50 protein-coding genes and 3 tRNA genes (2 of these 53 cut by a window edge) are annotated in these 57,671 nt (G+C 42.3%); 22 read left to right on the forward strand and 31 right to left on the reverse strand.

Annotation, left to right across the window (positions count from 1 at the left end):
- Window positions 1–2,525, forward strand: the 3' portion of a protein-coding gene (locus LCH52_02845; GenBank protein ID MCA0387412.1) for a cytochrome c3 family protein. Its footprint begins 115 nt before the window's first position; only the last 2,525 of its 2,640 coding nucleotides appear in the window; its start codon lies off the left edge, out of view; it ends in the stop codon at window positions 2,523–2,525.
- Between the two features lie 99 nt (window positions 2,526–2,624).
- Here LCH52_02845 and LCH52_02850 read toward each other — a convergent pair whose 3' ends face one another.
- The 7 genes from LCH52_02850 to LCH52_02880 form a co-directional block, all read right to left on the reverse strand.
- A complete protein-coding gene (locus LCH52_02850; protein MCA0387413.1) occupies window positions 2,625–3,440 on the reverse strand; it encodes a T9SS type A sorting domain-containing protein in 816 nt (271 codons plus the stop codon).
- Between the two features lies 1 nt (window position 3,441).
- A complete protein-coding gene (locus LCH52_02855; protein ID MCA0387414.1) occupies window positions 3,442–4,503 on the reverse strand; it encodes a T9SS type A sorting domain-containing protein in 1,062 nt (353 codons plus the stop codon).
- 10 nt (window positions 4,504–4,513) lie between these two features.
- Window positions 4,514–6,052, reverse strand: a complete 1,539-nt coding sequence (locus tag LCH52_02860) for a T9SS type A sorting domain-containing protein (GenBank protein MCA0387415.1) — start codon at window positions 6,050–6,052, stop codon at window positions 4,514–4,516.
- A 137-nt stretch (window positions 6,053–6,189) separates the two neighbouring features.
- Complete coding sequence (locus LCH52_02865) at window positions 6,190–7,011, reverse strand: transcriptional regulator (GenBank protein ID MCA0387416.1); 822 nt, start codon at window positions 7,009–7,011, stop codon at window positions 6,190–6,192.
- Between the two features lie 263 nt (window positions 7,012–7,274).
- Window positions 7,275–7,784, reverse strand: a complete 510-nt coding sequence (locus LCH52_02870; GenBank protein MCA0387417.1) for a thermonuclease family protein — start codon at window positions 7,782–7,784, stop codon at window positions 7,275–7,277.
- 95 nt (window positions 7,785–7,879) lie between these two features.
- Window positions 7,880–8,533 carry an SDR family NAD(P)-dependent oxidoreductase gene (locus tag LCH52_02875; protein MCA0387418.1) on the reverse strand — a complete coding sequence of 218 codons (654 nt, stop codon included), beginning with the start codon at window positions 8,531–8,533 and terminating at the stop codon, window positions 7,880–7,882.
- A gap of 54 nt (window positions 8,534–8,587) precedes the next feature.
- A complete protein-coding gene (locus LCH52_02880; GenBank protein ID MCA0387419.1) occupies window positions 8,588–9,772 on the reverse strand; it encodes a glycosyltransferase in 1,185 nt (394 codons plus the stop codon).
- Window positions 9,773–9,907: 135 nt separating this feature from the next.
- On the opposite strand from LCH52_02880, the gene LCH52_02885 reads away from it, so the two are divergent.
- From LCH52_02885 to LCH52_02905, 5 genes are read left to right on the forward strand one after another with little or no spacing between them, the layout of a single operon-like run.
- Window positions 9,908–11,239: a UDP-glucose/GDP-mannose dehydrogenase family protein gene (locus LCH52_02885; protein ID MCA0387420.1), complete on the forward strand. Its 1,332-nt coding sequence runs from the start codon at window positions 9,908–9,910 to the stop codon at window positions 11,237–11,239.
- Window positions 11,236–12,189, forward strand: coding sequence for an SDR family oxidoreductase (locus LCH52_02890; GenBank protein ID MCA0387421.1), 954 nt, complete (start codon window positions 11,236–11,238; stop codon window positions 12,187–12,189). Before LCH52_02885 ends, LCH52_02890 begins: the two co-directional genes overlap by 4 nt.
- Window positions 12,190–12,223: 34 nt before the next feature.
- The gene (def, locus tag LCH52_02895) at window positions 12,224–12,778 is read left to right on the forward strand and encodes a peptide deformylase (protein MCA0387422.1); all 555 of its coding nucleotides are present in this window, start codon (window positions 12,224–12,226) and stop codon (window positions 12,776–12,778) included.
- Window positions 12,778–13,674, forward strand: coding sequence for a methionyl-tRNA formyltransferase (gene fmt / locus LCH52_02900; protein ID MCA0387423.1), 897 nt, complete (start codon window positions 12,778–12,780; stop codon window positions 13,672–13,674). Before def ends, fmt begins: the two co-directional genes overlap by 1 nt.
- A gap of 7 nt (window positions 13,675–13,681) precedes the next feature.
- Window positions 13,682–14,104, forward strand: coding sequence for an acyl-CoA thioesterase (locus LCH52_02905; protein MCA0387424.1), 423 nt, complete (start codon window positions 13,682–13,684; stop codon window positions 14,102–14,104).
- A gap of 44 nt (window positions 14,105–14,148) precedes the next feature.
- On the opposite strand, the gene LCH52_02910 is transcribed toward LCH52_02905, so the two are convergent.
- The 11 genes from LCH52_02910 to LCH52_02960 form a co-directional block, all read right to left on the reverse strand.
- Window positions 14,149–15,804, reverse strand: coding sequence for an acyl-CoA carboxylase subunit beta (locus LCH52_02910; GenBank protein ID MCA0387425.1), 1,656 nt, complete (start codon window positions 15,802–15,804; stop codon window positions 14,149–14,151).
- 3 nt (window positions 15,805–15,807) lie between these two features.
- The gene (locus LCH52_02915; protein ID MCA0387426.1) at window positions 15,808–16,977 is read right to left on the reverse strand and encodes an acyl-CoA dehydrogenase; all 1,170 of its coding nucleotides are present in this window, start codon (window positions 16,975–16,977) and stop codon (window positions 15,808–15,810) included.
- Window positions 16,977–17,942 carry a methylmalonyl Co-A mutase-associated GTPase MeaB gene (meaB, locus tag LCH52_02920; GenBank protein ID MCA0387427.1) on the reverse strand — a complete coding sequence of 322 codons (966 nt, stop codon included), beginning with the start codon at window positions 17,940–17,942 and terminating at the stop codon, window positions 16,977–16,979. Before meaB ends, LCH52_02915 begins: the two co-directional genes overlap by 1 nt.
- Window positions 17,939–18,520 carry a nicotinate-nucleotide adenylyltransferase gene (nadD, locus tag LCH52_02925; protein MCA0387428.1) on the reverse strand — a complete coding sequence of 194 codons (582 nt, stop codon included), beginning with the start codon at window positions 18,518–18,520 and terminating at the stop codon, window positions 17,939–17,941. The genes meaB and nadD overlap by 4 nt, the downstream gene beginning before the upstream one ends.
- Window positions 18,520–19,224, reverse strand: a complete 705-nt coding sequence (locus LCH52_02930; GenBank protein MCA0387429.1) for a hypothetical protein — start codon at window positions 19,222–19,224, stop codon at window positions 18,520–18,522. Before LCH52_02930 ends, nadD begins: the two co-directional genes overlap by 1 nt.
- 72 nt (window positions 19,225–19,296) lie before the next feature.
- Window positions 19,297–21,192, reverse strand: coding sequence for a PAS domain S-box protein (locus LCH52_02935; protein ID MCA0387430.1), 1,896 nt, complete (start codon window positions 21,190–21,192; stop codon window positions 19,297–19,299).
- Between the two features lie 8 nt (window positions 21,193–21,200).
- Window positions 21,201–21,638 carry a response regulator gene (locus tag LCH52_02940; protein MCA0387431.1) on the reverse strand — a complete coding sequence of 146 codons (438 nt, stop codon included), beginning with the start codon at window positions 21,636–21,638 and terminating at the stop codon, window positions 21,201–21,203.
- A gap of 2 nt (window positions 21,639–21,640) precedes the next feature.
- Window positions 21,641–24,085: an MASE1 domain-containing protein gene (locus LCH52_02945; protein ID MCA0387432.1), complete on the reverse strand. Its 2,445-nt coding sequence runs from the start codon at window positions 24,083–24,085 to the stop codon at window positions 21,641–21,643.
- Between the two features lie 164 nt (window positions 24,086–24,249).
- The gene (locus LCH52_02950; GenBank protein MCA0387433.1) at window positions 24,250–25,101 is read right to left on the reverse strand and encodes a PrsW family intramembrane metalloprotease; all 852 of its coding nucleotides are present in this window, start codon (window positions 25,099–25,101) and stop codon (window positions 24,250–24,252) included.
- 40 nt (window positions 25,102–25,141) lie between these two features.
- The gene (locus LCH52_02955) at window positions 25,142–26,389 is read right to left on the reverse strand and encodes an ABC transporter permease (GenBank protein MCA0387434.1); all 1,248 of its coding nucleotides are present in this window, start codon (window positions 26,387–26,389) and stop codon (window positions 25,142–25,144) included.
- 1 nt (window position 26,390) lies between these two features.
- The gene (locus LCH52_02960; GenBank protein ID MCA0387435.1) at window positions 26,391–27,287 is read right to left on the reverse strand and encodes an ATP-binding cassette domain-containing protein; all 897 of its coding nucleotides are present in this window, start codon (window positions 27,285–27,287) and stop codon (window positions 26,391–26,393) included.
- 250 nt (window positions 27,288–27,537) lie between these two features.
- Between LCH52_02960 and LCH52_02965 the strand changes: the two genes are divergently transcribed.
- Window positions 27,538–29,661, forward strand: a complete 2,124-nt coding sequence (locus tag LCH52_02965) for a T9SS type A sorting domain-containing protein (GenBank protein ID MCA0387436.1) — start codon at window positions 27,538–27,540, stop codon at window positions 29,659–29,661.
- 61 nt (window positions 29,662–29,722) lie between these two features.
- Here the strand turns inward: LCH52_02965 and LCH52_02970 are convergent.
- Window positions 29,723–29,796: transfer RNA gene (locus LCH52_02970), tRNA-Glu, on the reverse strand.
- A gap of 246 nt (window positions 29,797–30,042) precedes the next feature.
- Here LCH52_02970 and LCH52_02975 point away from each other — a divergent pair.
- The 5 genes from LCH52_02975 to LCH52_02995 all read left to right on the forward strand — a co-directional run bounded on the left by LCH52_02975 (window position 30,043) and on the right by LCH52_02995 (window position 33,167).
- Window positions 30,043–30,351, forward strand: a complete 309-nt coding sequence (locus LCH52_02975) for a hypothetical protein (GenBank protein MCA0387437.1) — start codon at window positions 30,043–30,045, stop codon at window positions 30,349–30,351.
- A 137-nt stretch (window positions 30,352–30,488) separates the two neighbouring features.
- Window positions 30,489–30,965: a hypothetical protein gene (locus tag LCH52_02980; GenBank protein ID MCA0387438.1), complete on the forward strand. Its 477-nt coding sequence runs from the start codon at window positions 30,489–30,491 to the stop codon at window positions 30,963–30,965.
- 115 nt (window positions 30,966–31,080) lie between these two features.
- On the forward strand, window positions 31,081–31,626 hold the full coding sequence (locus tag LCH52_02985) for a hypothetical protein (GenBank protein MCA0387439.1): 546 nt from the start codon (window positions 31,081–31,083) through the stop codon (window positions 31,624–31,626).
- A 77-nt stretch (window positions 31,627–31,703) separates the two neighbouring features.
- Window positions 31,704–32,252, forward strand: a complete 549-nt coding sequence (locus LCH52_02990) for a hypothetical protein (protein ID MCA0387440.1) — start codon at window positions 31,704–31,706, stop codon at window positions 32,250–32,252.
- Window positions 32,253–32,333: 81 nt separating this feature from the next.
- On the forward strand, window positions 32,334–33,167 hold the full coding sequence (locus LCH52_02995) for a DUF2911 domain-containing protein (protein ID MCA0387441.1): 834 nt from the start codon (window positions 32,334–32,336) through the stop codon (window positions 33,165–33,167).
- 90 nt (window positions 33,168–33,257) lie between these two features.
- Here the strand turns inward: LCH52_02995 and LCH52_03000 are convergent, their stop codons facing one another.
- The 4 genes from LCH52_03000 to LCH52_03015 all read right to left on the reverse strand — a co-directional run bounded on the left by LCH52_03000 (window position 33,258) and on the right by LCH52_03015 (window position 38,527).
- Entirely contained in the window at window positions 33,258–33,566 is a 309-nt protein-coding gene (locus tag LCH52_03000) for a zf-TFIIB domain-containing protein (protein ID MCA0387442.1), read from the reverse strand.
- Between the two features lie 154 nt (window positions 33,567–33,720).
- Window positions 33,721–35,259: a glycosyltransferase family 39 protein gene (locus LCH52_03005; GenBank protein MCA0387443.1), complete on the reverse strand. Its 1,539-nt coding sequence runs from the start codon at window positions 35,257–35,259 to the stop codon at window positions 33,721–33,723.
- 107 nt (window positions 35,260–35,366) lie between these two features.
- Window positions 35,367–36,608, reverse strand: a complete 1,242-nt coding sequence (locus LCH52_03010) for a T9SS type A sorting domain-containing protein (protein ID MCA0387444.1) — start codon at window positions 36,606–36,608, stop codon at window positions 35,367–35,369.
- A gap of 11 nt (window positions 36,609–36,619) precedes the next feature.
- Window positions 36,620–38,527, reverse strand: a complete 1,908-nt coding sequence (locus tag LCH52_03015) for a T9SS type A sorting domain-containing protein (protein ID MCA0387445.1) — start codon at window positions 38,525–38,527, stop codon at window positions 36,620–36,622.
- Window positions 38,528–38,691: 164 nt separating this feature from the next.
- Here LCH52_03015 and LCH52_03020 point away from each other — a divergent pair.
- From LCH52_03020 to LCH52_03035, 4 genes are all read left to right on the forward strand, one after another.
- Window positions 38,692–38,764, forward strand: a tRNA-Gly gene (locus LCH52_03020).
- An 83-nt stretch (window positions 38,765–38,847) separates the two neighbouring features.
- Window positions 38,848–38,922 (forward strand) — tRNA-Val (locus LCH52_03025).
- Window positions 38,923–39,254: 332 nt separating this feature from the next.
- Complete coding sequence (locus LCH52_03030; protein MCA0387446.1) at window positions 39,255–39,476, forward strand: DUF433 domain-containing protein; 222 nt, start codon at window positions 39,255–39,257, stop codon at window positions 39,474–39,476.
- A complete protein-coding gene (locus LCH52_03035) occupies window positions 39,473–39,814 on the forward strand; it encodes a DUF5615 family PIN-like protein (protein MCA0387447.1) in 342 nt (113 codons plus the stop codon). Before LCH52_03030 ends, LCH52_03035 begins: the two co-directional genes overlap by 4 nt.
- Window positions 39,815–40,163: 349 nt before the next feature.
- On the opposite strand, the gene LCH52_03040 is transcribed toward LCH52_03035, so the two are convergent.
- From LCH52_03040 to LCH52_03070, 7 genes are all read right to left on the reverse strand, one after another.
- A complete protein-coding gene (locus tag LCH52_03040) occupies window positions 40,164–40,562 on the reverse strand; it encodes a helix-turn-helix transcriptional regulator (protein ID MCA0387448.1) in 399 nt (132 codons plus the stop codon).
- Window positions 40,543–40,773, reverse strand: a complete 231-nt coding sequence (locus LCH52_03045) for a hypothetical protein (protein ID MCA0387449.1) — start codon at window positions 40,771–40,773, stop codon at window positions 40,543–40,545. Before LCH52_03045 ends, LCH52_03040 begins: the two co-directional genes overlap by 20 nt.
- A 96-nt stretch (window positions 40,774–40,869) precedes the next feature.
- Entirely contained in the window at window positions 40,870–43,809 is a 2,940-nt protein-coding gene (locus tag LCH52_03050) for a DEAD/DEAH box helicase family protein (GenBank protein ID MCA0387450.1), read from the reverse strand.
- A 5-nt stretch (window positions 43,810–43,814) separates the two neighbouring features.
- Window positions 43,815–45,128, reverse strand: a complete 1,314-nt coding sequence (locus LCH52_03055) for a restriction endonuclease subunit S (protein MCA0387451.1) — start codon at window positions 45,126–45,128, stop codon at window positions 43,815–43,817.
- A complete protein-coding gene (locus LCH52_03060; GenBank protein ID MCA0387452.1) occupies window positions 45,125–46,831 on the reverse strand; it encodes a type I restriction-modification system subunit M in 1,707 nt (568 codons plus the stop codon). The genes LCH52_03055 and LCH52_03060 overlap by 4 nt, the downstream gene beginning before the upstream one ends.
- A 180-nt stretch (window positions 46,832–47,011) precedes the next feature.
- On the reverse strand, window positions 47,012–47,839 hold the full coding sequence (locus tag LCH52_03065) for a hypothetical protein (protein MCA0387453.1): 828 nt from the start codon (window positions 47,837–47,839) through the stop codon (window positions 47,012–47,014).
- Between the two features lie 87 nt (window positions 47,840–47,926).
- Complete coding sequence (locus LCH52_03070) at window positions 47,927–51,556, reverse strand: multifunctional oxoglutarate decarboxylase/oxoglutarate dehydrogenase thiamine pyrophosphate-binding subunit/dihydrolipoyllysine-residue succinyltransferase subunit (GenBank protein ID MCA0387454.1); 3,630 nt, start codon at window positions 51,554–51,556, stop codon at window positions 47,927–47,929.
- Between the two features lie 130 nt (window positions 51,557–51,686).
- Here LCH52_03070 and pdxH point away from each other — a divergent pair, with 130 nt between their 5' ends.
- A complete protein-coding gene (gene pdxH / locus LCH52_03075) occupies window positions 51,687–52,340 on the forward strand; it encodes a pyridoxamine 5'-phosphate oxidase (GenBank protein ID MCA0387455.1) in 654 nt (217 codons plus the stop codon).
- Window positions 52,341–52,356: 16 nt separating this feature from the next.
- Here pdxH and LCH52_03080 read toward each other — a convergent pair whose 3' ends face one another.
- Complete coding sequence (locus tag LCH52_03080) at window positions 52,357–53,211, reverse strand: EamA family transporter (protein ID MCA0387456.1); 855 nt, start codon at window positions 53,209–53,211, stop codon at window positions 52,357–52,359.
- A gap of 169 nt (window positions 53,212–53,380) precedes the next feature.
- Between LCH52_03080 and LCH52_03085 the strand changes: the two genes are divergently transcribed.
- The 5 genes in view from LCH52_03085 to LCH52_03105 are tightly spaced (at most 56 nt apart) and all read left to right on the forward strand, a layout consistent with a single transcriptional unit that may run on beyond the window.
- Complete coding sequence (locus LCH52_03085) at window positions 53,381–54,013, forward strand: TetR/AcrR family transcriptional regulator (GenBank protein MCA0387457.1); 633 nt, start codon at window positions 53,381–53,383, stop codon at window positions 54,011–54,013.
- A complete protein-coding gene (locus LCH52_03090; protein ID MCA0387458.1) occupies window positions 54,000–54,968 on the forward strand; it encodes an efflux RND transporter periplasmic adaptor subunit in 969 nt (322 codons plus the stop codon). The genes LCH52_03085 and LCH52_03090 overlap by 14 nt, the downstream gene beginning before the upstream one ends.
- 56 nt (window positions 54,969–55,024) lie before the next feature.
- Window positions 55,025–55,939: an ABC transporter ATP-binding protein gene (locus LCH52_03095; protein ID MCA0387459.1), complete on the forward strand. Its 915-nt coding sequence runs from the start codon at window positions 55,025–55,027 to the stop codon at window positions 55,937–55,939.
- Between the two features lie 4 nt (window positions 55,940–55,943).
- Complete coding sequence (locus tag LCH52_03100; GenBank protein ID MCA0387460.1) at window positions 55,944–57,266, forward strand: TolC family protein; 1,323 nt, start codon at window positions 55,944–55,946, stop codon at window positions 57,264–57,266.
- Window positions 57,266–57,671, forward strand: the 5' end (the start) of a protein-coding gene (locus LCH52_03105; GenBank protein MCA0387461.1) for an ATP-binding cassette domain-containing protein. Its footprint extends 524 nt past the window's final position; only the first 406 of its 930 coding nucleotides appear in the window; it begins with the start codon at window positions 57,266–57,268; its stop codon lies off the right edge, out of view. The genes LCH52_03100 and LCH52_03105 overlap by 1 nt, the downstream gene beginning before the upstream one ends.

Raw genomic sequence — 57,671 nt, forward strand, 5'->3', positions numbered from 1 at the left:
CCCGAAACGGGAAGCCGGTATCCCTCTTTGTCGAGGGAGGAAGATACCAGGCATCGGTGCACGGTTCAATGGAGTGTATGGATTGCCATACAGGTTTTAACGGTGAGGAACTGCCTCACAAAGCAGGCAACAACATCTACAAAGTTGATTGCAGTGGTTGCCACGATGTAAAGGCATTCAAAAGCAGTATCCACGGTACAAAGAATGTGGAATGCTGGTCGTGTCACACGAAACACGCCATCCTTCCCGCTTCCAACATGACGAACGGAAGAGTGGAACTTTGTATGACATGCCATACTTCAGGTGGAGTAAAACAATTTACTACAGGTGGTCACTTCAAAGCCTACAAAGCCGGTAACAAAGTAAACTGCGTTACCTGCCATGGAAACAGTTCCCATGACATTAAAAAGACTGCTTTTAACAAGTTCACTGAAACACAACTTTGCAACAAGTGTCACGCTGTTCATAAAACACAGTTCTCGGTGGAATTACACGCACAGGCAAATCAGGCAGCATTTCCCCGCTGCACAAGCTGCCACGGTGAACATCTTGCTGCAGTGAACAGATTTTCGAGGAACTCACAGGAATGCATGAATTGTCATATGAATGCATCCATCTTCCATCCGAAAAACAATGAAAAACTTGTCGATTTTATCAAGACCTATCAGACGAGCGTCCATGCACGCCTCCAGTCGAATGGTGTGGAAGCTGCCTCATGTGGAGATTGCCATGGTAACCATACTGCAGAAGGACTTGAGGCTACAAAAAACAAAGTAAAAAGAGAAAATATTAATGCGATGTGCGGCAGATGCCATCAGGATGCCATGAAAGAATTCAATGCCTCTGCGCACGGACTTGCTGCTCAAAAATACAAAGATGTTGCTCCTGTTTGTACTGACTGCCATGGAGAACACCAGATCTCAAGTGTCAAAAGTCCTGAGTTTGCGAAGATTAAAATCAAAGAAATGTGCATGAACTGTCATGTGAAGAATGAAAAAGTTCTGAAACTGACAAAGACAACCAAAAACGATATTCAGCATTATGAAAATTCTGCACACTGGAAAGCACTGAAAGCAGGAAACGAAAAAGCTGCGGTTTGTTCCGATTGTCATACAGGACATGCCATGCTTCCTGCAAAAGATCCAAATTCTTCGATTAACAAGCATAATATTGCAGCAACTTGTGGCAAATCCGGTTGCCATGTAAAACAAAAAATTGATTACAATGCGAGTGTCCATTTCAAATCACTCAAATCAGGCAAAGACGATTCACCTGGTTGTGCTGACTGCCATGGTAATCATCAGATAGAGAATACTGATAGATTCCAGAATGAGGGATTAAAAAGTCAGTTTATCGCAAAACTCTGTTCTGATTGCCACGCAAGCGTACAATTGGCGGAAAAATACAGCTTTTCACAGATTAATGCAGACAGCTATTACAAAAGTTATCATGGTCTCGCTGTAAGAGGTGGATCTAAAACCGCAGCCAACTGTGCAAGCTGCCACCACTATCATGATATCAGACCAAGTTCCGATCCCCTTTCATCGATTAACCGGGCTAACCTCTCGAAAACCTGTGGCAAGTGTCATCCAAATGCAAAGATTGACGATGAATTTGCCAAGGTGCATGTAACAAATACGGAAGAGGAATCAATCCTTCTTTGGATAGTAAAAACGAGTTATATCCTGATTATATTCGGTACCATTGGAATAATGTTTATCCACAATGTACTTGATCTCTTCCGCAAACTGCAGGAAAAGAAGAAGCACAAACACCAGATTAAGAAGCTGAAAGAAGAAGGCAAATATTATGTAAGGATGACCAAAAACGAAAGAATCCAGCATTTCTTCCTTCTGACATCTTTCATTGGTCTGGTAATTTCAGGTTTTGGGCTCGTTTATCCCGATGCTTTCTGGGTAAGAGGAATCAGATATGTCCTCGGTGAGTATGCATTTGAAATCAGAGGTCTGTCACACAGAATCCTCGGCATAATTATGATAATTGTCTCTTTCTATCATGTCTGGTATCTTTTCTTCCATGAAAACGGAAAGAAACTGTTAAAAGATTTCCTCCCGGCATGGCACGACTGGGATGATGTGAAGGTAAACTTTAAATATCTCACCTTCAGAAGTGAGGAAAAACCCGCTTTCAGAAGATTCAGCTACATGGAAAAAGCTGAATACTGGGCACTTGTGTGGGGTACGGTGGTAATGTCGCTCACCGGTCTCCTCCTGATGTTCAACGACTTCTTTTTGGCAAAAGCACCAAAAATATGGTTCGACATCTCGACACTGATTCATTATTACGAGGCATGGCTCGCCACTTTAGCAATTATTGTTTGGCACTTCTACTATGTAATCTTCAGCCCTGAAGTCTATCCTCTGAACACAGCGTTCATTACAGGCAAGATGAGTGAAGAGCTTATGGAAGCTGAGCACCCTCTTGAACTCGCAAGACTGAAAGCCCTTGAAGAGGAAGAGAAGAAAGAATCAAAAGAGGAATCTGGCGAGAACGAGGAGAACTAACTCACCCCTGAGGAGAGCTAAAAAAACAAGTTTGTATTGTTGATAAAGAATGATTGAGTTAGATGTTAAAGGCTGTCAGAAATGGCAGCCTTTTTTTATCTATTTTAGAAGCAACATTTTCCCGAATAACGCTTTTCCGGCTGCCAGGATTTTATAAAAATAAACTCCACTCGGGAGATTTGCTCCTTCGAAATCGATGCTCTGTTTGCCGGAGTCACGCTTAAGATCTTTTATTTCTCCAACAATTTCACCAGAAGAATTGTAAACAATCAGTGAAACCTCTGCTGCAAAGGGCAACTGAAATGAGATTTTGGTGGATGGATTAAATGGATTTGGATAGTTCCCGTCAAGTTTGAATGAAGAAACTTCCCCACTTTCATCGATACTCGTTACATTTCTGCTTATATCAACCACAAATTTGGGACCAAACGCCCACAGATCATACTCGTTCGGAATAAAATCGTGGTTAGTGCTCAACCCGACAGAATAAATCGTATCCTGAGTTTTATTAACGGGCGCAGTGTAGTAAAAATCCCACCAGATGGATTGAGCACCGGGAGGAAACGCTTTTGGATACATTTGAGTAAGTTCATTGTCGAGCAGGCGGGATGAAGAATCTGCAGCACCGAGTGTACCAAAACGGGAAGCGACATTGTATCCACCCCCCAGAGCCGGTCCACCGGCGACATACACCCTGTATAGAGCAGTTTCACCGGGTCGAAGTGAGTGTGGACCCTCGACCCGGGTAAAAACTGTTGAATCCTGTGGTATTGTGTGACATACACAGCCAAGCCCGTTAAGCTCTGTGCATGAGATTACATCAGTGTCCGCTGTTCCATGTTTCGGTGGATCCGTTATCGTAAATCCGATGAACAGAACCGATACAAGAATTACAGAAATCTGAAAATACTTCATATTACTTCGACAAAACCATTTTTCTTGTAAGAGAAGCACCTTCTGTTTGCAATTTGTAGAAGTATAATCCACTTGGCAGATTATCAGCCTTGAAACTGACTGAATGCGCACCTGCCGGCACCACTCCATTTACCAAAGTCGCTACTTTCTCACCAAGAGAATTATAGACACTTAATAATACATTTCCAGACGAAGGCATTCTGAAACTGATCACAGTTGAAGGATTGAAGGGATTGGGATAATTCTGGCTAAGCGAATATCCGTTAATAACCTCAATTTCCACCTCAATTACATTTGAATATTCGAACTCGCCTGAAAAGTCAACCTGCTTCAACCGGTACTGAATTCTTCCCTGCACAAGACTAAAATCGGTAAAAGAGTAGCTGTTTGGCTTGGTGGTTGTACCATTCCCCTTCACTTCACCAATTACCTCCCATTTGCCGGTCGAGTTTTTCTGAATTTCGAAACCGCGGTTGTTCAATTCAGTAGCAGTTGTCCATGACAGCTCAACACCATTGTTTGTCTGTGATGCAGAAAATGATGTCAGTTCAACAGGTACAACCTGTGAAATCTGAACCGGGAAATTCGGAGAGAAATTCCAGTTATCCAGATCAGTCGGAGTGCCATCACCGTTCACACTGTTGCCTGCGGCATAAATGGTATCAGTGCCTGGAGAGGCAGGAGCAGTATATTTGAATGTCCAGTAAACGGAATCAGGACCACCAAAAACTCTTGGAGTGTTGTGGGTTAATTCCTGACCAATTTTCTGTACACCAGGGTCGGTGCTGGCAAGAACTCCAAACCTTGCAGCGACATTAAAACCGCCTTTTACTGCCGGACCTCCTTTAAGTGATACCGTGTAATCGTTAGTGCTGCCGGGAGTCACCTGATTTGGTCCCCAGATTCTGACTGTTACCGATGGTGTAGGGGTGGGATTATGGCAGACACACCCGTCACCATTTAGTTTGGTAATACCTGTGATGCCTGTACTGTATTGAATCCCGCCATAGACGATTGCACAAACGAGGAAGAAAACCGACAAATAATAGATAGATTTTTTCATTTCTGTCTCTCTATTTGATTAAAGTGAGTTTTTTGGTTAAAGACCTGTCACCTGCCTTCAGAGTATAAAGATACACACCGGAATTTAGATGTGACGCGTCAAACTCGACGGAATGGTTTCCTGCAGGAAGTGTCTTGCTGTTTATTATTTTGGTTACTTCTCTTCCTGTGATATCGAATATCGAGAGAGTAACTTCTGTCTGTTCAGTTATGGAGAATGCAATATTGGTTGTCGGATTAAAAGGATTTGGATAATTTTGCGAAAGCATAAAGACTGAAGGTATCTCGGTTGTTACTTCGATGGTGTTTGAATATTCAAATTTCCCGTCGTAATCCACCTGTTTCAGTCTGTAAAGATAAGACCCTGTCACACCGGGTTTATCACTGAAAACATATCTGCGCGGGGTAGTAGTGGTTCCGTGTCCTTCCATCTCACCAACCCGGGTCCAAGTATTCCTGTCAGTAGCAAGTGCTCTTTCAATCTCAAATCTTGCATTATTAAGCTCTGTTGCTGTGGTCCAACCCAGGAACACTTCGTTGTCGATAACCGAAGCATAGAATGACGACAGTTCGACAGGTACATAAGGAACCGTTGCTTTATAAATTCCGGGTGATTGTGCTGCGAAAATCGTAAGGGTGTCTATAATATTTACGCTGTAGTTACTCGCAGTCAGAGAGGTGGTGATCCAGGTCAGACCGCCGTCCTTGCTCACATAGATATTACTTCCCGAGTATCTTCCGGTCATAATAAAATCTGAATTTTCAGGAGCTATGTCCACACCCCACATGCTCAAACCGTTGAAAAAAGGAATTGAAGTCCAGGTCAGTCCAAAATCAGTTGATTTCAGAAAACCACCGCCTCCACCCCATTTTGTAGCCCATGCGGTTCCCTTTTTTCTCAGATCCACAGCAATGGTTGGAATCTCACCGGAAGTGACATAAACCTGTGTCCATGTAACACCATAATTGGTTGAGCGAAAAATCCCTGTGGTATTGTCACCAACAAGGATAATGTGCGAACTGTCAGGGAACACCTCTATATCACAGGGAGTGGTAAACCCGGAAGCAGTACTGACTTGAGTCCATGTCGAACCGAAATCATACGATTTGTAAAAAACATTGTTGCTCATCGTGTATATGGTGTCCGGATGAGATGGATCAGGAGTCATCGGAATCCCAAAATAGGAGAAACTTGCGTTATCAAGTGTCACTGTCCATGTCTGACCTGCATTTGTGGTCTTTACTATCTTGTCAGTGCTGGCTTCAATTGCGGCTATCATTACCTGACTGTTTTTTGCAGTCGTAATAATATTCTTCACTCTGGTGGAACCTGAAATAGATGTTCCCCAGGGAGCAAAGGTTTCACCTCTGTCAGTGCTTCTGTAAATTTGAGCGACTGTCCCGTAGTAAATAATATTGGAATTGTTTGGATCACTTGTGATTGGATCCCCGAGACTCGACCCGCTTTGTTTCAGGGTCCATGAATAAGTTTGTGCAAAAGCTGCTGTTGAAAATGCAGCCAGGAGGAAAAAAGAAATGAGAGTTCTCACTATTCTTACTCGATATTTATTATGTGATTTGGTAATTATTCGGTAGGAGAATTATTATTTATACGGAGCAAAATAATCAAAATATTTTTATCTACAAAACAATCAAGTACAAAATATTGACTTTTTTTTAATAAATCTTAAAATGAGTTGGTTCTGAAGAAGGAATCGACCATTTCCCTTATTTTTAGTTTTAGCTTTTCCGGTTTAATTATCTCGATCTGATCCTGCCACCGTAAACACCAGCTTGCAAGTTTTTTGTTTACTGGTCCTCTGGTCTTTAAAGTGATAAAACCGTCGTTCTCTTCCTTTAATTCGAAGGATTGAAACCAGATTTTGGAATAGATACTGTTCCTGCAGGCTGAACTAAAACGCAATTCGATATCATGGAGGGTCTCAGAGGCTTTTTCCGCTCCCAGAGAGAAAGTAGCAGGCAGCAGCTTGATTTCCTTGATTCTGCTCAAATAGAAGAGTTTTTCGATCTCCTCCCCTTCTTTCACAGCGATAAGTGCCCAGTTAAAATCGGTCAATCTTAACTCAACCGGCTTAACGGTGTAGCTGTTTTCCATGTTGTCGGTAATCCTTTCATACCGAAAGCATAAAAGCCTCCTCTCATCCACAGCTTTCGCAGCAAGTGTGAGAACCTGAAAGAAATTTTCCTGAAGAACTCCTGTTACAGCTTCAAGTTTATCATAAAGCAGCTTTCTGTTAAGCTTAAAAGCGAGATACTCGGCAAGATAGCCGGTTAGAATATCCTTTTTGGGGTTGTCGGCAACGAATAGAATTTTTTTTCTGCTGTAGATGGGCAAACCAACTGACCGGAAATATTTCAGGTCGCGATTTATCGTTGTATCGCTGACTTCATACTCCAGACTCAGGTCGAGTAATGTGAGAGGTTCCCTGTTCATGAGACGGGCAAGAATTTCTGTTCTTCTGATATTGTCGTTAATGTACTCTTTCATTATTCTCTCGTCCGAATGTTAAAGATTTACCAAATCTGAGGTACTAAAAAAATTGTCATTCAATGAGACAAAATTTAGTAGAATACCTGATTAAGTTAGCATAGTAACAAATTAAAATTAGCAATAATCAGGTAAGGGTACCCGGGGGTTAACGGGATCGGGTCATCGGGGAGATGAGGGGAACAATTTAAGGGCTGTCATTCAACAGGCAGCCCTTTAATCTTATAAAGCAGCAATCAACTATGAGTAGAAGGAAATGATATCTACTTCCAGAGTCCTTTGCTGTTTTCTCTGGCAAACCGGAATGCCTCACGAAATTTTTCCTCATACTTTACATTAGGAGCAATTGTCAGAGGGTATGCATAACCTTCCTTGATTATCACCTCATTCATCATCCGGCCATCTTCCAAATACACATAACAGAGAAATCGACCATATTTGTCCCGCTCCTGCACATCGAATTCCAGTCTGACCTTGTCACCTTTCTTTATGAGAGAAGCCATAAATTCTTTGGCTTTCTTTCCCATCGAAACAATGGTCTCCTGATCGATGTTCTCATTATTGCTCTGCTTTTCTGATTGTTTGTTTTTCTTGGACTCAGGTGTGTCGATTCCAATCAGGCGAATCTTTTCCTTCCGCTCATTAAAAACGACAGAAAATGTATCTCCATCTGTAATCTTGTCGACAATCGCTTCATCTTTACCGGCAGAACCGGAACAACCAGTTAACAACAAAAAAACAGCAAAAACCGGTAAATATTTACTCACTCTCATATCCAACCCCGTTTATTTAATGGAAAAAACAATCCAACTCAATCCCCATTCAGCTCATAGATCATAGTTCATAGATCATAGCTCCTAAATGATAGCTAAAGAATGGTTTCCGCCCCGTTTTTACCCGAGACATATAGATCGTAAAATTTGGAAGCGATATTTGCCGGATTATGAACCGGGTTTGAAGCATCGACGATTCCACACACGGTGACTGTACCGACAATTATTCCCGACCCTTCGACAGCTTTTGACAAAGATAATGCAAGATTTCGAATGCCGGCTTTACCGATTCCCAAAGAGGCGTAATTCGGATCGGGATACAGGGCAAATCCGCCACCTGTAAGCAGGATACAACCGGATCCCCTCTTTTTCATCCCGGGGATCACTTCTTTTGCTGAAATAACAGCTCCGATTACATTCATTTTAAAATCATGAATCATTCCTTCTGTCGTATCTTCCAGGAGATTCACTCCTTTTATATTGGCAACATTATACAGAAGAACATCGGGTGTTCCCAATTCCTCCTCAATTCTTTTGAGTGCATCTCTCAATGAGAACTCGTCTGCCGCATTTCCAATGTAGAATTCAGACTTTATTCCATCAGCTTCGAGCATGTCTTTGTATTCACGAAGTTTCTTGCCGTTTCTTCCGACCATCGCAACAATAAAATTCTCTTTCCCAAATTTCCTTGCGACTCCAAAGGCGATACCGCCTCCCATCCCAACAATAACAATTACTTTCTCCGTCATAAATGTATCCTTCTAATTAGAAAATTTCTAACGATTAAATATTAAAACTCATAACTAACTCCTTCTTGTTGGCTCCCATGTCGATGTTTTTTGCATGGTAAAGTATGTAAAAGTGCCGAAAAGAAAAGCAGTAATTGTGCCGTAAAAATAGTAAAACAAAAGAAACGGGGACGATTTAATTCCCCGTCTGCCAAGAATCAACCCAACTAACGCCATAACCCAGCTCGCAAGAATGGCAACCAGGATGAACGAGTAAAAATTCCAAAAAACAGTGTTCAAGACTACCCCTGCGAACATGATTATCAGCAAAAACGGGGTCATCCATCTGAGTATTTTATGAGACCAAAGGAAAAAAGCTGCAACACTCCGGAAAGGGAACCAAAATTCCGACAGAAATCGCAAGCTGCCTAGATTGCTTATCTGGATCCGTTTTTTCCGTTTAAACTCATCCTCATTCGATGGAGAAGGTTCTTCCAGTGCAAACGCTCCCCTGTCGTAATTGAACTTGAACCCTTTCCCCAGCACTTTCATACAGGTAACAAAATCATCATTTAAGGGCACACCTTCGGGATACTCGAAGTAGAGATCTTTCCTCATAGCATAAATTCCCCCGTTAGCCCCGATAAGTTTCCCCAAACTCCCTTCCTGAGCCTTCAACCACGATTCAAAACTCCAGTAACTCCCCTCCTGATTTCCTGAAAAACTCTCCTGCAGGTGAATCTCTCCTGAAACACCCCCGACACGCTTGTCATAAAAATTCTCCGCAAGTCTTTGCAAGGCATTCTCATCGAACATCATGTTTGAATCACAAAACACAAGTATTTCACCCTTGGCTTCTTTTGAAATCCAGTTTAGTATTCCGGTCTTCCCCCGCCGTTTATCAGAATGAAAATACTTTACATTGGGATGTTCGGCTGAAATCGCAGTAACAATATCTCCTGTTTTATCCTTCGAATTGTCGCTACCCACTATAATTTCAAAAGTCCCTGCCGTTATCTTTGAATTAAGGAGACATGCAAGAGTTCTTCCGATCACTTTTTCTTCATTATAGGCTGCTATAAGTACCGAAATCAGAGGCGAGTCTTTATCCGGTTGCAAACGGCGCACTTCATCGATACCTGATGATGAATCTGACTTCCGATTCCTCCCGGAAGTTGCAAATGCCCACACCAAAACAGGGTACAAAACATAACTGTGAAAGAGCAGGAAGAAGGGTAAAAAAAACAATATTTCGGGCATTAAGTCTCTATAAAAAAAATTAACCTGATACCAAATTTACTCAACTTTTTGCATTCCGTTCTTATTCTCAACATATTTCATCCGCCTGATTTATATTTGTATTGAAAATCTTAATTATTTTGCGTAAAGAACCATATGAATATTGCAGTTATCGGAACAGGATATGTAGGGCTGGTTACAGGTACATGCTTCGCAGAAGTGGGAAATAATGTTATCTGCATCGACAACGACCAGAAAAAACTTGAAAAACTTAACAACCATAAAATCACAATTTACGAGCCCGGTCTCGAAGTCGTGTATGAACGGAATTTTATCAACGGAAGACTCTCCTTCACAGATGATCTGCCTTCCGCGGTTCGCGCCTCCGATATTATTTTTCTCTGCCTTCCGACTCCACAGGACGAGGATGGTTCCGCCGATCTCACCCATGTCATGAATATCACTATCAGAATCGGTGACATACTTCAGGGAAACAACGATTACAAATTGATTATAAACAAATCGACCGCCCCGGTCGGGACAGGTGAAAAGATAAAGAGTATCCTGACCGAAAAGAAAATAAAGAATTTTGATGTTGCCTCAAATCCTGAATTCCTCCGTGAAGGATTTGCTGTCGAAGATTTTATGAAACCTGACCGTGTCGTTGTAGGTTCCGATTCTTCCAGGGCTCTCGAACTGTTGCGCGAACTCTATGAACCGTTTGTAAATCAGGATAATCCGTTAATCGAAATGGATATCAGAAGTGCAGAAGTTACGAAGTACGCTTCAAACGGCTTCCTCGCCACGAAAATCACTTTTATGAACGATCTTGCGAGGTTCTGCGAAAAAGCTGATGCAAACATCGACCTGATTAGAATGGGAATGGGTGCAGACGGCAGAATAGGGAAAAAATTCCTTCTTGCCGGCATCGGTTACGGCGGTTCCTGCTTCCCTAAAGATGTTAATGCCTTGATAAAGACTTCAGAGGATTTTGGAGCAAAATTGTCTATCCTCACTGAAGTTGATAAAATTAACAAAACACAAAGACTTCACTTCTTCAATAAAATAAAGAAGCACTTCAAAGGTGACCTAAAAAACAGGAAACTCGCTGTTTGGGGACTGGCTTTCAAACCCGATACCGATGACATGCGTGAAGCTCCGTCAGTAACTGTGATCAGACTCCTCCTTAACGAAGGAGCCGTCGTGACAGCTTACGATCCGGTAGCTTCTGAAAATGCAAGATTCTATCTTGGCGAAAGTATTGTATATTCTTCCGACAAGTATGAGGCTCTCAAAGGTGCAGATGCACTTGTTATTTTCACAGAATGGGCTGAATTCAAACGGCCTAAATTTACCATTCTGAAGGAAAATCTTGCAAATCACACGATTTTTGACGGCAGAAACATCTTTGAACTCAAAGAGATGCAAAAAGAGAATTTCAACTATTTCTCGATTGGCAGAAAAACAATTTTGAAGGCTGCAGAATGAGAAAAACTGCGGTTGTTACTGGTGGTGCCGGGTTTATAGGGTCTTTCTTGTGCGAAAAACTCTTAAATCTCGATATGAATGTTATCTGTCTGGACAATCTGATCACCGGTAATATAAATAATGTCGGTCATCTCTTCGGTAATGACGGTTTTTCTTTCATCAAACACGATGTTACCAATTTCATTCATGTACCGGGGAATGTTGATTACATTCTTCATTTTGCCTCCCCTGCTTCACCTCTGGATTACCTGCAGTTTCCTATTCAGACTCTCAAAGTGGGTTCACTGGGGACTCACAAGGCGCTTGGTCTCGCCAAGGAGAAAAATGCAGTGTTTTTGCTTGCTTCCACTTCCGAAGTTTACGGTGATCCCCTTGTCCATCCTCAATCTGAAGATTACTGGGGAAATGTAAACTCGGTTGGACCGAGAGGTGTCTACGATGAAGCCAAAAGATTTGCTGAATCACTCACAATGGCTTATAACAGATACCACTCAGTAAGGACAAGAATAGCCAGAATATTCAACACATATGGCCCAAGAATGAGACTCAAGGATGGCAGGGCACTTCCCGAGTTCATCCAGCAGGCTCTTAACGGCGAGCCCCTCACGGTTTTCGGAGACGGGTCACAAACCCGCAGTTTCTGTTACATCGACGATCTTGTTGACGGACTGATTAAGCTTCTGCTCTCCGAAGAAACAGGTCCCGTCAATCTTGGAAATCCTGATGAAATCTCTATAAAAGATTTTGCAGAAGAGATAATTGAACTAACTCACTCAAATTCTGTGTTGAAATATATGGACCTGCCGGAAGACGATCCAAAAGTGCGGCAGCCTGATATTTCCCGCGCAAATAATATTCTTGGCTGGAGTCCAAAGGTCGATCGAAGATCGGGCATCCTGAAAACAATTGACTACTTCAAACAACAACTGAAGCATTCCATAACTCACTGATCAGTAAACAAAAATTATTTTTAAATAAGAAGAAATGACATTAATTCCTGTAAATCAGTACGGCGACAAAATTTTAAGAAAAAAAGCTGTCCCCGTCCAAAAAATTGATCCCGAATTTGTAAAGTTCGTAAAAGACATGTTCGAAACAATGCACAATGCATATGGTGTTGGCCTGGCAGCAAATCAGGTTGGCTCCAACAAATCTGTCTTTGTTGTGGATATTTCAGTAATGAAGGAATTTCCGGATGAAAAACCGAGAGTTTTTATTAACCCGAAAATCATCGACAGATCAGACAAAACCTGTTCCTACGAGGAAGGCTGTCTTTCGATTCCTGATGTGAGAGCTGATGTTATCCGACCGGAAAAAGTTACCATCGCCTTTAAAGACCTCGATTTTAATGATCAGGTAATGGAAGTTGATGGATTTTTATGCAGAGTGATCCAACACGAATATGACCACCTGAACGGCATCTACTTCACCGACCGTATTGATGAATTTGAGCAGAAAAAGCTCAAAAAGGAATTAATCAGGATAAAGAACAGAAAAATTGAAGTTGAATACCCCGTTACACCTCGGGAACGCGACTGATGCGAATTGTCTTTTTTGGCACCCCTTCCATTGCCGTAAGGTGTCTCGAAAAACTTAAGGAATCAGGGAAAAATATCGTTGCAGTCGTCACAGTAACAGATAAGGAGCAAGGACGGGGTAAAAAGATACTTCCTTCGCCGGTCAAAGAGTTCGCAATTCAAAATTCGATTCCCGTCCTTCAACCCGAATCACTGAAATCTGAAGAGTTTTTTACTGATCTTCGAGCGCTTAATGCCGACCTTTTCATAGTTGTCGCATTTAAAATTCTGCCCCGCTCAATCTTTTCCATGCCAAAATATGGAAGCTTCAATCTGCACGGGTCACTGCTACCAAGATACCGGGGTGCTGCCCCGATTCAATGGGCTGTAATTAATGGTGATGAGGTGACAGGACTAACCACTTTTGCCCTTGCCGACAAGGTTGATACCGGAAATATTTACCTGATGAAAAGTGTGGAGATAGAACCTGAAGACAACTTCGGATCACTCTATGAAAAAATGTCCGTCACGGGTGCTGAAATGGTGCTGGAGACTGTTGAAATGATCGAATCAGGGAATTACACCCTGCTGCCACAAAACGATGAGCTCGCAACCCCCGCTCCAAAAATTACCAAAGAGACATGCCAAATAGATTTCACAAGATCTGCAAAAAACATTCATAATCTTGTCAGAGGACTTTCCCCTTCCCCCGGTGCTTTTTTTGTCCATGAGGGGAAACATTACAAAGTGTATAAGACTTCACTTGCAGACATGATGCTCTCACCCGGAGAGTTCGCAACAACAAAAAAACAGATATTTGTCGGAACAGGTGAGGGTACTCTTGAAATTTTGGAAATACAACCTGAAGGCAAGAAGCGAATGAAGGCGGATGAATTTTTAAGAGGATATAAACTCTGAATTTAAGATGGAAATAGAACTCCCCTCCCTGAAACCCTTTGAATTAATTATTCCTGTTACGCCTGAACATATCGATCTCCTTAACCATGTAAACAATCTTGTATATGTCAACTGGATTCAGGAGGCTGCGGTCACACACTGGAATACCTTTGCAGAACCTCAACTAAAGGAATCGGTAGCTTTTGTCATCGCCCGACACGAAATCGACTATAAATATTCTGCCAGACTTGGTGATAAAGTCACAGTCAAAACATGGGTTGGAAAGACCAGAAAATTCCTCTTCGAAAGATACACCCGGATTTACAGACAATCGGATTCAAAGGTATTCGTGGATGCCCTCTCTCTTTGGTGCCCGATCGATCTTAAAACGATGCGACCTGTTCGACCATCTCCTGAACTGGTTTCAAAGTGGTCTGTCAACGAAGGCTGAAAAATAACGACTGACAGTCGAAGGCTGAAGGCTGAAATAAAAATTTAGACCTGTATTACTCCGACCTTAAATTCCTCAATATCGGGATTATTATTTGCAGCTTCCAGACATCTGGAAATATATTCTCTCGTCTGAACAGGATCGATCACTTCATCAACCCACAGTCGTGCTGCAGCATATAACGGTGAAGATTTGCTGTCATACGAATCCCTTATCTCATCGTGCATTCTGAGTTTTTCTTCCTCGCTAAGCTCTTTCCCCTTTTTTTGCAGTTGTTTGATCTTAATATCCAACAGTACATTGGCAGCCTGACTTCCACCCATTACGCTGATTTTTGCAGCGGGCCATGCAAAGATAAATCTCGGATCATATGCCTTCCCGCACATAGCATAGTTACCGGCACCGTAGCTGTTTCCGGTGATTATGGTGATTTTTGGAACGACACTGTTCGCAACCGCGTTTACCATTTTTGCACCATCCTTAATAATTCCTCCGTGCTCGGCTTTACTTCCTACCATGAATCCCGTAACATCCTGCAAGAAAAGAAGTGGAATTTTCCTCTGATTGCAATTCAAAATAAATCTTGTTGCTTTATCAGCACTGTCAGAATAAATGACTCCGCCGACCTGCATCTCCCCTTTTGCAGATTTCACAACAGCCCTTTGGTTTGCAACAATTCCCACTGCCCAACCGTCGATCCGGGCGTAAGCCGTAATTATTGTTTTTCCGTAGCCGGCTTTATACTCATCGATCTCGGAATTGTCAACAATTCTGGCGAGCAACTCGTAAGTATCATACTGCTTTATCGGGTCATCAGGCAAAATTCCGTAAATCTCTTTTTCACTAAAAGCGGGAGGATATGACCGGATTCTGGAGAACCCGGCTTTTTTGGTGTCTGCAAATTTCTCAACAAGGCTTCTGATCTGGTCGATACATTCTTCATCATTTTCCATCACATAATCGGTAACGCCGGAGATATTTGATTGAACCACTGCACCACCGAGACTTTCATTGTCAATCACTTCACCAATTGCAGCTTTCACAAGATGTGACCCTGCGAGGAAAACAGACCCTTCACCTTTAACGATAAGTGCCTCATCACTCATTATGGGAAGATAGGCACCACCGGCGACACACGGTCCCATTATCGCTGCAATCTGAGGGATTCCCATCGCAGACATTTTGGCATTATTCCTGAAAATCCTTCCAAAATGCTCTTTGTCCGGGAAAATTTCATCCTGAAGGGGCAGAAAAACTCCGGCACTGTCAACCAAATAAATTATCGGCAGTCTGTTCTCTATCGAAATCTCCTGTGCACGGAGATTCTTTTTACATGTAATGGGAAACCAGGCTCCTGCCTTAACAGTGGAATCATTGGCGACTATCACACAGTCCCGACCATGAATTTTGCCGATACCGAAAACCGTACCTGAACCCGGTGCCCCGCCCCACTCTTCATACATTCCATATGCAGCGAAAGTGTTCAGTTCCATGAATGAAGTCCCCTTGTCAATCAACCGGGATATCCTCTCCCTGGCAGGCATCTTTCCCTTTTCTCTCATTTTTTGAAGAGCTTTCTCACCACCACCTTTGTGCGTTATTTTTCGCTCATTTTCAAGTTTTCTGACAATCTGTTTGTATGCATCCTCCCTTACAAGGAACGAAGTTTCTTCCGAAAGGGGCTTTCCGACTTTTTTCATCTGCTAATCACCGAGGAGTGTTCGTGAAATTACAATTCTTTGCACTTCGGAAGTGCCTTCGCCAATGGTAAGGAGTTTTACATCCCTGTAGAATTTCTCGACCGGGAAATCCTTTATAAATCCGTAACCGCCAAAAATTTGTACCGCCTGATTGGAACATCTCTCAGCCACTTCACTCGCAAAAAGTTTCGCCATGGCAGCTATATTTCCGAGTGGTTTTCCGGAATCCTTGATTGTAGCTGCTTTGAATGTCATCAACCTCGCTGCTTCAATTTCAGTAGCCATGTCGGCAAATTTGAACTGTATCCCTTGAAACGCATTGATCGGTTTGCCAAACTGGCGCCTCTCTCCCGAGTATTTTAATGACTCCTGAAGTGCACCCTCTGCAAGCCCGACACTTAAGGCAGCTATCGAGATTCTTCCCCCTTCAAGAATTTTCATAGCCTGCTTAAATCCTTCGCCCTCGATACCAATAAGATTTTCAGCAGGCACTCTGCAATTGTCAAAAGTCAACTGGCAGGTGTCGCTTGATCTCATACCAAGTTTGTTCTCTTTCTTGCTGACAATGAATCCGGGGATTCCTTTTTCAACAATAAAAGCGGAAATACCCCTGGAATGTTTGGATTTGTCCGTAACAGCCACTATTACGGCTACATGCCCTACACCACCATGTGTGATAAAGGTCTTACTGCCGTTCAGAACCCATTCGTTTCCATCTTTTACGGCTGTTGTAAGCATCGCGGCAGCATCACTGCCGGAAACAGGTTCTGTGAGACCCCATGCACCAATGAACTCTCCGCTGGCGAGTTTTGGCAGATACTTCCGTTTTTGCTCTTCATTTCCATGCATGAGAATGTGATTTGTACAAAGACCGTTGTGTGCAGCAACTGTAAGAGCCACAGACGGATCCACTTTTGCCAGTTCTTCTATAATCAGTGCATACTCGGTATAACCCAGACCGGAGCCGCCATACTCCTCGGGTACCAGAATTCCCATGCATCCCATCCCGGCAAGTTCCTTCACGATGTCGAACGGAAAAGCCTGAGATTCATCATACTCCATTACCACCGGTTTAATGGTATTGACAGCCAGATCCCTGACAGCCTCTTGAATTGCTCTTTGTTCCTCTGTGAAGTCGAGAAGAAAACTGTTTGATCCCGTGGTTGTGTCCATCACTGCTGCCTTTCTTTTAAAAAATTTTTATACTTCTCGATGATTCTTTTTGAGAGTGTATAAGGTGAAATTTGCTTTTCCAGAACATCCTGTATCGAATCATGAAGAAACTGTGTCCCTCCCGAGGACCATAGCTCTCCGAGTATTTCACTTTCAACGATCTCCTCAAGCCGGTTTTTCTCCCTCTCTTTTCTCCTTAGCATCAATTTCCCGGTGGAGACAAGATATTCTTTGTGTCTTTCGATCTCGAGAGCAACTTCGTCAATTCCTTTATTCTCATTCGCCGAAGTTTTTATAACTGCAGGCATCCAGCTTGTTTCGTCATGATCGCGAAACTGAAGCATGGTTTTTATCGAGGCAACCGCCTGTTCCGCTCCGGGCCTGTCACCTTTGTTCAGAACAAAGAAGTCGGCTATCTCCATCAGTCCCGCTTTCATTGCTTGGACTGTATCGCCTGATTCTGGCACCAGCACGACAATCGTGGTATCTGCAGCCTTTGCGATATCCAGTTCCGATTGCCCCACACCAACAGTCTCATAAATTATAACTTCATACCCCGCAGCATCCAGCACATCGGAAGCATCCACAGTTTTGCGGCTCAGGCCACCAAGACTTCCCCTCGTAGCCATGCTTCTGATAAACACCCCGTCCAGATTCCCGATTTCGGTCATTCGGACTCTGTCACCCAGCAGCGCACCGCCCGTAAAAGGACTGGTAGGATCAACAGCGATCACGGCGACTGTTATCCCCCGTTTCCGAAGAAGTTTAACCAGTTGCAATGTTAATGTGCTCTTGCCGGCGCCGGGAGGACCCGTTATTCCAACTTTGTAGGCTCTACCTGTATGTTTGTGAAGATCCTCGAGAAGTCCGGCGTAACCCTCCCTCTCGGATTCAACCCGGGTGATTGCCCGTGCGATGCTTCTCTTATCTTTTTCGAGTATTTTGGCGATTTCAATTTCTGTCATTCAAGGTACAGTTTTTCTTTTTTAATGTATTCAACAACAAGTCGCGGCACAAGAAAATCTATCGGAAGACCCTCTCTTATTCTCTCTCTGATCCCCGTGGAACTGATTTCGATCATTGGTGACTCAACAAAGATGGCTTCGCTGAAAAAACTGTTTTTATTCTTCATTTCCCTGTTGTCGGTTTTTCGCGTGAGAACAATAAGTTTTGCTTCCTTAACAATCTCTTCGGGTTTGTACCATTTGTGAAAATCCAGAATGTTATCAAAACCGATGATCAGTTCAATATCCGGATAACTTTTTTTTATGTGTACAATTGTATCGTAAGTGTAGGATACACCCCCTTTTTTCAACTCGTAATCACTTATTTCGTAGGAGGGATTCTCACCTATGGCGAGCTCGAGCATTTTAATCCTCTTTTCACCATCCAGGATGTCCGGCTTTTTCGTCTTGAACGGTGAAATGTTACAAGGCATCAGAATTATTTTGTCGAGGTTTCTCAACTCCTTCACTCTTTGTGAAGTGATGAGATGTCCAAAGTGCACCGGATTAAAAGTGCCGCCGAAAAGACCAACAGCCATTAAAGCAACTCTTTATATTCTACAAAAAGTTCAGTAAATCTGTCATGCATCATGAAACTGCATGCAGGGATACTTTCTTTTGCCGAAAGATATTCATACAGGAGTTTAAAATCTTTTGTCGATTTGACGACAGTTCCTGCAAATCCGCCGGTAATTGGTCTTGAGTTGAGCATTAAAATCTGGTGCAATAGTTTATCATAAGGTTTGAGAATATTCAGTAGAAGATCAGATTGTTTCGATTCCATGTAATTGAAAGCAACAGCAGACAAGTAACCGTTTTGTGACCGGATCAGAAAAGTTGTTTCATCTTCAAGCTCGACCTGCTTTACCATCTCGACATAATCCTGCGGTTTTAGTCCCATCACAAGCGGATTTACAGCGATAATGAGATTCTGTGCCTCATCTGTATCCTCTAAAATCTCCCGGATTATCTGGTTCTGATTCCCCTCTTCATAGAAGACAATTTCAAGGTTTTCAAACCGCTGCAATTCATCCAGACCCTCGGCACTTATATCGAATTGATGAAAAAGTGCAGTGATTTTAACCGGAAGGTCGAGAGTACTGACAACCTCGAACTGATTTATTAAAAGATTCCGCCTGAGGAAGGAGGAATTACTTTTATCAAAATGAGGGAATTCCTCTACCTCGAACAAATTGAAAACGGGTTTGGAAACATAAAACAGCACATTGACGGTTCGGTGCATCAGATCCGTTGAATCTTTATTAAATTTAATGGAAACCGAAAGTTAAGTATTTTTCAGGAAAATGTCAAAACATCAACGGTCTTTTGGAAACCATACCGTAAATGTCGATCCTTTTCCCGGTTCCGATTCCACTTCAATTTTGCAATTATTCAAGTCAACAAGCTTTTTTACAATCGGTAATCCCAACCCCAGCCCTTCGAACGGCCGGCTGTAGCCTGTCTCCTGCTGAACGAACGGTTCAAAAAGATTTGGCAGATAATCTTCGAAGATCCCGGTACCTGTATCTTTAACTGATACACTCACTCCTCCACCATTACCTTCGGTGAGTGAAATTGTAATGCCACCTTCTTTTGTAAACTTTATCGCATTTTCTATCAGGAAGAAAAGAATATTCTTGGCATCAGAGGTGTCAACGAATGCCGAATCGTCTTTCGTCTCATTAATAACGGATAATTCGAGTTCCTTTTCTGCCACCTCATCTTTATGATCGTTAACAACCCTTTCAATTATTGCTGACAAACCGGTGTGTTCTGATCTTATTTCGTGATCCCCGGTTTGTAACTGCGACATAAGCAGCATCATTTCGACCGTATTTATCAATCTCTGTGTACTTTTTATCAGTGACCTGAAGTAAACCAGATCCTCGGGTGATGCGGATTCTTCGAAAATCTCCTGGATTATCCCCGCCATACCGACAATACCGTTCAACGGAGTTCGAATCTCGTGAGATAAGTTGTTAATAAAGGCATCTTTAAGACTGTTCGCCCGTTCGGCTTTTTCTTTGGCAACCAGTAGACTCTCCTCAAACAGTTTGATCTGTGTAATGTCGGTAATTGTCCCGACATAACCGATGGTTTTGCCGTCCACAATCTCCGGAACGGAATTTCCCATCACCCAGACTATAGTACCATCAGGTTTGATAAACCTGTAATGTGCCTGTGAAGTGACATGCTCTTCACAAGCCACTTTCCAGTTGTCAGCCAGTATCTGCTTGTCTTCTGGATGAACACCCTTTAACCACCCGTAACCAAGAGCTTCTGCAAAAGGGATTCCCGAAAGTTCCGACCATCTTGGATTTACATAAGTAGTTGATCCATCTGGATCGGTTCTGAAAATCCCGACTGGAGAAACCATCGCCAGAGTGTGAAAGAGCTGCTGACTTTCCCTGAGAGCATCCTCTGCTTTTTTCTGTTCGGTGATGTCTTCAACAATTCCGTCATAGTAAAGTGGAGAACCGTCTGTGTCTCTGATAAGCCTTGCACTCTCCCTCACATAAATGAACGATCCATCCTTCCTCATCCACTTCGATTTATGCCCCTTTATCTCTTCCTGTTTTTCGATGGCATCCAGGAATATTTTTCTTTCATTGAAATTTTCGAAGCCCTTTTCTTCAATATTTATTTCCTGAAGTTCCTCAATCGAATTGTATCCAACCATTTTCAGAAGTGTCTGATTTGCGAGCAGCACCTCACCTTTGTGATTTGTCCTGTATAATCCCATAATCGCATTGTTGTAGAGCTCCCGATACTGTTCCTCACTTTCAGAAAGCTGCTTCTGAGTCCACACTCTGAGCCTTTTTTCACTACCGAGTTCAAGTGCACGATCGATGGCTGAAGGGAGTCTCGCCAGTCTGTCTTTCAGAATGTAATCGGTTGCTCCAGCTTTAAGCAGCTCCACCGCTGTCTCTTCGCCTATGGAACCCGAAACACAAATAAAGGGAATGAGTGAGCAACATTGCATCATGTCTTCCAACGCTCCAAAAGCGTTATAACCCGGCAGCATGAAGTCACAAAGTATCAGATCAAAATCGGGTGTTTTTAAAGCCTCCAGATATTCTTCCTTCGATGCGACCCACTTCATTTTGGTCTCAAATCCCGCATCCAGCAGTAGCTCAGCGATCAATTCTGAATCGAAATGAGAATCTTCCAGGTGAAGAATATTAACAGTTTTCCGTTCGTCGTTAATCATCAACTTCCTTAAATATGATTCATTGGCAGTTCATTGAGAATACCCCAGAATATTCCAATTTGTTTTACAGCATCTATAAATTCGTTGAAATCAACAGGTTTTACCACATACGCATTTACACCAAGTTCATAGCAGGTCTTTAGATCGGGTTCTTCTCTTGAAGAGGTCAGCATAACAACAGGGAGTTTCTTAAATCTTGCGTCTGTCCTTATGACTCTCAACACTTCAATGCCATCCATTCTTGGCATTTTAATGTCAAGTAAAAGCACTGCAGGTGGTTCCGGACTGCGATTTGCAAACTTTCCTTCAAAATTAAGGTATTGCAGAACCTCAACTCCATCTTTAAGCACTATCACCTGATTGGCGAGATTGTGTTCGTTCAGTGCCTCAAGAGTTAATTCGACATCCATTGGATTGTCTTCTGCAAGTAAAATGGTTTTTAACATTGTCATGTTGTTTCCTTTGTCTTTTTCGGAAGTGAAAAAAAGAATTCTGCACCGTTTTCGGGTTCGGCTTCTGCCCAAACCCTTCCTCCGTGCCTCACAATTATTCTCTGGACATTTGCAAGGCCGATTCCGGTACCTTCGAACTCATCCTTAGGGTGAAGTCTCTGAAATACACCAAAAAGCTTTTGTGAATAATTCATGTCAAAACCCGCACCGTTATCTTTTACACTAAATATATACTCCGTATCTGTTTCCTGCCAACTAATCCGGATTTTGGTGTTTTCAACTTTTTTTGAAAATTTGATGGCATTACTCAGCAGATTCACCCAGACCTGTCGGAGAAGAGAAGCATCTGCAAAAACCTCGGGTAACTCACTGATGTCCCACACGATTTTGCGATTACCCAAACCCTTGCTGCTTGATTCGACCACTTCTTTAACAAGTCCGTTCATGTCTAGAAAAGCAGCCCTCATTTCAGCCCTTCCCGTCCGGGAGAACTGGAGCAAATCATCAATCAGTTCACCCATCTGTCTTGAAGACAAGGCAATCGAATTGAGGAAATGCTCCCCTTTTTCGGAGAGATTCGCTTTTTCTCTTTTCAGAAGCAGATCAACATAACCGCTGATATGCCTGAGCGGAGCTCTGAGATCGTGCGAAACCGAGTAGGAAAATGCTTCAAGTTCCTTGTTTTTAAAATCGAGTTCCTGAGTCCTGGCAATCACCCTCTCTTCAAGCTCAGCATTCAGTTTGTGAATTTCTTCCCTTGCCTTCACACTCTCGGTTACATTTCTGCCGATACCAAGCAGACCGGTTATTTCCCCCTCATCGTTCCTCAACGGCAATTTGGAGGTAAGCAGCCAGATGACTTCCCCATTTTCGTCGAGGACAAACTCTTCCTTGTTTATGACAGGGTTTCCTGTTTCAATCACATAACGGTCATCCTTCATAAAACCTTCAGCGAGCTCAGGCGGATGCAATTCCAGATCAGTCTTCCCAATCACCTCGGCTTCTGATCCAACATGCATATTATACAAATCAGCAGGGTTGGCAATTACTTTTCGGAGTTGAATATCCTTACTGTAGATTGCATCCGGTATGTTGTCTATAAGGGTGCGGAGCAGCTTCCGTTCTCTCCTTACTTCCTTTTCCTTTGCACGCAGATCGGTAATATCCCTGATCACGGCAACTACATCGTCACTGTCATCCATTCGGAATAATCGGGCTTCGAGGTCCTTGTTCTCTCCGGTTGTTTTTGATATGAAATCGAATCTTTTAAGTTTCTCATTCTTTCCAAAATCTGTAAACTGATTTTGAATTGAAGTCCAAAGTTCCCGCGTAAAAAGAACTGAAAGAGGCTGATTTTTTATTTTTTCCGAATCATCAAGATGAAATGTTGGATTTGTGGTGTAACAATCGAGTATTATACCATCTCTGGAGAATTTGAAGTAGAGGTCAGGTAAAACCCTGAAGACAGCCCTTAGATCGCTCGCACTTTGAATCGCTTTCTCTTCATGAAATTTTCTTTCATTTGTGGAAGCTGAAAATGAAAGAGATGTAAAAGCAAGTATGCTTACAAATCCCTGAAGAAGAAGTAAAGAGGTGTTTCTGGTATCCTTTACAAAGGGCCCGAATCCGTTTACTGTACCATCCACGGCTATTATTGATATGATTGCGATGCTTAAAAATGCAGCCACAGGATTAAATTTTTGTGCAACCCAGATTATCAATGGGAAAAAAATGAATGGCATCAATAATGATAATAAATGATTTGGGGAGTTTGTGAAAACGATAAAAGACATAAGTGTGAAACATAAGCAGATAATGGTCGACTCAACTATCTCTTTCGGTTCGAATTCACTTACTTTTATATTTAGAATTGTATATACTGCCGGTGCAAAAATGATGATCCCCGTGGCATCACCCAGCCACCAGGTCAGGAAAAAAGAGGGATAAAAATCCCAGCTTGCCAGATTTGAGATGCAAAATGCAGCCGGACCTGCACCCGCGCTTACCAGAGACATCACAAAAGCAATAAGTGTAAATCCAACAACAGCTCTTACTCTTGTAAATAACGAAGCCAGTATCGAAAATCTATTTATCAACCAGTAACCGGCAATACCCTCAAGTGTGTTCCCGATTGCTGTCACCACTCCCACGATTGCCGGTACAAGATACCCGTGAGTTAAATCACCCGAAAGCATGCTCCAAAGATTTGCAAGAAATGCGCCTGTGGCAATGCCGGGCGAAACCCGGTAGCCGCACATCAGGAAAAATGCCAGGGCTATTCCCGAGGGGGGCCAGACAGGTGAGGCGTTGCTGCCGGGCAGGGCGAGAAGCAGACTTGTCCGTGCGACGAGTAAATAAACCAAAGTCACAATCAGGTTGTCACGCAGAAAATTGCCGGGCTTCGGTGAAGAATTGCAATCCAATCGACTTTTTGTCATCATAAAATTCTTCTTATTAACAGGGTGAATTCTGTTTTTTCCAGACTTAAATTAATAATATTTCACGAAATATTGGTCTGTTTTTAGAAGTTATTATTCTATCATACCCCGGGAGTGATTTATTGATTGAAATGAATTTTTATTTGTCCCACAAACCTGTAAATTTCTTAAGTTGACTTCTTACTTGTGAATCTTTTCAACACCGAATTATAGATAAATTTTGATGATTCAATCTGTATTTTGATGAATTCCTCCCCTTTTTCTTTCCATCCATTTTTCATCATCAGCAGCCTGCCCTCTTCCGGTCCACCATTTTCTTCCGAAGTTTCCCTGACTCTTGCTTCAATAAAATGTTCTTTTTCCACTCTGATTGCATAGACAATCGAACGGCTGACGATTATCATCAGAGTAAGATTAATAATATTTGCGCCGGTCTCCAACGCTATATAGTTCCAGATTGAGTGGGAAACAGCGGGAAACGGAGCAGCGAGCAGAAATACAAAAAATCTGTTTTTTATTATGTTCGATATGAAAATGTAGAGAAGGATAAAAAGAAAATTTTGCACGCTGTGCATCGGAGCGATGACAAGGGTTCTCTCCAGCATGGTTCCTGCCATACTCCTGTCACCATTCCCGATTGTGGAGTAGAGGATGTTTTCAAAAAATGCAAACCCGAGTCCGATTGCTATGGCGAGAAACAACGAATCGAGCAATTCCTCGCTCTTGAGAAATCTGATTGCGAGGAGGGTGGCACCTCCTTTAGCTATTTCCTCGATAAGTGGTGAGATGTAAATCGAACGGAAATGCCCGCGGTACATGATGTCCGCCACTTCATATATTTGTGACAAACCATACTGTATCCCGATTGTAAAGAGCACTGCAGCCAGGCCACCCGCCAGTGCCGGCAGAAGAAAATCAATCTCCCGCCTGTACCTGTACCTCTCGAAACCGGAATAGAACTTAAAAAACAAGGCGGAGATTCCTCCGCCTGTTAAAACCATTGCGAAAATATCAATCATCATATTTCAAATATAATGATACGACGGTCAAACTGATTTATTAAGAATCGTATTTCATCCAGTTTATCAGTTCTTTTATCGAAGGTACCTTCCCGTAAGAGAGTATTCCGATTCTGAAAATCTTCACTGAGATTTTTATCACAACAAAAATGCTTAAAACGAGAATTCCCATTGCAATCAAATGCTCATAGAGAGGAACCTGTATCACATTCATCCTTGCTATCATCACCAGTGGAGATGTAAACGGGATGTAAGCAAATATTTTCACGAGTCCCTGATCAGGATTTTGAATTATCGGCATGAGTAAAACAACCGGAAATATTACCAAAAGTGTCAGGTAGCTCGTTATCTGTTGAGCCTCCTGTTCAGTATTCACGATGGAGCCGACTCCCACAAATATCGAAACATAAAAGAGGAATGCCAGGAGAAAATATGGAATTACAATGTGGATATTCTGAAATGCTGCAGAAGTGGCTATCAGAGGACCCGCATAACCAAATGCCAGAAGTGCCCAGATACCCATCTGAGTAAGCACCAAAAGACTAAGGCCCATAACCTTCCCGAACAACAGATCATCAGGTCTGCAACTTGAAAGAATAATCTCGATCAGGCGGTTGGATTTCTCTTCCACGAGGCTTCTTACGAGTGAACCCCCTGTAAACATGATTATGAAAAAGAGAGCCATCACAATAACGAAAGTTGAGAAAAACTGCGTCTGAAAGTTGATTTCCTCAGCCCCCTCGAGGGTTATCTTGACAGAGCGAAGCCCAACTTCATGGGTAAGTGAGTCGAGGAGACTCTGCCCGATATTTTTGTTGGCAAGCATCCTCTCCCTTCTTATGCTGTTAAATCCACTCTCCATTATCTTTATGTCACGAAAGTTACCCATCGACTTGCTGCGATACTCAAGATTCAGTCCGGAATCCTTCTTCTCATAGATATATATGTATCCCTCAAGTACTTTTTTGTTAAAGACAGAGTCATCCAGTTTTTTCTTTGCGAGAGATATGTCACCTGCGGGGACAACATTTTTAGGAATCAGATATCTTGGCTGTCCATCCTCAAGTTTTTCTTTCTGAAGTTGTGCCCTCAGAGCATCTTCATACTGCCCGGTTGAATCGAGAATCGTGATTGCCTTTGGAGCATCGGAGTCCTTGTCTGCGAGTAGTGATGGCAATATCGAAAAAACAGTAAAAATAACCGGTGTAAGCACCACGGAGATAATGAATTCTTTCGAGAGAACCTTTTGAAGATATTCCCATTTCGCTACTTCAAATGCTTTCTTCATTTTACTCTCCGATCTGCTTTATAGTATCAATAAAAATTCGATTAAGCGTTGGCGCCTCGATTGAAAAACTCCTTAACTTCATGTTTTGGAACAATTTAGGGAGCACTTCACCCGGAACGGCTCCTTCAATCAATTCAATTTCACCAAAATTTCCGTATAAATCAGCGGTTTTCACTTCCGGAAGTGTCTTGATAAAATCAGAACCTCCTTCATACTCAATCTTTATAAACTCTTTGCCAAAATTTCTTTTCACAAGATTGATGGGCCCGCTGCATACTTCTCTTCCTTTATTGATCAGAAATATTGACTCGCACATTTTCTCTGCCATGTCCATCTGGTGGGTGGAGAGAACGATGGTTTTACCCTCCCGTTTTAAGCGAAGTATTTCATCGCGAACCATCTCCTGATTGATGGGATCGAACCCGCTGAATGGTTCATCAAGTATCAGTATTTGGGGATTGTGAATGACCGAGACAATAAACTGAACTTTTTGCTGGTTTCCTTTGGAGAGTTCCTGTACTTTCCTCTTTTTATAGTCGGGTATGTCCAGTCTTTCGAGCCATTTCTTTCCCAGTTTCTCAGCCTCTGTGGAATTCACACCTTTTAGTGCCGCAAAATATTTGATAATATCGAGTACGGTGCTTTTTTTATAAAGTCCCCTCTCTTCAGGAAGATATCCGGTGATATTATGGAAATCCTTGCCAACAGGCTTCCCGTCGATCGAGATTGTTCCCGAAGTCGGCTTTATGATATTTAAGATCATCCTGATTGTGGTGGTCTTTCCTGCCCCGTTTGGACCCAAAAGACCAAATATCTTCCCCGGTTCCACTGTAAAAGAGATATCATCCACCGCAACGATGTCTTTGAATTCTTTTCTTATGCTGTTTACTGCTAACATCTAAAATCCATTTTTATTGACTGGGAAAATTACAAATTATCATTTTTATTAACGCAATTATTTGACAGTCGGCAGAATAATTTGACGGGGTCCATACCCGGTTTTACAAGACCTGTCCGCAAATAAACCTTACTCCTTGCCATTTAACCTTTATCATAAATAATAACCAATTATAATAATATCACAACGCTCTCCTTTAAAACAAACTATATTTCCGCCTCACATCAATAATTTTTTAGGAATAGTATATATGAGAAAATCGCAGGTCTTAATACTTGTTCTCACTCTCTCGTCGCTCATCTTTCCGCAGTGGTCGCAGACAAATGGTATTAAAGGAGGATATTTCCAGTCAGTTGTATCGACGGGAGATAAATTGATAACCAACACAGCAAATGGGAGTGTGTTCGTCTCTGACGGCACCACCTGGTCATCCCCGGTTCCGGGAGTTTACGCCACTTCCCTGCTCAGGGATGGTAACACTGTTGTTGCTGTCAATTATGGCTTTATTTTTGTTTCTACCGACAATGGCACTTCATGGGTTAAAAAGATAATCCCCGAAGCAACAAATTCCGATCCTGTTTTATACCTCGGAAAAATTTATGTCATAAGTGCTTCGGGTGATACTGTTTATACAAGTTCCGATTTTGGAAACAACTGGATCCCTGTATCCCTTAACAAAAATTTTACTCATAACAACGAAACACGACAAATATTTATTGTTATGAATCTGTTCGTATCATCAGATAAAATGTGGATAGAAGCCTTCACCGACAATACTCCCGAATCGGTAGTGCTTCTCGAATCATCCGATCAGGGACAAAATTGGAATGTGGCTTTTGTACCTCAAAATGGTGAAAAAACCACCTCCGTTGCAAATGAAGGCGGGGTTGAGATTTTGACCACTAATGCAGGCGTTTACAAAAAAGATGTTTCGGGTTCATGGCTCCCTCTGATAAACGGTTTGCAGCTTGGAAATGGAAACATCATCCCGTTCAACGGTCTGAAATTCATCTCCGGCGATTTTTACTTGTCCGTAATCGGTGACAATCCGGGACTTTTCCGACTTACAGGCAGCTTTTGGACAAGCCTGAATACTCCCTCTTATATAAATGGTTATACCATGCACCAGGGAAGTATCGTTGCCGCAACTTCGGGGAAAATCATCAGAAGAGTGGACGGACACTGGTTTTCTGTTACCGATAATCTGATCGCAACCACTTCCTCACCGATCGTTATGTCTGAAGATGTGGTTTTTTCACAGTATGGCGCTTCGCTTTACAGATCCACAAATGGTGGAAACACCTGGGATTCCATATCCGCTTACATCGGAAACCCGGTATTCAAAGGTAATCAGATTTACGGTTGGAATGCCAATGGTGTAATCCGTTCAAACGATCTCGGAAATACCTGGTCAACCCTCAATTCCGGTATTCCACAGTCCCACATCACAAAGGTTTATGGAGTTGCTGTTTCCGGGAATACAATTTATGCGGGTTTTCATGGAACGAGAAGAAGAGACCACCTGCCTCCCGTTTGGGAACAAGGTGGAGTTTACCGGTCAACTGACAACGGTGCTACATGGTCGTCGTTTAGCTCAGGTATTGTGCAGGAAGCAGGTGTACCGGCTCCTGTTTACGAAATAAAAGCTTCTGATTCCAGAGTTATTCTCAGAACGATCGAAGGAACCTATACCCTGAATGGACAAACCTGGCAAAGAATAAACAATAATCTGCCCGCTTCAACTTCCTTCACTTCACTTTCGGTAGTTGCTGATTCTATTATTGCAGGAAGCAATCTGGGTTTGATGATTTCCACTAACAATGGAATTGACTGGAAATATTTCAAAAATGGTCTCCCGACTTCGCAGTTCGACCTCTACTTTATTAAATATTTCAGATATCTTGGCTATTTTTTCGCATACGACAGTCAGGTAAACAAAATGTACAGACTCAAAGACACCACCTGGGTGCCTTCCTTGTTTAATTTACCGGACGGAATGGAGATAACTTCTCTCGATGCTTCAGGAGAAGTTTTATATGCAGGTACGGTGGACCGTGGAATCTGGAAGTATCTTAAAACTCCGACTTCTGTCGAGGAAAAAAACTCCCCCGTTTCTTTCACTCTGGATCAGAATTATCCAAATCCGTTTAATCCGTCCACAACCATTTCTTTCTCACTCGCAGTCGACGGTTTTGTATCGGTTAGAATATTTAACATCCTTGGTGAACTTATTGCTGAACCGGTAAGTGGACAACTTGCAGCAGGAAATCACAAAATCAATTTCGATGCTTCAAACCTGCAATCAGGTGTGTATATTTACAATGTAACCCAGAACGGGAATTCCCTCTCCCGGAAAATGACCCTTGTCAAATAATTAACCCCCATAAAACAAAAAACCCTGTTCTGCGAAAAGCATTACAGGGTTTTTTTGTGTGTAGCGCGTACGGGATTCGAACCCGTGATCTCTGCCTTGAGAGGGCAGCGTCCTGAACCGCTAGACGAACGCGCCAAATTTAGACTTCAAAAATAAGCTATTTTAAGCAGATTACAAAGAACAGACCCGGTAAACAGGTCGATTTCTTCCATTTCTCCAGGTTCTTTCCGTTATATTTAAATAATTTTATTGAATATTCATAAAAAGTTATTTGGCTTTTTCATTTATAGAGTTATATTTACCGTTGCATATTTCGATATTATTATCGTCTTTAATCAGTCTTTTAATATACCTGTTTAATCAAAACAACCGGACCATATCATGAATACAAAAAACCTTACCAGATCTCTCTTCGTTGTACTCGCGGCTCTTTTCCTTACGGCGTGCAGCGTTTCCACTGAACAACTCGCTGACCAGATTAAACAAGACATGGAAAACAGCCCGCAATTCAAAGAAAAAGGAATTACTGTTAAAGAATTTACTCTCACTCCAAAAGGTGGAGAAAAATATGAGGGACTTCTTAAAGCCATTGAGCCGGGTGGTGAAGCACATTATAAAGTGGATGTAACATTTGATGGCTCAAAAGCATCCTGGGTTTTGGTCGAGGTGTTGAACAAAAAGCCGGAATAAAATAAAAGGTTTGTAAATAAGTCTCGTTTTTCAGTATAATTTTGACTTTTTGCGAAAAATATCTTTTTTTTCTGCGATATAATTAATTACATTTCGCAGTTATTTTTAATCATTTAGTTTAATCGACCGGAGACATTATGTCAAAACTTTTTGCTGTCCTGTTTATTTCCATCGCATTCCTGACAACTTCAAACTTCGCTCAGGAAACCTTTACAAACGAAGCCGCCAAAGTCAGTGTCACACTCCCCGCAGGCTGGATGTATGAAGCAAGTGGAGCTGATATCATGGCTTACCCCAAAGAGGGTGGTTTCATGGTACATTTTAGTGTCCTTAGTGCTGATGATCTGGGTGCCGCACTCGCGGAAGTGGATAATATGCTCTCGGCACAGGTTGCAAACCTCAAACTTGGTGATGCCAAAGACTATAATGTTAACGGCATGAGCGGAAGATTCGTAGAAGGCAATGCTGATGGTGTTCTTTTGGCTATTGGGGTTATTGATACACCGGTTGCAAATTCGAGCCTGATGGTTGGTGCCTGGGGAGCTCCTGAGACCGTTGAAAAATATGCGGCTGATGTAATGTCAATTTTCAACAGCATTTCACCAGCAAAATAATTTTTTAATTTCCCGTTCCCTGACATTTTTCAAGGGAATGGTTTGTTGGAATAAATCGCAACAGCCCGTCTGTTGTACAATTAAATAATCAAATAACTAATTTATTGGAGACTCCATGTCGAAATATTTTTCACTCGTTGCAATACTTGCAGTAGCTTTGTTACTCGGTGGTTGCAAAAAAGCTGACAAACCTGCAGAAAAACCTGCTGATTCTGCTGCACCCAAAACTGAGAAACCTGTTGAAGGTGAAACATTTACAGATGAAGCCGCTCAGGTAAGTGTAGCTCTTCCCGCTGGATGGTACTATACTACTGACGAAAAAAGCATGACAGCGCACGCTCCTGACAGTCTTTTCGCTGTAAACTTTGTTGTTCTCAAAGCTGACGAACTTGAAGCAGCAATGAAAGAACTCGACAAGTACCTCGGAAGTGATGTAAAAAACCTGAAGCTCGGTGAAGCAAAGGATGAGGACATCAATGGTATGAAAGGCAGATCCATTGAAGGTACTGCTGATGGTCTCGAACTTTATCTGGGACTTATTGATACCCCTGCTGAAAAAACCAGTCTTTTCATCAACGCATGGGCAGCTCCTGAAGCTTTGAAAAAATATTCGAAAGAGCTTGACTATATATTCAAAAACATTAAGCCTGCCAAGAAATAATAAGCTTAATTGATTTTCAAACCGGATTGCTTAAATTAACAATCCGGTTTTTTTTGTCATTTTACACATGGAGTATTGTGCTTAGAGTATTTTCCTTTTCCATATTTTTCGCTTTGCTGGTTATTTTAAGCGGATGCGGGAAATCTGATTCCCCCGCCGACAGGTCATCTTCCGATTCTTCTTCTTTAAAAAGTGATGGACAGATCGAAGCCGGCGAGACATATACCAATGAAGCGGCAAAAATGGATTTCCAGCTTCCCGCAGACTGGATACTCGAAACGGATGAACAAAACATCACAGCATTCCCAAAGGAGGGAGGATTTCTCGTTCAGTTTTACATTCTGAATGTTGATAATCCCGATAAAGCAAAAGTTGAGGCATTAACGATATTAAACAGAGAGATCTACAAACTTAAAACCGGGGAAATTGTTGACAGCGAGATTAACGGCTTAAATGCGAAGTTAATCTCAGGCAAATCGGAGGGTGTTCGTTTGATTTCCGGTATTGTGGATACCCCTGCAGACAACACTTCGATACTGATAGCTGCCTGGGGATCTTCTGAAACAGTTGATAAATATGAGAATGAAGTCAATTCGATTATCAAAAATGTGACAGCAGCAAAATAACCCCGAAGTTTATTTGCATCTGCTTTTGAACCGGAAGCCGGTAGAGATTGTTGTATAATAAACCAAAATAAAAGGACACTCATGAAAAAAGCATCATCAATCATTCTTCTCACATTTTTTCTTGTCATCACTTCCCTTAACGCCCAGGCACCTGCTGTTCCGGCGGCTTCCCCTTTGGGTTCAGTCTATCAGGTTGTTGGAATAAGTGAAGTGACAGTAAAATACTCCCGCCCTTCTGTAAAAGGGAGACAAATTTTTGGCGGAGTGGTTCCGTTTGACCAGGTATGGAGAACTGGCGCCAACTCAGCTACCACTATCGCGTTCACAAATGATGCAACCATCAGCGGGACCAAACTGGCTGCAGGAACTTATGGAATATTTACAATTCCCGGCAAAACAGAGTGGACAGTCATTCTCTCGAAGGACAACAACCTGTGGGGTTCCGGAAACTACAATCCCGGAAATGATGCACTTCGTTTCAAGGTCACACCTGAAAAAACAAGCAATGTGGAACTTCTCACCTTTAATTTCGAGTCAGTCGAAAGCGACAAAGCAAAACTGACCATCTCATGGGCAGATGTGAAGATCAGTTTTGACATCGTCTTCGAGAGTCATAAAAACATCCTCGACAAGCTGAAAACCGATGTAAACTGGAGCACTTCATTCAGAGGAGCTGATTATTTGTTAAAATCGGGCAAAGACCTCGACCTGGCAATGAAGTATATCGACATATCAATCATGATCGATGAAAACTATAACAATCTGAAGGTTAAGGCACAATTGCTCGAGAAGGCAGGCAAGAAAAGTGAAGCGATTGCGACCATGCAGAAGGCACTGGATAAAGCCGCAACGATGAAAAATCCCCCTTTTGACCTTGATGCAATGAAATCACTTCTGGAAAACTGGAAGAAATAGATTAATAAAAAAAAGAGGCTGAACCAAACGGACAGCCTCTTTTGCGTTAGTATTCAATAAACCCAAGGGGAAAACGGGAATCTTCGATCTTTAAAAATCGAAAATGTCATCCAGAAATCCACCTCTCTTCTTTTTCTTGTAACCGTATTCACCACTGTCATAACTTCTGTCTTTCTCATATCCACGGTCTTTTTCTCTGTAGTCGGAATCCTTTTCACGGTAGGTCTCACGGCGGTCATCACTTCTGCTGCCTGCGGAAACCTGAGACGATCTCTCGATAATTTTATCGAGCTCACCTCTGTCAAGCCACACTCCGCGGCAATCGGGACAGTAGTCAATTTCCACACCTTCCCTGTTGGAAATTAAAAGCTTTGTTTCTTTACATACCGGGCAATACATATATTGTTCTCCTTGTCGTTGTTGTCAATCCATTCCGGTCCTGCCGGATTAGAAGTGTAACAATTAGAATGTCAATCTCGTTCAGTAATCGCTTAAAACTGCCGGCTTCTCTTCGAAAAATCCACAGGCGGAAAAACCTTGCGTAATACCGGCGTTATATATACTTCTTTGCCTTTTTCCAGAGCTCCTTAAAAGGATATTTTAGCCTCTTGGCAACCCAGATGTTCAGGTTATTCTCATAAGGCATGGAATATTTCGCTGTATGGACTCCTTTGAGTTCCGGATTAATTGCATAGGTTTTCACATCCTCCTCAGAGTCACCCAGCGAAATATACATATCATACTCCTCCCTCGGCACACCCCACAACCAGTAACTGTTGTGTTCAGTCGTACAGTAAGGAAGATTGTATTTCCGTCCGATCACATTGATTGCACTCGCCTCTCCGTAGTTGTTTGCCACAATAAGAATTGAAAGCGTGTCTTTCCCCGGAATTGAGTCCACAACTTTTCTGACCGATTCCACAAGCTCCTCCCACCCGTGCATGTCAGCATAAAACTGATGAAGCTCTGTCAGTTTATGCCCCTCGTTCGATTGCGGATTTAAACCCGTTAACCTGAAATATTTGATTGTGTCTTCGACTTTTAGAACCGGCACCACCACGGGGATGGCAATAATTCCCATTCCGATTATCAAAACGGGCAGCGCAAATTTCACGGGGTAGAACACCAGTTTCGATACATTGAGTTTCGATTCAAGAAATACTGCCCCAAGAGCAATAAGTGCGGGATAAGCGGCACCCAGATACTCAGCCTTTGAATGTGAATTAACCAGCAAAATCATTAGTGTAGTCAGCCATATTACCGCCGGTGCCATATCTTTCCTCCCCGCAGGATTGAATGTCGAATACCACACTCCGCAAAATGCCAAAACAATCGCGAATGGACTCATGAGCATCAACTGATCCATGAGGAACTGCACCCGGGTAATTTGTGAGTACTTCATTTCCACGGCATTTCGCATGAATTCGAGATGAGCGAAATCGTTGAACACATTCCAGACAATGTAAGGAGAGAAAATTATAAGCGCAATTACCCCCGAAATCCATGGATAAGGCGTTTTCAACAGTTTTCTTTTGTCACTGACAAGAAGAGCAGCAAAAAATCCGGCGATCAACCAGGCGATGCTTATTTTATTCAGCATTCCGAATCCTGCCACAATTCCCCAAACAATAAACTTTTTATTCTGCGGTTCCTGAATCAGATCAACTGCCAGATACGAGAGAAGTGCCCAGAAGAACCAGTCGATAAAATTCATTGAATAGACCGAATTCATCCCCATAAAAATCGGCATCAAAGAAACTGTAATCGCCGTAAGAAACATCGCAAAACTCCCACCACCCGTTTTCTGAGCAGTTTTACACGATAAAAATACAACCACTGCGGAAAAAACCGCCGGTACAATTCTTATCACACCAACAGAATCTCCAAAGACTGAAGTAATCAACCATAGCAGCCAGATCGAAAGTGGCGGATGATCGACATAGCCAAAATCCAGATGCCGCGTTGACTCAAGGTAGTAAAGCTCATCCCGAAAGTAGGAAAATCCGCCAAACAAAATCGCGTAAAGGTGGACAATCAGTGTTATCGAGGATAAAACAAGTATTAAACGGTTTTTTGTTATTGTCGCTGGCATAATTTTATTCGATTTATTTTCGCAAATTTACGATTTTGCTTGCTAATTCAATCATAATGGTCTACTTCCACTCATCCAGGTGATGGAACCTTGCATTATTTCTAAAGCTATTTTAACAAAACCATTTTCTTCAATTCTGAATACCCCCCACCTGAAAGCCGGCAAAAATATACACCTGAGGGTAATGAAGTACCGTCAAATTGATAGCTATGCTGACCTGCCGGCAAACCGCTTAAAAATTCCTCTGAAATGAGTACACCTTCACAATTGTAGAAGCTTAATCGGACATCCGTGGACTTGCTCAGAATGAAATTCAGCGTTGTCACCGGATTAAACGGATTGGGATAATTCTGACCCAATTTTATCTCATCCGGTGTTGCCGCAGGCTCTTCCACAGAAGTTGGAAGATCATCACAGGTAAGAAAATGCGGTGTACCGCCATAATCATTTCTCCAGATCGAATCTTTCTCACCTAAAGTAGCCCAGACAATCTTCCCGCTTGCCGCCAACACATTTAATGAATCGATAAGACTGCTGATTTTTGCGAGATATGAGGGTTTGAAATCTCTTTGGTTAATCATTATCGTTGCAGTGTAAAAATTACCGGACGGTAATGTTCCATTCGCTATGGCGTTAAGCATCCCGTTGAGAGTGTTAAGATTGTCTGTAATCTCAGTGGTATCGGTCACCTGATTGTGACAGGCATTTCCGAGTAACCGTACTCTTTTTGTCGGATCATGTGTCATCAGATTCCATGCACCTGCTGGTCTCCATGAACCAAATGCATTGAGATCTCCATTATGGAACATCCCTTTTGTTGCACATCCCCAGACTATATCCGGTTTCCAGATTTTCAGCGGGAATTTCTGGCCTCGAAGTCCCCCTTCAAAAAGGAGCCAGCTCTTAAGTCCAACTGTGTCATTCCATAAAAATCCTCCGACAATTTTTGAATCCGTAACACCACAGTCGGCTATTAACTTGGCGATATCCGCATAATTATATCCGTCTGACAGATGAGAATGAGCATCCACCTGAATTCTTTGCTGACTGTCCTCGGACAACCACTTCAGAATATTCTTGCCCCCAGTTGCAGAATCATTCCCCTTATCAAAATTCAATACGCCGTTTAAGAATCTCCAGTCTGCCTGAAAGTTATATTTGGCGCCTTTTGACTTCACTGTGTTGGCTAACTCCACTATATGGCTTCTGACCTGCATGAATCCGACACTGTCAGTGTCATAGAGTACCGGATCGGTCACTTCATTATGCGATGTTATGTTGACATAGACTGGTGTTTGTGCATGAAGTGATGCTACGATTAAAAGAAGGATTGTAACTCGCGTAAACATTCGTGATTCCTTTATTTGATTAAAATTGCTTTTTTGATAATGCTAGTGTTGTTAAATGAAAATCTGAAGAAATAGACACCCGATGCCATTCCGTTTCCGTTAAAATTGTAAACAAACTCCGGATTGTCGGATGTAATTTGCTCACTCTTTATCAAATTTCCACTGATATCATGAATACTGACCCGGCAATTCCCTCCATTCACCATTTCTATTCTGAAGCTTGTGGAGGGATTGAAGGGATTGGGGTAATTCTGTGATACTTTAAAATCCCCTGGGAGAACCGGATTTTCCCTTTCCACACCGGTTACTGAAATTCTTCTCGCCGGCTTTTCTCCCCATTTTACGGGGTTTTGGTACACAGTTTTATTCGTGTATGAGATACTTTTGGGGGTAACTGTTCCGATTGTTCCGGTTTCGTATATATTTTTGAGTGCCGATGCTGCAATAAACAGATACTCCAAAGGATTTGCCGGAGGGAATCCGTTTGTAACAACGCTGGAAGGTATTCGAGAGAGATATTTGTTGCCGGTCGCATAATAACTGAACAGCGAGTCGTTGAAGGCAACTCCTTTTCTGATTGAAAGTGAATCTACGGAACCAACTGAAGAGAGATTAACAACCGTTGTATCAAATGGTCCGTTTATATCCGCTGTAGTAACACTCCCCGGAAGTGAACCCGTGCTTAAGTAGCCTGCCAGTGATTTGGTGATGGTAAAGTAAGCATCGGCGATTGAAAAATAATCTCCGGAGAGGCTGAAAAAGCGGGGTGGAAAATTGACAGGATTTGAAGCAGCGATAATTCTGGAGAGTTCATAAATCTGGTTTATGGAAACACTTCTCTCGATGTCAGGCGATATTAAGGTGTTAAGATCTTTCATAATAAAGGTCTTTATATGGGGATTCCCGGCAGCAGTAGCGACGAGGGAGTCATAATAACTCCATAATCTTTCTTCCTGTTGCTCGCTGTTGGTTCTGATCCAGAAGGATGTCCGGCTGGTATCAAACGGCGCCTGCAAAGGGACTGTCGACATCGAATCAGAATAATAGCAGGCGCGCCAGGGAGGCAGATTAAAATGAAAATCTGTTTCATGAATTATGGCATTGGCAAAATTCAACTTCGTGTTGTTGATCGAGTTCATCTTTGATGTCAGGTACGCGGCTGGTGAATAGTACGGCTCATCCGGAGTACCGATCATCTCCCACCAAAACTCATCATCGGTTTGTGAACCCGCTGTCCAACGGGTAATACTGAAATCGACGGGACGAACGAGCAGACCTTGTGAATAAAAAAGGGGGTAATCTGCATCAGAACCTTCTTCATGAAACAGAAGCACTCCCTTTGCCCCCATACTTTTACAAGCAATCAGATCAGCCCTTCCAAAATTGGATGTGGGTCCACTCTCCCCCGTAGATACGGTGAAAGGTGATTCATCAAATATTTCCGATACCGACTTGTAACCACCTGTGAAAGCAGTTTTATATCCGCCTGTTACCAGATCAAGCCGGTATTTTTCATATGAATCAAGCACACTCACTAAAGTATCAAGCGGTTTTTTACTTAAATTGTTAATGTAAGATGACTTAAACGAAAGGATATGTGGTGCCCGGTGATGAAGATTTATCCCCATACCCAATATTTTTAATGAATCCGGAAACCACGGATAGAACTGAACAATGTTTGTAACCAATTGCTCAACAAAATAAAAATCAGCTCTCACACCATATTTGTTAAAAATGTGAGCAGCCCGCATCAAAGTTTTGCACGACTGTTCCGGTTCAGTAAAATCGTGTGCGTTAACCACAAAATTCAAATAAAGGTAACGATCACCATCCTTCTCTCTTTGATTGATAACAGTTTGAGCAAATATTTGCAGGGAAAGAATTAAACCGGTTAAAACAAATATTAAAAGACTCTTCATATATTTCTCCTTTTTTGAATTTCGGACACACTAATTTCAGTAATGGTTTAATCACTAATCATGATTCGAGGCACAATGTGACGATGATCATATGCAGGCATGTGAGAGGTTCGCAAAATATTCCTTGAAAAATAACCGATTTTTTCGTAAATTTGGATTCACAAGCGAGCGTAACTCAGTCGGTAGAGTGTCAGCTTCCCAAGCTGAATGTCGCGGGTTCGAATCCCGTCGCTCGCTCAAAGTTTTTTAAATATTTTAGCAAAAAGACTTGTATAAATTCGCAAAAATCGCTAAATTTACAGTCTAAAATTTTTGAAATCGGGCGTTTAGCTCAGTCGGTTCAGAGCATCTGCCTTACAAGCAGAGGGTCCGGGGTTCGAATCCCTGAACGCCCACAAAAAAGCCTCAAAACAGCGTGTTTTGGGGCTTTTGTCGTTTTAAATGGTTTTGGAATATCCTCTTATATAGTCATAATTTGCTAAATTTTGCCTGAATTGACCTGGATTTTTGGGGTGACCGCAACAAAACCGCAACACTAAATCGACAGAAAACGCGTGCGTAATTTCTTATTTACACAGATTTTAGCAAAAAGAACACGACTTTTGGGAGTCGTATTTAGTTTATGCGAATCTACTTTTTTCTGAACCTAAACAAGAGCTATGTATTTATTATATTGTGTGTGAAATTTACCGGTTTTAGATGTATTTTATTCTAATGAGATTTATTTATGAAATATGATGATATCATAACAATTCAAAGCGAAAAACGATTTGGTAAACCTTGCGTAAGAGATACCAGAATCAGCGTCTATGATGTATTGAGCTGGCTTGCTTCAGGGATGACGATGCAGGAGATACTTGAAGATTTCCCGGAGTTAACGCACGAGGATATACTTGCATGTCTGGCTTTTGCTGCTGAGAGAGAACATCGGATTAAAATTGCGATATGAAGTTACTTTTTGACCAGAATATCTCTTTTCGGATCGTAAAAAAAATTCAAGACAGTTTTCCCGGCTCCAAACAAGTATCCCAGGTTGGCTTAAATCAGACTTCTGACATCAATATTTGGGAATATGCCAGAGAGAATGGTTTTTCTATTGTCACATTTGACTCGGATTTTTATGATCTTTGCCTGCTGAGAGGAATTCCTCCGAAAATCATTTGGTTAAGATGCGGAAATACTTCTACCAACAACATTTTGCAGATTCTGCTGAATGAAGAGGATCATATCATCTCATTCCTCACTGACCGGGAGGATCAAACGAAACATTGCCTGGAAATAGGTTAGCCTCGAATTTGTAGTGCAGATTATTATCAAAACTGTTTCGCTGCCACTCCCTTATAACTCCTTATAAATCAATCACTTACAACTCTGTCCCGTTCCCTTACAAGCAGAGTGTCCGGGGTTCGAATCCCTGAACGCCCACAAAAAAGCCTCAAAACAGCGTGTTTTGGGGCTTTTGTCGTTTTAAAGGGTTTTGGAATATCCTCTTATATAGTCATAATTTGCTAAATTTTGCCTGTTTTGACCTTATTTATTGGCGACTCGCTGCCAAACTCGCTGCCAAATAATTCCAAAATATACTTTCAAAAACATCGATTTAACATAAAAAAACACGACTTTTTGGGTCACCAGATCAAATTCGTAAATTAGTGTTCTCATGCTGCGAGCGAAATACTGATTTTATGGACTTCGAATTCGCTTTTTGTTTTGTCGGACTCGTTTCAATAAACTGGTTCACACTTAGTGCGTCTTCAATCACAAGTTTAAAAGCTTCAGAAAAATCCAACTCGTATTTAGCTGAGATATCCGCGAGGGTACGCAGTGTGAAATTGTGCCTTCCGCTCAACCACTCGGAGATTTGTGACTCGTTCTTTCCGAGCGACCGGGCAAACTCTCGCTTTGTAATTTTTTCATTCCTCAATTTATCGATGATTATTTTTGTTACTGTCATCGTAAAGTCAAGGTATCTGTCTACTTCTTTGGCAATTGGTTCCTGTAACAGGTTGCTTTTGTCATTCTGATTTTTTTTCATCGTCGATCTTCTCTAAAATTTCTTTCTGATTACTTATATCGCCTGCTTCGTTAAATTCAATTGATATCTCTTTTGAGTAGAGTTTTAACAAGCTTAAATCATCATTGTCATTAATAAATTTTTCCAAGGCTGTCAAACATCGTACCATGAAATGAAGTTTCGGGTCTTCCTGATACGATCTTGTTGTTTTTAGCCCTCCCCCGGAAAGCAAAATCCTTTCCCTTGCATCATAATAAAAGTAAAATCTGTATTGCCCGGTTTGCTTGAAAGCATAAACTGTTTGATTTTTCTATTCTGCACTTCCCCCTCACACCCCCATCCTCCCGTACTGCCTGTATATCACATCCATGAGAATACTCTTCACCCGGGGGTTCTCAAGTTTCTGATAGAAATCAAACTGGGTGTTTACATAGCTGAGGAGGGTTTCGTTCAGGATCTCTTCGAATTTTTTCTTTTTGTTTTGTTCTGAATTGTCGCCTGCCATTACTTTTTGGAGGCCCTCGTGTTTATGCATTCGCTCATTTACATGCTGAATCATTATCCGGTGCTCGTCTGTGAGCTGCTCACCAAAGACTTCGTTGATTTTCCGGATGATTTCCGACAGGAGTTCCTGTGGTTCCTCCGGTTTTTGTACCGCTTCTGCGGTGATGGGATCAAGGATTCCGGGATCATAGTCGAGAATGGTATTATTTTCGCTGATCATTTGTATGCGAAGTGACTCAAGATCAACTGACTTTGAAAGGTCGATGCCCGATTCAGAGTTCTTCGGCAGTTTTTTGTTGAGGTACTTCAGGAAGACAAACAGTTTTTCAAGATTCACATCCTCAAAGTTGATTATCTGCGAAATATAGCCGTAAAGTCGAATGTAAGATTGTATTTCCGACTTAAAGTTGCTCTTATCTTCGGGGTCGTTCAGCTCTCTCCATCTTTCCACAACCTTGTCGATCAGTGGTTGAAGCAGTTCATCTGTGGCTTTTTCAGAATAAAACTCTTTGCAAAAATCATCAGTTTCCTGTTTTGTGAACAGGTTGTAGCCTCTGATGTTAGTCTCAATATCATAAAGTTTGTTCGGGTCGGTCTCTTCCGAGAGAAGCGTTGTGGTAAAGAACGGTTCAAAAGAAAGGATAATATCTTCATACTTGTTCACAAAATCGAGGACAAATGTTTCCGTTTTCCCTGTAGTCACCCTGTTGAGTCTGGAAAGGGTCTGAACGCACTGGATACCGTTTAAAACCTTGTCCACAAACATTGAGTGGAGCAACGGTTCGTCATACCCTGTCTGAAATTTGCTCGATACAATCAGGATTCTGTAGCGGGGGTCTTTCAATCCCTTTTCTATCGGAATTCCGTAAGCGAGTCCGTTTCCCCGGTTCAACGAGTCCTCTGTAAATTCCTCCCCGTTATAGGTGACGGTTCCGCTGAAAGCAACGAGACAGGAGTAAGGAAGTGCAAGCTCCCTCATCTGTTTTACCATCTCCTGAAAAAAGAGCACACAATGAAGTCGTGACCTTACGACCACCATCCCTCTCCCCTTGCCACCGATGGTTTTTTCAGTCTTGTTCCTGAACTGATCGAGAATGATCATCACTTTCCGGTGAATAGTCTCTTCGTGCGAATCGACAAAATTAACCAGTGCTCTGGTTGCCCTGCTCTCGGGAAGTTTTTTATCCTCCTCACTTTTTTGGATAACCTTGAACCACCTTTTATATGTTGTGTAATTTTGAATTACATCAAGGGTGAACCCTTCATAGATCGACTGCCTCATTGTGTAATAATGAAAAGCTTCGAACATTCCGTCGGCTCTTTTCCTGCCAAAGAGTTCCAGAGTTTTGTTTTTTGGAGTACCCGTAAAACCAAAAAATGAGATGTGATTCTGTTTCCCCCGGCTTTGTATCTCCTGAAGAATTTTATCTTCATAATCGGTTTCACCATCATCATCAGAATCCTGCGAAGCTGTGAGGGTTTTTTTCAGGTGTTTGGCACTTTCACCCGACTGCGAGGAATGCACTTCATCTATTATCACTCCAAAGGTTTTATTCCCCATTTTCACCATTTCTTCAGAAATGAAGGGGAATTTCTGAATGGTAGTGACTATAATATCCTTCCCGCTTTCGAGGTACTGCTTTAGCTGTTTGGAGCCCGCCTCCACCTTGTTTACGACTCCGTGTGTCTGTTCCAGTTGCTTGACTGTCCGCTGTAGCTGTTTGTCCAGTACAATTCTGTCTGTAACCACAATGATGCTGTCGAACATCCTTTTGGTGTCGTCCTTTGTTTTATAGAGAGAGGTCAAAAGATGTGCCAGCCAGCCGATGGAATACGATTTCCCCGAACCTGTTGTATGCTGAATCAGATAATTGTGTCCGACTCCCTCTTCCCTGATTGCGTCTTTAAGTCGTCTGATTACTGTAAGCTGGTGGTAACGGGGGAAAACCAGCACTTCCTTTGTTTTGTCAACCACTTTCCCTTTTGAGCTGTCCCATTCTGTTGACAATTCGGTGGCAAGGTGAACAAAATTCTCAAGGATATCACAGAGGGATGTGGGAGCCAGCACTTCCTCCCAAAGGTAATGTGTCCGGTATCCGTCGTAGTTCACGGGATTCTCGATATCCTTGTTGTAAGGGAGGAACCGGGTTTTGTCCCCAGCGAGTTGCGTGGTCATGGATACATTATCGTTATCCACACAGAAATGTACCGCACACCGTTTGAAGCGAAGAAGTGGTTCCGCCGGGTCTCGTGCCGCTTTATATTGTTTTTCTGAATCCTTGTAGCTCTGACCGGTCAACTGATTCTTCAGTTCCATTGTGAGTACGGGGAGACCGTTCACAAAGAGCACCATATCGATTGAATTCTCATTTTTTATTGAATACCTGAGCTGCCGGACGAGAGTAAGCCGGTTCATCCGGTAGAGATTTTCATGCTCTTTGTTCAGTCCGCTGTTGGGTTGAAAATAGACCAGTCTGAGATTGGCACCTCTGTCTTTTACTCCGTTTCGCAGGACATCAACAATACCCCGTTTCCCAATTTCATCGGATATTCTTCCAAGAACTTTTGATGATGCGGAATCGCCGTATTGCAGTTCAAGTTTCTCCCACTCCTTAGGCTGTGTGGATCTAATAAATCCTGTAACCTCATCGGGAATAAGACAGAGCCCCCTGTCATATTTTGTGTATGGCAGTGAGGTGTATCCCTGCGATACGAGGGAGTTTTCTATGTGAACTTCAAAGCGTTTTTCGGTCGGGGTGGTCATAATTTTTAATCTGTTGTTACTTTTATTTTACCTGTTACCACTTCTGATATCAGCGACTGTCGGTACTCCTTTAAAAGGTCTATTTTCTTCTGCTCAATATTCAAAAGATCATCAATTTCTTTGGTCTTTTCATCAAGGTATGTTACGATTTGGGTTTGTTCGGGAATGGGGGGACAATGAATTCTTAAGGACTTTATCGTTTCCTGACTGATGTTTGGTTGCCCACCACCATAAGCTAAGCTTACTATTTTATCCTTATTTGATATAAACCAGTAAAATATATAGTTAACAAAAACACCTCTCGGTTGGGCTAACACGCAACATGCTTGATTAGTAGTGGTTTCGATTTTTAGCAACCCAACTTTTCCGATTGTAGCACCATACATCGCTATAATCAAACTATTTGCAGGATATAATTTGAGATTCACATCATCAAACGCCTTTTGAGTTATTAATTTGGATGTTTTTGAAATTATTCCATCGTTGAGGTCACCTGTCTGTAACCAGTTTATTTCTCCATCCTCATAATATTCAGGGTTATTCGAAGTTGGCGTAGTCCCGCTTCCAATTAGTCCAAAACAATGAGTTGTTTTTTTGTATCCCCAATGTTCAGGAATCTCACCGATCCACTCAATGCCCGAATCTTTCATTTTGACATTCGGGTTCAAACCTTTGGTGACAGCATGGTTTATGAGGGCAGTTCGTTTCTCCTTAAGGAGTTCAATCTTCCGCTGTTTAACCGATATCAGTTTGTCTATCAGGGCAGTTTTTTCGTCAAGATATGATACGATTTGGGTTTGTTCGTGTTCTAAAAGAGTGAATGGAATAAGAAAATTGTTTAAAGTTTCCTGAGTAAGTTGATTTATCGTCGAAGTTAAAAATAACCCCGATTGCTCTGAAAAAACCCTCGAATTGAAAACTTTTGAGATAAATTTATAATTTGGTGTCCTTAAGACTGTCATGAATGCACCGAATGTATTGCCGACCAAGTCTTTACTAATTGTGATGTTTTTCCCTATTAACGATCTACTTCCATTTCGTGAACAAATAAGTATGTCCCCTTCTTTAACTTTTAGATCTTCTTTCACCTTGGATTTAACATAAACATTGTCTAATAGCGACAGCTTGCCATTTTGAATATTTGAAGAGCGTAAAACAAGAATTCCTTGCGTCTCATCGTCAACAATTTCTTCTGGTTGGTAGGATAAACCAATCAACGCTTTACCAAGATACTTTAGTTTGATCATTTCCCAATGTTCAGGAATCTCACCGATCCACTCAACACGCGAATCCTTGTATGCATCATACCGGGAGATCATTTTAGGATTTCTTTCATTAAGCCTTCCGATTCCTTTTCAAGCTCGAGCAGGTCTTTGGCGATTTCATCCAATGATCTGAGAGGTTTATACCGGTAGAAATACTTTGTGAAGTTTATCTCATAACCCCGGGCATCCTTGCTTCTGTCCATATAAGCAGTTGGAAGATGAGGTTTAACTTCCCTTGCAAAATACTCATCGATATCAACACCAAGTGGAATTCTCTCGTAATCCCGAAGAGAAGTGTCGGGTTTGATGTTCCCTTTTTTATCCTTAACGGGGAGGCCGTTTTCAAGGAGAGGTTGTTCCACCGTCACTTTGGTATATCCGAAAAACGGGTTAGAAAATATTTTGCAAATATCCGTTTCGACAAAACCGGAGTATGTCTTTACTATAAGGTCAATCTGCTCCTGTGACACTTCCTTCCGTTTGCTTCCGAGCGATTTTTTCATCGGTTTGAAAAGTTCGGAAGCGTTTATCAGTTGCACTTTCCCTTTTCTCGCATCCCGTTTTTTATTGTTCACAATCCAGATGTATGTAGTGATACCCGTGTTAAAAAAGAGAGAATCAGGGAGCTGAACAATACACTCGAGCAGGTCATTCTCGATAATCCACTTCCTTATTTCGCTTTCACCCGAACCTGCATCACCCGTAAAAAGGGGCGATCCATTGAAGATAATCCCGATTCTCGAACCTTTTGGCTCCATTTTCGAAATCATATGCTGGAGAAAGAGCAGGGAGCCGTCGGAAGTGCGGGGAGTCCCTGCAAAAAATCTTCCGTGCGGATTTTGTGCCTCTTCCGTGATAAATTCTTCCTCGCTTTTCCAGCTCACACCAAACGGCGGATTGGTCATCATATATTCAAATTTCTCTCCCTGAAATCCATCCTCAGAGAGGGATGAGCCCAGTTTTATGCTGTCAGGAGTTTCTCCTGAAATCAGCATGTCGGATTTGCAGATTGAGTAGGTCTGTGGATTGAGTTCCTGTCCGCTTAACCTGATTTCGATATTTGGGTTGATGTTGTCGAGCACCCACTTCTTTCCGATTGTGAGGAGACCTCCCGTTCCGCAGCACGGATCGAACAAAGAGCGGATTTTCCCCTCACCCTTGAGATCGTCTGAACTCTCTGAGAACAAAAGTGCAACCAGCAGTTGCACAATATCCCTCGGGGTATAGTGCTCACCGCTTGTTTCGTTGCTCATCTCCGAAAATCTTCGGAGCAGTTCCTCAAAAATCTGTCCCATGGCGTGGTTGTCCACCACTTCGGGATGAAGATCGACAGTCGTAAATTTCTCGATAAAGAGGAAGAGTTTGTTGTTTTTGTTCAGTTTATCGACAGGTTTTTGAATCTGGAAATTTTCAATGATGTCATAAACATTTTTGGAGAAGCCGTTGAGGTAGCTCTGGAAATTGAGGTGAAGGTTTTTAGGGTCTTGCTTTAGTCTCGAAAGGTCGTATTTGGAACAGTTGTAAAACTGCGTTTTCAGTTGACTTTTTATGATGGCGGAGGGATCACTCACTCTGTCTTTGTACTCTTCATGTAGCCTGAATGCCTCATCCTTTTTCGGTTCTATTACACAATCCAGCCTGCGTAGCACCACAAACGGGAGGATTATATCACCATACTCATGTGGTTTGAAAAGACCGCGCAACACATCATCGCACACATTCCAGATAAGAGAAGAAAGTTCCTGATGATTAACCATAACACTCTGTAATTTTAACTGTATGAAAGCAAAATATCATTAATACTGACTACAAATTAAAATTTTAGAGGAAACTAACCAAATTTTTTAGGTTTTGGAGGAAGGATCATGTTATTAAACCGACCAGCGGTTCTGCAGAAACTTCAGCATTTCAGCCTTCATACTTCAGACTTCGCCTTGCTATTCCTGCTTCTTCGTCATAAACCCTGTCTCATATTTTATATCAGTCTCTATGCTGTTCCTCAGCCCGGAATTTCCATAAACATTCGGGTACCGTTCGGTGATTTTTTGCATCAGGTCATTTTTGTAGGTGATATCGGTAATTGAGTAGAGCTGATCCCGCTCGAAGATGTAGATATATCTGTTTTGTGTCCATTTTCCCTGCCAGTCGAAAGAGTTTTCGATTCTTAAACCACCATCACGGTTGCTAAGAATTTCCCTTCCATTAAGATCATACGCAATTACCACATCTACTTTCTTAGTCTTGTGCAGGAACCGGTCTCCGGTTTTTTTGTAGTCACCCGCTTCGAGCAGCTTCCCTTTGTCGTAAACAAAATTGAAAACAATTTTATCTTCAGGAGGAGACTGGGTCAGAATGGAATTGATTTGTCCAAGAGTGTCACGGGTGTAACTTGACATTTTTGAGGCAGTTCCGGTTTTACAGGTGAATCCAACAAGCTTGTCACTGTCGTTATACGAAAATTCAAACGATTGTTTCGCAAAAACATCTCCCGGTTTTATTACCGACATGATTAGCAAACCTTTGGGAGAATAAGTGAAAATGGCAACTGTGTCACGATCAATTACATGAAATTCTTTTGAGATTCCATTTTTCCTGATTGCAGCTATATGGTAGGACATCATCTTTTCCCTGTTCATGCTCCCCATGTCCAGGTATCCCCAATCGTCACTGTTCAAACCCTGGGCGGGAATAAACTCCTGAGCGAGGGAGCCAAAGGTGAGCAACAAGACGAAAACGAATAAAAATTTACTATTAAACTGTTTCATAAACCGGTCTTTTGATAAAATAATTAGATGTGACCAAAATTAGAGAGACCAAAGGGGACCGCTCGACTCCGCAGTCCCCTCTTAATCTTACAACATCGTAAAGGCAGTCCTGATTATCGCTTCCTGCTGTCGGGCAGCGAGTTTACCTGAACCAACTGCGGGGCTTGCGCTTTCGGGTCTTCCGACATACTGAACGCTCAAATCTTTTTTGAGTATTTTGGTTATTCTGTGGCGGAGGAAATGCCAGGCACCCATGTTTTTCGGTTCTTCCTGTACCCAGAGCAATTCCTCGAGATTTGAATAGGAGTCGAGAATTCCGGCGAGCATTTCACCTTCGAACGGATACAACTGCTCCGCTCTCACTATGGCAACATCCGTAAAATTATTCTCTTTTCTGAACTTATCCAGCTCATAGTAAATCTTGCCGCTTGTCAGCAGAACTTTTTTCACTTTCTTTTTATCAAGTCCCGAAGTGTCGTCAAGGAACTCTCTGAAAGTGCCCTCAAGGAAGTGCTGCTTTGGAGATCTTGCTTCAGGCAGACGAAGAAGACTTTTCGGTGACATTACCACCAGCGGACGAAGAATATCCTTCTTCATTTGTCTCCTCAAAAGATGGAAATAGTTTGCCGGATCCGAAAGATGGCAAACTTCCATGTTTTCCTGGGCACAAAGAATGAGGAATCTTTCAAGCCTGGCACTCGAGTGCTCCGGTCCCTGACCTTCAAAGCCGTGCGGCAGAAGAAGAACGAGATTATTGGGAGTATCCCATTTCTCTTTTGAAGCCACGATAAAATTGTCGATAATGATCTGGGCACCGTTCACAAAATCACCAAACTGTGCTTCCCAGATTACGAGACAGAGTGGATCAGCGGTGCTGTAACCATATTCAAATCCCATAACTGCAGCTTCCGAAAGGTTGCTGTCGAGAATTTCCGCCCGAGCCTGATTTGGATACATATGATTAATCGGGAAATACTCCTGACCGGTCACCACATCGGTAAATGCCATGTGTCGCTGGGTAAATGTACCCCGGACACAATCCTGACCACTCAATCGAACCGGAATCCCCTCCTTCACAAGAGAAGCGAATGCGAGAAATTCGGCAGTAGCCCAGTCGGCAAGTCCGTCATCAGCGCCAACTATCTCCTTCCTTTTTTCGAGGAATTTTACGAGTTTTGGATGCAGATTGAATCCCTCGGGAAGTGAGGAACCTTTAATCAACAATTCGTTAAGTTCTGACTCAGAGAGAGCTGTATCATGTTCCTTCTTTTCAGTAGCAATCTTTTCAGAATTAATCGCGAGTGGAATGTCAATCTTGAACTGAATTTTTCTTTTGGCAACTTTTTGAAGTGCGTCTTCAAGTTTCCTGTTGTAGTCGGATTCCATCTGCTTTAATTCATCAGGAGTAATGACTCCTTCAGCAACGAGTTTCTGACCATACTGTTTCGTAACAGACGGGTGTTTCTTGATTTTTGCGTAAAGAATTGGCTGTGTATAACCCGGATCGTCCCCTTCATTGTGGCCGTGTCTTCTGTAACCAACAATATCAATTACTACATCTTTTTTAAATTTCTGACGGTAGTCGAATGCTATTCTGATGACATGAAGTACAGACTCGGGATCATCACCGTTAACATGGAAAACAGGTGCCTGAACAATTTTTGCCACATCTGTTGCATAGACTGATGACCTGGCTTCCTCAGGGGTGGTGGTAAAGCCGATCTGATTGTTCGTCACAATGTGAATGGTGCCGCCTGTCTTGTAACCCGCAAGCTGGGAAAGATTAATTGTCTCGGCTACAACTCCCTGTCCGGCAAATGCCGAATCACCATGCAACAGTACAGGCATAATGTGACTTCTCTCGATGTCTCCTGTCCGGGTCTGTTTTGCTCTTACAATTCCTTCCACAACGGGATTTACCCACTCAAGGTGACTCGGATTTGAAGCGATTGAAACGCCGATTTCCTTGCGGGTTCTTGTCTTTACCTTGTTGTATGCGCCAAGATGGTACTTCACATCACCTGAACCGGCATAAGAATTCGGATCGATGATATCTTCAAATTCAGAGAGTATCGAATCGTAAGATTTACCGACGATATTTGTGAGTACATTCAATCTTCCGCGGTGAGCCATGCCAAGAACAATTTCCTTTACATTGTTATCGGCAGCAATGGTAAGCAACTGATCGAGAGCAGGAATGGTTGACTCCAGTCCTTCAAGTGAAAATCGCTTGTGCCCGACAAATTTCGTATGAATGAAATGTTCAAATCCTTCAGCTTCGATAAGCTTGTTCAGTATCTGCTTTTTTGTCGGATTATCGAGGTTTGGTTTATTTTCAACCGGTTCCATTCTGTTCTGAAGCCATGCTTTTTCGTCACTCGACTGAATGTGCATATATTCGACGCCGATATTTTCACAGTAGGTGCGGTGCAACTTTTCAAGAATCTTCCGAAGTGTGGCAGTTTTATACCCGCCAAAATCGTGTGTCAGGAACTGCCTGTCGAGATCCCAAACCGTGAGCTGATAAAATATCGGATCGAGCTCATGGTGGTAGGTAGTGTTTTTGCCGAGGGGGTCTGTTGTTGCAATCAGATGCCCGCGAACACGAAACATGTTAATCATCTGGCGGACTCTTCCCTGCTTCGCTATCTCCTCGTAGCTTGTGTGACCGTTGCTGAATGCAGGCTCCAGATCACTTTGCCATTTGTGAGGAAGCATCGGAATTTTCAAACTCTCGAACAACTCTTCATAAAAATCGTTTTCGCCAAGAATCATTTCGCTGATTTTCTTGAGGAAAAGACCGGACTCGGCTCCCTGAATAATTCTGTGATCATAAGTGCTGGTAATGGTCATTACTTTGCTTATACCAAGACTGGAAACTGTCCCGGGGGACATCGCGACATATTCTGCAGGGTACTGAATCGCGCCCGTGGCAACTATGGTTCCCTGACCCGGCATCAGTCTCGGAACTGATGATATGGTGCCGATGGTACCTGGATTTGTCAATGAAATGGTGGTTCCCATGAATTCTGACGGATCAATCTGGCCTGTTCTGCTTCGCTTTACAAGGTCTTCATAGGTATCGAAAAACTTTTTAAAATCCATTGTGTCAGCAGCTTTGATGTTTGGAACCATCAGATTTCTGCTGCCGTCTTTTCTCTCAACATCAATTGCGAGACCGAGATTTATATGCTCTCTGTTTATTACAACCGGTTTACCGTCTTTTTCAGAGTAGGCATTGTTCATCGAAGGATAGAATTTTGTTGCCTGAACAATAGCCCAGCCGATAATATGGGTAAAACTTACCTTCCCCCCCTTGACTTTGGCAAGGTGGGAATTAATAAGCAGTCTGTTCTCTTCAAGAATCTTTACGGCAATACTTCTTATTGAAGTTGCAGTCGGAATTGTAAGTGAACTCTCCATATTTTGCAGAATTTTTGCCGCACCGCCTGCAATCACACGGGTTGTGTCGCCCGGAAGAGGTTGTGGAGCCGGAAACGATCTCGCGGGAGCACTGCTCTCCGACCTGTTTACGGGCTGTGTTTGCGGTTCCTGCTCTACTGTGAAAGTCTCTCCTGAAAAATACTTCTTCCACTGCTCGGGAACTGCCGCAGGATTGTCCTTATACTCCTCGAAGAGATACTCTACAAACCAACTGTTTGAGCCAAATTCTTCAACAAATTGCTGTTTATCTTTTGGTGAACCGTTTTCACTCATAATTTTTGCAATACTCTTATTATTTTTGAATGATCTGTCGTATATATTCGTTCTTTAATTGTGATTCGCCCTCTCAATTAAGAACAAAAATTTAAACAAGAAAAGTAATCAAATTAACGGAACTAAAGAAATGCCAAATCGTGATAACCATCAAATCGCCGCTTTAAGAAAGAATTACCAACTTGCGGATTTGGATGAAAGCTCAATAAAGTCAGACCCGATGGAGCAGTTTTCTCTCTGGTTCAATGTTGCGCTCGAATCTGAAATCACAGAACCAAATGCCATGATTCTCTCCACAGTCTCTCCCGAAGGGTCACCCTCTTTAAGAACTGTATTGTTAAAAGGACTTGAAGCCGACGGATTTATCTTTTTTACGAACTATGAGAGTGAAAAAGGGCGACATATCAGTAATAACAAAAATGTGGCGATTTTGTTCCTCTGGCTCGACCTCGAGAGACAGGTCAGGATAACGGGCAAGGCTGTGAAACTCGACACTTTGGCATCCGAAACATACTTCAAATCGCGACCCGTTGACTCACAAATCGGTGCATGGGCTTCAAGCCAGAGTGAAGTGGTGCCGGGAAGAGAATATCTTGAGGAGAAATTTGAATCGATGAAACAACGGTTTACGGATGGTGAGATTCCACTCCCCCCTTTTTGGGGCGGTTACAAAGTGGTTCCGTCAAAAATGGAATTCTGGCAGGGGCGCCCAAACCGCCTGCACGACAGGATTCTGTACACCCGTGCTGATAATGAGTGGAAAATTGAAAGACTTTCGCCTTAAAAAGGGGAAATCAAAGCTAAAAAGCAGGTTTTCGCCTTCGCCGCTTCTCGATCATCAAAGTTCTGAGAGCTATCGCCAGTACGATTATCACACCACCAGCTACTGCATAAATTGAGGGTGACTCGCCGTACCCGATCAGAACCCAAACCGGATTGAGAACAGGTTCAATCATGGCAAGCAGTGAAGCTTCAATCGCTTCCACTTTATTGATGCCGTAACTGAAGATGACATAAGCAATGCCTATCTGGAAAATTCCGAGGTAACCCACCATCAGGAAATCATTAGTTGAGAGTGCCGGCATGTCAAAAAGTGAGTAGGCACAAAAGAGAGCCACAAAGAAATTCCCCCAGAAAATGGTACTCCATTTGTAATCCTCACCCGATTTCCTCATGCCAAGAAACATTCCGGTAAGGCACAAGCCAGATATTAGTGCGAACGAATTCCCCTCTATATCCCCGGGCGAAAGTTTCCCTACAAAGAAAAGTGCCATTCCAATGAAACAAAAAACTATTGTTATAAGATTTATTCGCTCAAATTTGGTCTTTAAAAGAAGCGGTTCAAGGATCAGGACATAAATCGGTGCAGTGTACTGTAGAAAAATTGCATTTGCAGCAGTGGTAAGCTTCGTCGCCATCACAAAAAACACGAGAACCCCGGCGTAGAAGAGCCCCGTCATTAAAGACCAGCCGTTAAACTTTAACGCTTTCCCCCTAAACAAAAGCAGTATCACCAGTCCGGCAAAGAAAGACCTGAAAAATGAGAGCTGGATCGAGTTGAGGCTTATCAGCTTTATAAATAATCCGCCAGTGCTCCAAAGAAGTGCAGCGATTACAACAGCGATGATACCTTTTTGATGAAGGGATTTCTCCAAGGGGGAACCTTAAATTTTGAAAATTACCAGTGTAAATTTAACCGAATAACCCTTTTATTCATCTTTCTTCAAATTAATTTGTTAAAAATGCAATAAAATGGAAACTTGCTATTGACTTTTAAGTTTCCATATGCTATTTTAGAAACCGTAATTATTAATTTTAGTTTCCATGATGCAAAAAACAGATAAAAAAGAGAAGATCGCCCTGTACGCCTTTTCCCTCTACAGAGAAAAGGGATTTGCGACCATTCCGATGGACGAGGTCGCGAAAGGGATGAAGATCAGTAAAAAAACGATTTACAAATACTACAATTCGAAAGAAGAACTTGTGGAAGCCGCTTTCAGATCGTTCATTTTCAAAGCATCTTCGGTGGTGGCTGAAATCATGCAGAAGGATGTCCCCTCGGTTGTGAAACTTGTCTTCATTCTAAAACACATGCTTACGGAAACCGCCATGATTTCCACTGTGCTTTTCAAGGAACTCCAGACGGAAATGCCTCTTCTTTGGAAGGATTTCGATGATTTTCGAAGTGAGATGATGAGAAAAACCATTTCCAAAATTTACGCTCAGGGAAGAGATGAGGGTTATATAAAAGAATATCCCGTCATTTTTATCGTTACGATTCTCGTCGCATCCATAAGAGAAATACTAAAAAAAGAATTTCTCGACCAGTCGGGATATACGATTAATGAATCCCTTTCCCTCTTCTACAAATTTTTGTTCAACACAATTCTGACCCCAAAGGGGAAGGAAGAATTTTCAACCATGATCTATGGAGTTATACAGAATGAGAATATTTAAGATTCTCTCAGTTTTACTTGTTACCGGACTGATATTAACCGGATGTAAGGAAGAAACCGACACATCCAAAATTAAAGTCTCCGGGAATCTTGAGGCTATCAGCGTAACACTCTCTTCGCAAACACCCGGACTTGTCGTCAATTTCCCTTTTGAAGAAGGAGATGTGGTGAAGGAAAACGACACCATTGTCAAGATAGATGATTCCAATCTGCTTCTTCAACTCGCAAAAACGGGAGCTCTGATCGAAGGTGCCGACGCCCAATACAGTCTGCTTTTGAGCGGTGCCCGGAAAGAGGATATCAAACAGGCGGAGGAGGTGACATCACAACTCGAGGCAAATCTGCAACTCGCCGAATCTGATTTTGCCCGGATTAAAAACCTCTACGGTACCGGGTCAATGACCAAAAAGCAGTATGATGATGCAGAAACCCGATTGAAAGTGCTGAAATCTCAACTGGATGCTGCAAGGGAAAATCTGCAGAAGGTGAAAACCATCGTCAGACCCGAAGAACTTAAATCGGCAGCAGCCCGGAAAAAGGAGGCTTCTGCAAGTGCAGATATCCTCAAAAATGCCATTGAGAAATGTTTAGTCATTTCCCCCATCTCCGGTAAAATCGTAAAAAAATATGTAAAAAAAGGAGAGGTTGCCGGTGCCATGTCGTCTCTGGTTAAGATTTCCGCACAGGATGAACTCGATTTGATCGTCTATGTACAGGAAACAGATCTTGGCAAGGTAAAGACAGGTCAGCCCGTTGAAATAAAAATTGACAGCTACCCGAACAAATCCTACACAGGCAAGGTAATCTTCATTTCACCCGAAGCAGCCTTCACTCCCAAAAATATACAGACCGAGGATGAAAGAACCCGTCTCGTATATGAAGTGAAGGTCAGAGTAAAAAACCAGAATAATGAGCTAAAAGATGGAATGCCCGCTGATGCGTTTATCAAATTATAGTTCATTCTCTCCTGACCGGTTTGAAAGCCGCCTGAAATGCCACGAGGTTCGATAATATGCCGGTGATAGAGATAACTTCGTTAAAAAAAACATACGGCGAGACTTTGGCTGTAAACTCGATTGACCTTTCAATTCAGGAAGGTGAAATGTTTGGTCTGGTGGGTCCTGACGGAGCAGGAAAAACCACCACGATGCGAATTCTTTGTGGACTCACGAAACCAACAAGCGGATCCGTAACCATTTTCAACAAGGAATTATCAAAAGCAAAAAAGGATATCCAAAACAATATCGGTTATCTCTCACAGAAGTTCTCCCTTTATGGCGACCTGACAGTCGATGAAAATATCAGGTTTTTTGCGAACATTCATAATGTAAGGCATTTCGAGGAGAGACGGGATGAGTTGCTTGAACTGATGAGACTCATCAAATTCCGGGACAGATTTGCGGACAAACTATCGGGTGGAATGAAACAAAAGCTCGCACTTGCCTGCTCGTTGATTCACAAGCCAAAAATCTTGTTTCTCGATGAACCTACCACAGGGGTGGATCCTGTCTCCCGAAGAGATTTTTGGAAGATACTTTCCAGACTTCAGGCAGATGGCATCACAATTCTGCTCACTACTCCCTATCTCGATGAGGCAGAAAGATGCAACCGTATCGGATTGATGAACAAAGGAGAGATAATCTCTCTCGGAAAGCCACAGGAAGTGAAAGATACGGTTGACATGTCTGTTCTGGAAATCTACTGTGATGATGTCAGAAAAGTCTCCCGGATTATCAGGGAAAACCTGAAATATGACACACAGGCATTCGGTGACAGAATTGATATTCTTTCACAAAATCCTGAAAATGTACTGGTCGATGTGACAGCACTCTTAAAGAAACACGATCTGGACATTACAGAATCCAGAATCATTTCACCTTCACTCGAAAATATTTTTATCCACCTCGTAAGCAGTAATTACAAGTAATGATATGAAAAAAAATAATTTATCAACCATACCGTTGTTTTTTCTCTTTTTTGCAATCAGTGTTAATGCACAGACACTCAGTCTTGAAGACTGCATCAAAGCCGGGTTGGACAACAGTCGTCAGCTTGCCCTGAACAACTCAGCGATACAACAAAATCTGGGAAAAGTAAAGGAAGTGGCAGCAATGAAACTTCCGCAGTTAAAATTTCTCGCATCGTATTCAAGACTGAGCGACATACCAAATTCAGAGATAAAGCTCCCGTTTTTACCCTCTCCTGTGGTTTTACAGGAGCCGGTACTTAACAACTATGCTCTCAGGCTAAGTCTGTCTCAGCCTCTTTTTACGGGACACCGGTTATCGTCTCAGGAGAAGAGTGTTGAGATTTCGACCGAGGCTTTGAGGGCTGATAACGAAATAATAAAAAACGATGAAGCCATAAAAACAATTGCGGCATATTACAATCTGGCAGCAGCGAATGAACAACTTGCCGTAATTGAAGAAAATATAACAACCCTGAAGAAACGGTTGTCTGATGCGAACGACTTCTACAAAAATGGACTGATTACCAGAAACGACATCCTAAAAATTGAAGTGCAGATATCCAATACCCTTTCTAAAAAAATTGACGCTGAAACTGCAATCCTGGCTGCCAAAGCACAATTGAACCTTGCGATTGGAAGAAGTGTCGACTCACCAATCGAAATCAACAAGTTCTCTTGGGAGGAGCCCGCGGCTGCCATTGACTTCGCGACTCTCAAGGAATCAGCGGAAGCCAACAGAGGTGAATTTAAAACACTCGCCATCAAACATAAAGTATTGGAAGAGAACATGAATGTAGCAAAAGCCGGTTACCTTCCGGAAATTTATCTCGGCTCGAACCTCTACTACACCAATCCCTCCCAAAGAATTTTCCCACAAAAGGACGAATTCCGTGCAACATGGGATGTCTCCTTAAGTCTTCAGTGGAATGTCTGGGACTGGGGTGCCACTTCTGCAAAAGTGGATCAGGCGACTGAAAACATCAAGAGTCTCGGCACAACAAAGCAACAGCTTTCTGATGCGGTGTCCAATGAAGTCTATCAAAATTACCTCCAGTATACCTCTGCGAGGTCGAAATTGAAAAATCTTGAGACCACCCTGGAACAGGCAAATGAGAACTACAGGGTAACACTCGAAAACTTTAATGCTCAGGTGGCGACGGCTGCAGATCTGCTTGAGGCGGACAACTCCCTTTTCGCAGCAAAAACAAGCCTTCAACTTGCAAAAATCAGTATTGTAATGTCGGGGTATAAACTTCTGAAATCAACAGGAAAGAGGCTGTATTAATGCATTACGCCATTGAAGTAAACCGGCTCACAAAAAAATTTGGCGATTTTGTCTCCGTCGATGAGGTTAGCTTTTCAATTCCACAAGGCGAGATTTTTGGATTTCTGGGTGCAAATGGTGCCGGAAAATCTACCACAATCAAGATGCTTTGCGGATTGCTTGAACCAACCTCGGGGGATGCTTTGGTTGGTGGTTACAGCATCATGAATGAGCCCGAAAAAGTGAAAGAAAACATCGGCTACATGTCCCAAAAGTTCAGCCTTTACAACGACCTTTCAGTCGAAGAGAATATCAACTTTTTCGGAGGTGTTTACGGTCTGGAAAGAAGCGAACTTGCTGAAAGGAAAAAATGGGCTCTCGAAGTTTCCTTTTTACGGGAAAGAGAGAAGACAGTTACAGGAAGTC

It is taken from the genome of Bacteroidota bacterium (assembly GCA_020161395.1).
In the GTDB taxonomy this organism is placed as follows: Bacteria; Bacteroidota; Ignavibacteria; order Ignavibacteriales; family Ignavibacteriaceae; genus UTCHB3.

What these genes read in the sequence shown, in the direction of transcription:
- LCH52_02850 (MCA0387413.1), bottom strand. Translation starts at nt 3,440, where the DNA reads ATGAAGTATTTTCAGATTTCTGTAATTCTTGTATCGGTTCTGTTCATC.
- LCH52_02855 (MCA0387414.1), bottom strand. Translation starts at nt 4,503, where the DNA reads ATGAAAAAATCTATCTATTATTTGTCGGTTTTCTTCCTCGTTTGTGCA.
- LCH52_02865 (MCA0387416.1), bottom strand. Translation starts at nt 7,011, where the DNA reads ATGAAAGAGTACATTAACGACAATATCAGAAGAACAGAAATTCTTGCC.
- LCH52_02870 (MCA0387417.1), bottom strand. Translation starts at nt 7,784, where the DNA reads ATGAGAGTGAGTAAATATTTACCGGTTTTTGCTGTTTTTTTGTTGTTA.
- LCH52_02875 (MCA0387418.1), bottom strand. Translation starts at nt 8,533, where the DNA reads ATGACGGAGAAAGTAATTGTTATTGTTGGGATGGGAGGCGGTATCGCC.
- LCH52_02880 (MCA0387419.1), bottom strand. Translation starts at nt 9,772, where the DNA reads ATGCCCGAAATATTGTTTTTTTTACCCTTCTTCCTGCTCTTTCACAGT.
- LCH52_02885 (MCA0387420.1), top strand. Translation starts at nt 9,908, where the DNA reads ATGAATATTGCAGTTATCGGAACAGGATATGTAGGGCTGGTTACAGGT.
- LCH52_02890 (MCA0387421.1), top strand. Translation starts at nt 11,236, where the DNA reads ATGAGAAAAACTGCGGTTGTTACTGGTGGTGCCGGGTTTATAGGGTCT.
- def (MCA0387422.1), top strand. Translation starts at nt 12,224, where the DNA reads ATGACATTAATTCCTGTAAATCAGTACGGCGACAAAATTTTAAGAAAA.
- fmt (MCA0387423.1), top strand. Translation starts at nt 12,778, where the DNA reads ATGCGAATTGTCTTTTTTGGCACCCCTTCCATTGCCGTAAGGTGTCTC.
- LCH52_02905 (MCA0387424.1), top strand. Translation starts at nt 13,682, where the DNA reads ATGGAAATAGAACTCCCCTCCCTGAAACCCTTTGAATTAATTATTCCT.
- LCH52_02910 (MCA0387425.1), bottom strand. Translation starts at nt 15,804, where the DNA reads ATGAAAAAAGTCGGAAAGCCCCTTTCGGAAGAAACTTCGTTCCTTGTA.
- LCH52_02915 (MCA0387426.1), bottom strand. Translation starts at nt 16,977, where the DNA reads ATGGACACAACCACGGGATCAAACAGTTTTCTTCTCGACTTCACAGAG.
- meaB (MCA0387427.1), bottom strand. Translation starts at nt 17,942, where the DNA reads ATGACAGAAATTGAAATCGCCAAAATACTCGAAAAAGATAAGAGAAGC.
- nadD (MCA0387428.1), bottom strand. Translation starts at nt 18,520, where the DNA reads ATGGCTGTTGGTCTTTTCGGCGGCACTTTTAATCCGGTGCACTTTGGA.
- LCH52_02930 (MCA0387429.1), bottom strand. Translation starts at nt 19,224, where the DNA reads ATGCACCGAACCGTCAATGTGCTGTTTTATGTTTCCAAACCCGTTTTC.
- LCH52_02935 (MCA0387430.1), bottom strand. Translation starts at nt 21,192, where the DNA reads ATGATTAACGACGAACGGAAAACTGTTAATATTCTTCACCTGGAAGAT.
- LCH52_02940 (MCA0387431.1), bottom strand. Translation starts at nt 21,638, where the DNA reads ATGTTAAAAACCATTTTACTTGCAGAAGACAATCCAATGGATGTCGAA.
- LCH52_02945 (MCA0387432.1), bottom strand. Translation starts at nt 24,085, where the DNA reads ATGATGACAAAAAGTCGATTGGATTGCAATTCTTCACCGAAGCCCGGC.
- LCH52_02950 (MCA0387433.1), bottom strand. Translation starts at nt 25,101, where the DNA reads ATGATTGATATTTTCGCAATGGTTTTAACAGGCGGAGGAATCTCCGCC.
- LCH52_02955 (MCA0387434.1), bottom strand. Translation starts at nt 26,389, where the DNA reads ATGAAGAAAGCATTTGAAGTAGCGAAATGGGAATATCTTCAAAAGGTT.
- LCH52_02960 (MCA0387435.1), bottom strand. Translation starts at nt 27,287, where the DNA reads ATGTTAGCAGTAAACAGCATAAGAAAAGAATTCAAAGACATCGTTGCG.
- LCH52_02965 (MCA0387436.1), top strand. Translation starts at nt 27,538, where the DNA reads ATGAGAAAATCGCAGGTCTTAATACTTGTTCTCACTCTCTCGTCGCTC.
- LCH52_02975 (MCA0387437.1), top strand. Translation starts at nt 30,043, where the DNA reads ATGAATACAAAAAACCTTACCAGATCTCTCTTCGTTGTACTCGCGGCT.
- LCH52_02980 (MCA0387438.1), top strand. Translation starts at nt 30,489, where the DNA reads ATGTCAAAACTTTTTGCTGTCCTGTTTATTTCCATCGCATTCCTGACA.
- LCH52_02985 (MCA0387439.1), top strand. Translation starts at nt 31,081, where the DNA reads ATGTCGAAATATTTTTCACTCGTTGCAATACTTGCAGTAGCTTTGTTA.
- LCH52_02995 (MCA0387441.1), top strand. Translation starts at nt 32,334, where the DNA reads ATGAAAAAAGCATCATCAATCATTCTTCTCACATTTTTTCTTGTCATC.
- LCH52_03000 (MCA0387442.1), bottom strand. Translation starts at nt 33,566, where the DNA reads ATGTATTGCCCGGTATGTAAAGAAACAAAGCTTTTAATTTCCAACAGG.
- LCH52_03005 (MCA0387443.1), bottom strand. Translation starts at nt 35,259, where the DNA reads ATGCCAGCGACAATAACAAAAAACCGTTTAATACTTGTTTTATCCTCG.
- LCH52_03010 (MCA0387444.1), bottom strand. Translation starts at nt 36,608, where the DNA reads ATGTTTACGCGAGTTACAATCCTTCTTTTAATCGTAGCATCACTTCAT.
- LCH52_03015 (MCA0387445.1), bottom strand. Translation starts at nt 38,527, where the DNA reads ATGAAGAGTCTTTTAATATTTGTTTTAACCGGTTTAATTCTTTCCCTG.
- LCH52_03030 (MCA0387446.1), top strand. Translation starts at nt 39,255, where the DNA reads ATGAAATATGATGATATCATAACAATTCAAAGCGAAAAACGATTTGGT.
- LCH52_03035 (MCA0387447.1), top strand. Translation starts at nt 39,473, where the DNA reads ATGAAGTTACTTTTTGACCAGAATATCTCTTTTCGGATCGTAAAAAAA.
- LCH52_03040 (MCA0387448.1), bottom strand. Translation starts at nt 40,562, where the DNA reads ATGAAAAAAAATCAGAATGACAAAAGCAACCTGTTACAGGAACCAATT.
- LCH52_03050 (MCA0387450.1), bottom strand. Translation starts at nt 43,809, where the DNA reads ATGACCACCCCGACCGAAAAACGCTTTGAAGTTCACATAGAAAACTCC.
- LCH52_03055 (MCA0387451.1), bottom strand. Translation starts at nt 45,128, where the DNA reads ATGATCTCCCGGTATGATGCATACAAGGATTCGCGTGTTGAGTGGATC.
- LCH52_03060 (MCA0387452.1), bottom strand. Translation starts at nt 46,831, where the DNA reads ATGGTTAATCATCAGGAACTTTCTTCTCTTATCTGGAATGTGTGCGAT.
- LCH52_03065 (MCA0387453.1), bottom strand. Translation starts at nt 47,839, where the DNA reads ATGAAACAGTTTAATAGTAAATTTTTATTCGTTTTCGTCTTGTTGCTC.
- LCH52_03070 (MCA0387454.1), bottom strand. Translation starts at nt 51,556, where the DNA reads ATGAGTGAAAACGGTTCACCAAAAGATAAACAGCAATTTGTTGAAGAA.
- pdxH (MCA0387455.1), top strand. Translation starts at nt 51,687, where the DNA reads ATGCCAAATCGTGATAACCATCAAATCGCCGCTTTAAGAAAGAATTAC.
- LCH52_03085 (MCA0387457.1), top strand. Translation starts at nt 53,381, where the DNA reads ATGATGCAAAAAACAGATAAAAAAGAGAAGATCGCCCTGTACGCCTTT.
- LCH52_03090 (MCA0387458.1), top strand. Translation starts at nt 54,000, where the DNA reads ATGAGAATATTTAAGATTCTCTCAGTTTTACTTGTTACCGGACTGATA.
- LCH52_03095 (MCA0387459.1), top strand. Translation starts at nt 55,025, where the DNA reads ATGCCGGTGATAGAGATAACTTCGTTAAAAAAAACATACGGCGAGACT.
- LCH52_03100 (MCA0387460.1), top strand. Translation starts at nt 55,944, where the DNA reads ATGAAAAAAAATAATTTATCAACCATACCGTTGTTTTTTCTCTTTTTT.